This window comes from Monashia sp. NPDC004114 (assembly GCF_053603855.1).
This window is the reverse complement of the sequence record NZ_JBSGGK010000018.1, coordinates 54580-108745: the sequence shown is the minus strand read 5'-3', so window position 1 is coordinate 108745 and position 54166 is coordinate 54580. Positions and strand designations below refer to the sequence as shown.

The following is a 54166-nucleotide window of genomic DNA, read 5'->3' as shown; positions in this document are numbered from 1 at the left end:
GACCAGCTGGGTGCGGGGGGTGCGGGTGACGCCGTGGGGGGCGGCCACGGCGCGTCCGATCAGCTCGAGCAGGGCGTCGGCGCGGCGGGTCGCGGGGGTGCGCGGGTCCCGCTGGCCGGGCCCGTGGCCGGGCCCATGGCCGGGCCCGTGGGCGGCTGGTGCGTGCTCAGGGCCAGGGCCGGGTCCGCTGCCGAAGAGACGGGCGAAGCCGTCGCCGGTCCGGTCGTCGCCGGGGCCGGCCTCGCCCGGGGTGCTGGTGTCGCCCGGGGTGCTGGTGTCGCCCGGTGTGCTGGTGTCGCGGGGCCCGCTGGCTGTGCCCGCTGTGTTGGTGGTCGTGCGGGTGGTCGGGCTGCTGCTGGTGGGGGTGCAGTGGTGGTCGGGTCGGGGTCGGGCGAGGGGGTCGATGGCGGCGTCGAGGATGGCGGCGCCTTCGGGGTCGAGCCGGAGCCGGTACTCGGTGTAGGCGGTGGTGGCCCGGATCCGGGTCAGGGCGCGCCCGAGCCGCATGGCGGTGTCGTTGGCGTCGAGCTCGGCGGGTGGTTTGAGCGAGGCGCGTGCGTGGTTGGCGAGCCGGCCGAGCTCGCGCAGGGACAGCACGTCGCAGGCGTCGGTCATGGCGGTGGTGATGTCGCGAAGGTGCTCGGGGTCCGCGACCCGAGCCAGGTCGTCGTGGAAGCGCAGGATGAGCGCGGCCTGGTTGGTGGTGACCTGCCCGGCGGTGACCCCGGCGGCGAGCCGGGCCCACAACGGCCCACCCCCAGCCCCGATCCCAGCGCCGACCCCGTCGACATCCGTGACCCCGTCGGCTCCCTCGCCCCCGTCGACTCCGTCGGCCATGCCGGTGGTCTCGGGGACGTTGGCGGTGAAGTTGCCGGCGGTGAGGGCGTCGGTGGTGGCGACCGCGGCGGCGACCCGGGCCAGCGCGGGCGCGGCGGCCGGTTCCAGGTCGGGGGCCATGGTGCGCAGCCAGTCGGCCGGGGAGAGCCCGTGCGTGGTGGCCAGGCCGCGGGAGTCGGCCTCGGCGGCCAGCCGCACGGTCAGCGTGTCAGCCAGGGCCCGGAGCCGTTGGGCCTTCCCCAGGGCCTGGCCGACGTGGGCCTCGGGCAGCGACCAGGTCGGGTAGCCCAGCGTCTCCTGCATCGTGGCCAGCAGCGAGTCCAGTGTCCCGACCAGACCATCTGTCTCACCAGTCTCGGCCGTCTCGGCGGTCTCACCGTTCTCGACGCGGTTGACGGGCTTGAACGGGTCGGCGTGATCGAGCCGTGGCACTGGGGCACCGGTGGCGGGCGCGGCCACGGGTGGCGAGTCGCGTTCGGTATCGGTGCCGGTGTGCATGAGTCCAGGATAGAAGCCACCACCGACAACCGAACGCAAACAGCGTCTAAACAAGGCAAGCTCGGACAAGTTCTGATCACCGTTGTGGATGACCGCTACTGTCTGTGACCTCCAACGCGATCCCAGCTGCCGTGAGCAGGCACCTGCCAGATGCGGAGGCCAGGTGTCAGGAGCTCGGAGTAGGACTGTCGTGCCCGGACCCGGCGCAGTCCGCCAGATCAGGCTCCCCGGCGACCCACGCGCTTGCTGACCTGGCGGAACGGCGCCCTGCCGAATGACCTGGTGGGACTGAGCTTCCCGAGATGGGTCGCATCATGCTGGACCGCGATACTTGGGCGCGTGAGGGTCACCAGGGACGATGTACGGGCCGCCGCCGGCCGGATCGCGGGACGCGTGAGACGGACTCCCTTGATGCCGCCTGCTGGCCGGGACTCAGTCTGGCTCAAGGGCGAGTTTCTCCAGCACTGTGGCGTGTTCAAAACTCGGGGCGCCTTCAACCGCCAGCTCGCAGCGCTCGAAACCAGCGAGATCGGCGACGTTGGCATCGTCGTCGCGTCAGGCGGGAACGCCGGGCTGGCGCACGCATTTGTCGCGCGCGAGCTCGGCGTCCGGGCCACCGTCCTCGTGCCGGAGATAGCGCCAGAGGTCAAGGTCGAGCTCATCAGCAGCTATGGCGCTGACGTGAGACGGGCGGGCACCGAGTATGCCGAGGCCTACCAAGCCGCTGTCGAGTTCGGAAACGAGAGCGGCGCGGCCTTCGCCCACGCCTACGACCAGTTCGAGGTCGCGGCTGGGGCCGGCACCCTTTGCGAGGAGATCTTCGAGGACGAGCCGTCCATCGACACGGTGATTGTCGCGGTCGGCGGCGGCGGTCTCTACGCCGGAGTCGCGGCGTCGGCTCAGGCTTTGCGCCGGGTGCCGCGAAACACCAGCGCGAGCCCGGCGAGCGCGACGATCGGCCCGACAACCGCCCACAGGGTGTGCCCTGACATGGCGCTGCCACCGATGACCCCGAGACCTTGCAACATCCAGACGAGTCCCATAGCCACGAGCAGCAGTCCCACCACGATGAGGACCGGTGATCTTTTCATGAGTCGAGTCTCACACCATTCGCAGGTGTGACGACGAACATGACCGACCGGGTATCTCTTGACTGTCGCGGGAGACTTGTGAGGTGACCATGGACCTCGGCACGCGGATGGGCGGGGGAGTGCTGGCCACGGCCCTCGGTGCCGCCACGGGCGGGCAGCGCAAGACGCTGCATGCCTGGGGACGGACCTACCTCGGGGCGGTGCGCATCGACGCTCCGATGCCGGAGCTGGCGATCCCGCTCGTCGAGGACCGCGGCGTCCACCGTTGCACCGTGCGGTTCTCGCGGGCCCTTTCCACGCCTGCGGGCTGGTGGGACATCGGCGGAGTGGCCGTGCGTATCCCGGAGGCGGGCTGCTCCGGCGGGCCTGCCGACCTGTGGTTCACGACGACCGGCGCCGGGCGGGTCTCGCGGCACGTTCCCCGGCCGACCCGGCGACCGTCGACCGGTCCACTCACCACGATGCTGCCGACCCGCGCGGCGGCCGGCTGCAGCGTGGTGCTCATGGTTGCCCCGATGACCGAGGGTGAGCCTCCGAGGGAGTACGAGCTGAGCATCTCGGTGGGCGGCTCTCCGTGGTCCCCGATCGGGCTGCTGCACATCAAGCACGAGGTCCCGGACGAGCCCACCCGCTACGACCCCGTCGTCGACGAGCTCGACGGCACGACGGTGCCGCCGTGGGTCGTGGCACTGCGCGAGCCGGGGCACCTGTGGGCGCGCCGGCATACCGGGCCCCCCACCTGACCGCGTAGCCATGTCGGCAGCTCGCGACGGCATCGACCGAACCACCCTTTTCGCGTGAAGCCACCCGTGCGCGGGTGGCTTCACGCTGGAAAGGCGGCTTCGGCACGCAGCCGTCACTGCGAAACCACAGAAACGGGCGCCCGTATCTATTTACATCTGCCTGACTGAGTGGTTTCATGGTGGGCAAGCACCACCAACACCGGACGAAGGGGTCCCCGTGTACGCAGCGGAGCGGCAGCAACGGATCATGGTCGAGGCGCGCCGCGCCGGCCGAGTCGAGGTGAGCGCACTCGCCGACTCCCTCGGCGTTGCTGCCGAGACTGTCCGTCGCGACCTGTCGGCCCTGGAGCGGCGGGGGTCGCTGCGCAGGGTCCACGGGGGCGCCATCCCGGTCGAGCGGCTCGAGGTCGAGCCGAGTCTCGCGACCCGGTTCGGGCGCCTGGCCGACGTGAAGCGGCGGATCGCAGCGCGGGCCCTCGACGAGATTCCCGCGGGCGGCAGCATCCTGCTCGACTCCGGGTCCACCACCCAGGTCGTGGCCGAGCTCCTGCCGGCAGAGACCGAGCTGACCGTCCTGACGAACAGCATCGCCGTCGCGACCACCCTCTCGTCCCACCGAGGCGTCAGCCTCTACCTGCTCGGCGGACGGGTCCGCAGCACGACCGGAGCAGCCGTCGGCGACTGGACCACCAGCGCCCTGGCCGACGTCGCCGTCGACGTCGCCTTCGTGGGGACCAACGGCATCTCCGTCCAGCGCGGACTGACCACCCCCGACCAGGCCGAGGCGGTCGTCAAGCGGGCCATGGTCAAAGCCGGTCGCTCGTGCGTCGTGCTCACCGACTCGAGCAAGGCCGGTGACGACCACCTGCACCGGTTCGCCGGCCTCGACGACGTCGACGTCCTCATCACCGACAGCGACCTCGACGACGAGCTCGTCACCGGATTCCGGGCCTCGGGCCTGCGGGTGGTGACGGCATGATCGTCACGCTGACCCCCAACCCGAGCGTCGACCGCGCCGTCGTCATCGACGCACTTCGCCGTGGCGAGGTCCATCGCGCCACCGACAGCCGGATCGACCCGGGCGGCAAAGGAGTCAACGTCTCCCGCGCGATCGCCGCCCAGTCCGGGGAGACGGTCGCGGTGCTTCCCGTCGGCGGCCCGGAGGGGCACCTGCTCGAGGAGCTCCTCGACGCTGCGGGCGTGGCCCGCCGCAGCGTTCCCGTCTCGGGGACGGTCCGGATGAACATCACCGTGCTCGAGCCCGACGGCACCACCACCAAGCTCAACGAGCCGGGTCCCACCCTGACCGCAGACGAGGTCGACGCCCTGCTCGGAGTGACGCTCGAGCTCGCCGAGGGCGCCGACTGGGTCGTCGGCTGCGGCAGCCTCCCTCCCGGCACCCCCACCGACCTGTATGCCGTCCTCGTCGGCCTCGTGCGCGAGCGTGGCGGACACGTGGCGATCGACTCGTCGGGTGCGCCGATGGCGACCGCCCTCGCGGCCAAGCCGTCGCTCATCAAGCCCAACCACGAGGAGCTCGCGGAGGCCGTGGGCCACGCGCTCCCGACGCTCGGCGACGTCCGCGCCGCCGCGCGCGACCTGGTCCGCGACGGCATCGACACCGTCGCAGTGAGCCTGGGTCGCGACGGCGCGCTGCTCGTCACCCCGGAAGAGGTCGTCCACGCCACGGCGACGATCAGCAACCCCCTGTCCACCGTGGGCGCCGGCGACTGCATGCTCGCCGGTCTGCTCCACGGCCTGTCGAGCGGCCTGAGTGCCGCCGACGCCCTCATGAGCGGTGTCGCCTGGGGCGCGGCAGCCGTCACCCTCCCGGGAAGCCGGGTCCCCTCACCTGGGGATCTCGTCGGCATACCCGTGGACCTCCACCGCAGCCCCGACTTCAGCCGGGTTCTGTCTCACTGAGCCGGAAAGGAAACCCATGTCCCTCATCACCGAACAGCAGGTCGTCCTCGACCTCACCGGTGCCGACCGCCACGAGGCGACCCGAGCGCTCGGTGAGCGGCTCGTCGCGTCCGGGCGCTGCACCGACCTGTCCACCTTCCTCGACGACGTCCGCAAGCGCGAGGAGACCATGGCCACCGGTCTGCCCGGCGGCATCGGCATCCCGCACGCGCGCAGCACGGCTATCACCGAGCCGTCGCTCGTCTTCGGACGCTCCACCGACGGCATCGACTGGGGCGCCAAGGACGGCCCCGCCACGCTCATCTTCCTCATCGCGGCACCCGAGGGCGGCGGCGAGGCCCACATGCAGATGCTGCCGAAGCTCGCGCGTGCCCTGATGAAGAAGGACTTCAAGGACGCGCTCGCGTCGGCTACGACCGAGGCCGAGGTGGTGCGGATCGTCAGCGCGGAGGTCGAGCTCGACCAGCCGGCGGCCGCAGCCGCGGCGCCTGCCGCGACGGGCGGCGGGGTCACTGCAGCGGCCGCGGCCGGTGCGGCCGCTGACCGGACCGGAGCGGCCGGCGGCGCCACGGCGACCGCGACCGCGCCCAAGCGCTCGCTCACTCTGGTCGGGGTCACGTCGTGCCCCACCGGCATCGCGCACACCTACATGGCGGCCGAAGGCCTGGAGAACGCAGCCAAGGCGGCCGGACACACGATGAAGGTCGAGACCCAGGGCTCGGCCGGGTCGAAGCCGCTCAGCGCCGCCGAGATCGCGGCGGCAGACGCGGTCATCTTCGCCCACGACCTGCCCGTCAAGGACGCCGGGCGCTTCGCCGGCAAGCCCACCATCGACGTTGGCGTGAAGCGTGGCATCTCGGACGGGGCTCAGCTCGTCGCCCAGGCCGAAGAGCTCGTCGCGGAGTGGGAGGCCGACCCGGCCAAGGCCGAGGCCGCCCGGGCGGCGGCCGCCGGAGCGCCTGGTTCAGGCGGGCTCGTCACGAAGGTCGACGAGACCGCCGGACTCGGCACCCGCATCCGCCAGTGGCTCATGACCGGTGTGTCCTACATGATCCCGTTCGTCGCGGCGGGCGGCATCCTCATCGCCCTGTCGTTCATGCTCTCCCAGGTCGCTCTCGGCGAGCAGGGCCCGATCGAGATCACGAAGTACAACCTCACCAGCGCCGACCAGTACAACATCGCCCAGAACTTCAGCGCCGCCAGCCTGACCTCCTGGGCGGCCCTGCTGTTCGTGATCGGCGGTGCGTCGTTCGGCTTCCTCGTGCCGATCCTGTCGGGCTTCATCGCCTTCGCCATCGCCGACCGACCGGGCCTGGTCCCGGGGATCGTCGGCGGGTCGGTCGCCGCCACGATGGGCGCCGGCTTCCTCGGTGGCATCGTGACCGGACTCCTCGGCGGCTTCGTCGCCCGATGGATCGCCGGCTGGAACGTCGCCAAGGGGGTCCGCGGCGTCATGCCGGTCGTCGTCATCCCGCTGCTGTCGGCGTTCATCACCCTCGGCCTGTTCATCGTCGTACTGGGCCGGCCGATCGCGAACCTCACGACCGCGCTCAACGACTGGCTCAACGGGATGTCCGGGACCAGCGCCCTCGTGCTCGGCGCGATCCTCGGCGCGATGATGGGCTTCGACCTCGGTGGCCCGGTGAACAAGGTCGCCTACGCGTTCGCCACGACCGGTCTCGCCGCCGCCGGAGCCTCGACGGACGCGCCGCAGCTGAAGATCATGGCAGCCGTGATGTGCGCCGGCATGGTGGCGCCCCTCGCGATGGCGCTGTCGACGGCCGTCCGGCCGCACCTGTTCTCCGAGCCCGAACGCGAGAACGGCAAGGCCGCCTGGCTGCTCGGCGCATCGTTCATCTCCGAGGGCGCGATCCCGTTCGCCGCAGTCGACCCGGTGCGCGTCATCGCCTCGTCCGTCGTCGGCTCCGCGGTGGCCGGTGCCCTGGCCATGGTGTTCGGCACGACCCTGCGGGCGCCGCACGGCGGCATCTGGGTGCTGCCGCTCATCGGCAACTTCCTGCTCTTCCTGCTCGCTCTCGCGATCGGCGTCGTCGTCATGGCAACGATCGTCGTCGCGCTGAAGTCTCGCGAGCACAACCTCGCTGAGGTCGAAGCGGCGGCTACCGTCTGAGACCTGACCACCACACACCTCGAAGGAGACCCAAACATGCCGACTCGCACCGTCACCATCGCCTCCTCCGTCGGGCTGCACGCGCGCCCTGCAGCGCTCTTCGTCGAAGCCGCCACCAACTCCGGCCTCGACGTCGAGATCAGCCGTCCGGGTGAGGACCCGGTCGACGCGACGAGCATCCTGGGGGTCATGGCCCTCGGCGCCAAGCACGGCGAAGAGGTGGTCCTCTCCGCGGACGGCGACGGCGCCGACGCCGCGCTCGACTCGCTCGTCGAGCTCCTCTCCCGAGACCTCGACGCCGAGTAGGGGGCCGACCATGGCGGGCACCGTAGGCGGCACCGGCGCCGACGGAGGGGCGCAGGCCACGGCCGGGACCTCCGGCCAGGCGGACGGGCAGACGCGGCAGACGTTGCAGACGCGGCAGACGCTGCACGGTATCGGTGTCAGCCCGGGCACGGCATACGGGCCGGTGGTGCAGGTCGCGCCACCGGTCCGGCCCCCGGCCGACGAGCCGGCGGCAGCAGACCACGATGCCGCCCTCGCCGACGTCAAGGCTGCCTTCGAGTCGGTCGCGGTGTCTCTCGAGGCACGCGCTGCCGCTGCCGACGAGACGGCGCAGCAGATCCTCAAGGCGACCGCGCTCATCGCGCGCGACAAGGGGCTGGCCAAGGCGGCCGACAAGCAGCTGAGCCGGGGCCACGGCCCGGCCACGTCGATCGCCAACGCCGTCGAGGAGTATGCCGTCCAGTTCGAAGCGCTCGGAGGGTACTTCGCCGAGCGGGTGACCGACCTGCGCGACGTGGGGTCGCGTGCGGTGGCCGCCGTGCTCGGCGTCCCCGCGCCGGGGGTGCCCGACTTCAGCGAACCGAGTGTCATCGTCGCCGAGGACCTCGCGCCCGCCGAGACCGCCACGCTCGACCGCGCGCTCGTCGTCGGCATCATCACCCGGGCCGGCGGGCGCACGAGCCACACCGCGATCCTCGCCGCACAGATGGGCATCCCGGCCGTCGTCCAGCTGTCCGGGGCGACCGGCATACCCGCTGGGACACCGGTCGCTCTGGACGGCGACACCGGTGAGGTCGCGATCAACCCCGACCCGAGCCTGGTCGAGGAGCAGCGGGTGCGGCGCGAGCGCCGCGCAGCCGCCTTGGCGCAGCTGTCGGGCCCGGGCGCGACGAAGGACGGCCTTCAGGTCGCCCTGCTGGCGAACATCGGCGGGGTCGACGACGCGGTCGCGGCGGGGGCGCTGGACCTCGAGGGCGTGGGCCTGTTCCGCACCGAGTTCGTGTTCCTGTCGGCGGACCGGGCGCCCACGGTCGAGGAGCAGGCTGACATCTACCGCAAGGTGCTCGCGCCGTTCGGGGAGCGCCGCGTCGTCGTCCGCACGCTCGACGCCGGCGCGGACAAGCCGCTGGCGTTCGCCGACCTCGGCCCGGAGGAGAACCCCGCCCTCGGGCGTCGTGGCCTCCGTCTCTCGGCCGAGCGCCCAGACCTGCTCGACGCCCAGCTCGAGGCGCTCGCCGTCGCCGCGCGCGAGACCGGTGCCGACGTGCGGGTCATGGCGCCGATGGTCGCGACGGTCGAGGAGGCGGCCTGGTTCGCCCGGCGGGTCCGCGAGAACGGCCTGGCCAAGGCGGGCGTCATGATCGAGGTGCCGGGCGCTGCCCTGCGCGCGGCGGACGTGCTGGGGGAGGTCGACTTCGGCAGCCTCGGCACGAACGACCTTGCGCAGTACACCATGGCCGCAGACCGGATGCAGGGCGAGCTGTCCGACCTGCTCGACCCGTGGCAGCCCGCGGTGCTCGACGTCGTGGCGGCGGCGTGCGAGGGCGCCCGCCGGGTCGCTCGCCCGATCGGGGTGTGCGGCGAGTCCGCCGGTGACCCGCTGCTGGCTCTCGTGCTCGTCGGGCTCGGTGCCTCCAGCCTCTCCATGGCACCGACCAAGGTGCCGGTCGTGCGGCTCGCGCTCTCGCTGCACACCCAGCTCGACTGTCAGGGGCTGGCTGCCGCGGCCCGGAGCGCGCGGACGGCGCGGGAGGCCTACGAGTCCGTGCACGCCCGGGCGAACGCCGAGCTGGCCGCCCTGCTCTAGGTAGCGCGGGGCGCAGCGGCCACTCGAGTGGACAGAACCCACACGCACCCGTCGAGTGGCCCTGCCGTCACATGCCGCTGCCCAAGCCAAGCGGGGCCTAGAGCGGGAGGCGCTCGCGGAGGAAGTCGACCGTCCGGTCCCAGGCGAGTCTCGAGGCCTCCGGGTGGTGCCACGGCATGTCGTCGTTGTCGAAGGCGTGGTCCGCGCCGGGGTAGGTCACGACGGTCGTCTCGGGCTGGGTCTCCAGGGAGGCTTCGATCCTGCGGACGGTCGCGGTGTCGATGAAGGAGTCGTCGAGCCCGAAGTGGTGCAGGCTCGGGGCCGTGACGGTCATCAGGTCGTGCAGGCCGGGCAGCGCCGACCCGTAGTACGACACCAGAGCGTCGATCGGGCCGGCCTCCTCGGCCTCGAGGTGCGCCGCGACGTTGTAGCCCACCCCGCCTCCGAAGCAGAAGCCGACAAGGCCGACGCCGCCGACGACCTCCGCGCGGTCACGCAGCGAGATGACCGTCGCCGTGGCGTCGAGGACGGCCGCCTGCCAGTCGAGGCGCTGGACGAGGCCCATGCCCCGCTGGAGGGCATCCTCGCCCTCGACCGGTGCGGTGACGCCCAGGCGCCAGAAGAGCTCCGGGGCGACGACGACATAGCCGATCTCGGCGAGCTGCGCGGCACGTCGCTGGACGTAGGCGCTGACCCCGAAGATCTCCTGCACCAGGACGATGCCCGGCCCGGTGCCGCTCGGCGGCAGCCAGAGGTGGGCCGGCATGTCGCCCGCGTCGGTCCGGACCGTGATGTCTTCGCTCATGACGCCATACAACCCCAGACCGGCCCGGTGGCGGGGCAGAGACACGACTCGGCCCGGCGGCATACGTCACGTTTCGTATGCCGCCGGGCCGAGGGCTCGGGTCAGGCCAGGCGCCGCTGGGCGCGGAGCTCGAGCAGCCTCGACTCGTAGGCGCGGACGCGGTCAGCGAGGCGCTCGCTCTCGTGCTCGTGCCGGCGAAGGAGGACCACGAGGCGGACTACGGCCACAGTCATGGCAGCGCCGAGGGCCCACATCGTCATGACCTGGATCGGGGTGGTCGTGCGTCCGGTCGCGACCAGGATGAGCAGTCCGGCGAAGGCGCCGATGACGACGACGAAGAGTCCGCCGACCCGGCGGCCCGTGGACCGTCCGGTCGCATCCAGCGCGCCCTTGGCGTACGCGCGCTCCTCACGGGCGGCGGTCCGGTGCAGGTACGTCGCGGCGGGGAAGCGGTGAGTCGCCTTGCGAGAGAGGGGACGCGGCCTCATGGTGTGGTCCCACGGGCTCTCCTCGACGAGCGGCTGTGAGGCGAAGTCAGCGGTCTGCCAGATGACGGGGTGGGTCTGGACGGACATGGAGCTCCTTGTCTCTGACGTCTCGGCCCGTGTCAGGCGTCGTCGCGGGACTTGAGGTCCGAGCCGAGGGCGTAGGCGCCGACGACCAGGGCCGAGGCCGCGATGACGATGTCCTTGAGCACGTACTGGCCCATGAGCGTCGGACCGTGCGGGAAGAGATCGGCAGTGAAGAGGGCAAGCGGCGACATGATCCCGATGAGCGCAGCGCCGAGCATGACGATGCCGAAGCGCAGGAACTTGCCGGTCAGCAGGATCAGGCCGATCACGGTCTCGGTCACCGCGGTGAGCAGCACGGCGTTGTGGCCGGAGACGAGTCCGAAGGTCAGCCGGTCGAGGGTGGCCGAGGCGATCTGCTCAGCCGGGCTGTAGCCAGGGAAGAACTTCAGGACGCCGAAGCCGAGGAAGACCAGGCCGAGGCTGATCCGCAGTGCGTGGATGCTGTAGGTGTTGAGGAAGACGTGGAGCCTGCGGACGGCGCCGTCGACGAGCGAGCGGGCCGAGGTGACCGAGCCGGACCGGGTGATGCGAGCGGGGCGGTCGATGACGAGCTGCGACATGTTCGTTCTCTCCTTGACGTGGGTCTATGGCACGTCAGAAGCGCCCGCGGTCCCGGAGATACTCACAGTGGCCGGAGTTGAGTCGAACTACCTAGGACGAAGCACTGTCTTCAGGGGCAAAACGGACGGCGTGCTCTGCCGCCGGCGTGGTGCCTAATTCGCTTGACACGCAGGGAGATCGGGGACGCGCGGTGGGAGCGCAGCGGCGCCCTGTCAAGCAGGCTCAGCGGTCGAGGGTCCCCTGGTCGACCACGGTGCGGGCGATGACGGCTGACAGCAGAGAGCCGACGCAGATCCCGAGCACGAGGTTGATGATCGCGACCGTGGCCTTGTCGGACATCGAACCTGAACGGGTGAACGGGATGACGAACCCGGCCACCGTGAAGAGGCCGACGATCCAGCCGAAGAACACGGTCGGCCGGGGCGTCGACAGTGACAGCAGGTGGGCCAGCCCGGTTGCGGCCAGGGCCAGGAGTGCCGCCGTGAGGGCGTAGTTCGCAGTCAGCGACTGGAAGGGCGACAGGATCACGGCCGCGCCGCCGAGGTTCCGGTTGAGGATGTTCTGCCCGATGAGGACGCCGATCCAGGCCACGAGCGCCGCCACGACCGCGGTCGCGGCGCCACCGGACCACAGGCGCGGGACGTCGATCACCATGCGTGGCGAGGTGCGTGCGTACTGGTCCGGGCGGCGGATCGGGTCGGAGCCGGGCTGGTACGACATGTGAGCCTCCTGGCGGCTGAGAGGCACTGCGCTGATGGTCCTTCGATACTACGAGGCAAACGTCCCTCACCGGTCGGGACTCGTCGAGGCTCGTCGAGCGCGGCGCGTATGGCGCACGAGCTTGACCAGTCGGCCGTCGAGTGGCCGCCGGGACTCAGACCGAAGCGCACCTGTAGTTTTCTCCACCCTCGTTCGGGCACAAAGGTGATGGCCTCGGTGACCGGCGCCCGCCTACCGTGAATGCGTGACCACCGCGAGTCCCACCCCATCGACACCGAGCGCCTCGGGCGCCACTGCGGCCGTAACGAGCGCACCCGCCATCGGCGGGGCGCACGCGAGCCGGGCGGCCCGCTTCGCCGAGCGAAGGCTGGCACCGCGCCACACGGCATACGTCGTCCTCGGCGGGCTCGTCGCGTCGCTTGCCGCACCCCTCATCTGGACCTTCATCGGCATGGGGATCGGGATGCTCATCCTGGTCGTCGGCTTCGTCTTCGTCGGGCTGGCCATGCTGCTGTCCGAAGGTCTCACGCGCTGGCACCGGGCCCGCGCCGCGAACCTGCTCGGGGTCGTCATCGACGCGCCAGCGCCCTCGGCGGTCGAGGGGTGGCGGGGCCAGCTGTCCCGGCTCGGCCAAGCCGCGTTCTGGCGCCAGCTCACGTACAACGCCATCATCGCGCCGACCCTGCTGGCCGCCTCGGCCGCTGTCATCGCGTTCAGCTGGGGAGGCGGCTTCGCCCTGGCGACGTCGCCCCTGTGGCGGACCGTGGGCCCCGACGCAGCAACCGTGCCCGGTGGCGTCCTGCAAGGTGTCGGCCACATCTGGGGCGGGACCGTGATCGGCGTGCTGCTGCTCTGGCTGGCTCCCTGGTTCGCCCGCGGGCTCGCGGCCCTCGATCTGGCCATCGCCAAGCCGATGCTGGGCGAGACACGCGGAGAGCAGCTGACTCCGCGGGTCACCGCCCTGGAGCAGACCCGCGCCGGCGTCATCGATGCGGCGGACGCCGAGCGGCGCCGCATCGAGCGTGACCTGCACGACGGTGCCCAGCAGCGCCTGACGTCCCTCGCACTCAACCTCGGGATGGCGCGGTCCGCGCTGCGCCCCGACGCGTCGCCCGAGGCGCGCAGGGCCATCGAGGAGGCGCACGACGAGGCCAAGCAGGCGCTGGCCGAGCTGCGGTCGTTCGTCCGCGGGCTGCACCCCGCGGTCCTCGACGAGCGCGGCCTCGACGCGGCACTCTCAGGCATCGTCGCCCGCTCGCCGGTCCCGACGAGCCTGCACGTCGTGCTCGCGGAGCGCCCACCACGCACCCTCGAGGCCGTCGCCTACTTCGTGGTGTCCGAGGCCCTGACGAACATCGCCAAGCACTCCGGCGCCACCGCCGCGGCCGTGCGCGTGACCTCCGACGGGCGGCGCCTCGTCGTCGAGGTGACCGACAACGGGCACGGTGGTGCGAGCCAGGGCGCCGGCTCCGGCCTGACCGGCCTCGCTCACCGCGTCGCGGCCGTCGACGGCACCCTGGACGTCAACAGCCCCGCTGGAGGTCCCACCGTGCTCCGGGCGGAGATGCCATGCGCGTCGTGATCGCCGAAGACTCGATCCTGCTGAGGGACGGTCTGATTCGCATGCTGGGTGCCCACGGGATCCAGGTCGTCGACGCTGTCGGCGACGCAGAGTCCGCCCTGGATTCGGTCTCCCGGCACCAGCCTGACCTCGCGCTCCTCGACGTCCGTATGCCGCCCACCCACACGGACGAGGGCCTGCGCGCCGCGCTCGTCATCCGCGCGCAGTGGCCCGAGGTCGCGCTGCTGATCCTCAGCCAGTACGTCGAAGAGCGTTATGCCGCAGACCTCCTCGCGGGGACGACCTCTTCCGTCGGGTACCTGCTCAAGGACCGGGTTGCGGACGTGGACGAGTTCGTCGAGATGCTCCGCCGGGTCGCCGACGGGGGGACCGCGCTGGACCCCGAGGTGGTGGCGCAGCTCCTCGTCCGCCGTGACAAGAGCCCACTGCACCGGCTGACCGAGCGTGAGCGCGAGACGCTCGAGCTGATGGCCGAGGGCCGCTCCAACACAGGCATCGCCCGCGCCCTGCACGTCACCGAGAGCGCCGTGGCCAAGCACGTCAACGCGATCTTCACCAAGCTCGAGATGCCGACGACCTCGAGCGACCACCGGCGAGTCCTCGCCGTCCTCCAGTACCTCGCCGAGTAGGAAGCGTGAGCGAACGACCATGAACGCCAACGAGTTTGATCCCACGACCGAGCCGTCGAGCACGCCGGGCTCCCCTGGCACTCCGGCGGGCGCCAACCCGGGTCGCCCGGTCCTGCCACCGGCGCCGCCGGTCCCCGACGACCGCATCCACGGCGACGACCTCCCCGGTAACGAGCCCTTCGGTGCGTCCTGGCTGCGGCCGACCCTGACGGCCACCGCCGACCCCGCCCAGCGCGCCACGGACCCCGCACCGGCGCGACCGACGCCGAGTGCGCCCATGAGCAGCCCACCGACGAAGTCCTGGCTCATCGCCGGGCTCGGGGCGACGCTGCTGCTTGCCGCCGCTGCGAGCTTCAGCTCCTGGAACGCGCTGACCGGCGGACTGTGGCGCTCGGCCGACCAGAGCCAGTCCTACACGCAGAGCATCAGCAACATCACGTTCGAGGGCTCCTCCGGCGACGTCGAGATCCGTGCCGACTCCGCGTCCGGCAAGGTCGAGGTCAGCCGCCACCTCAGCTGGGGCCCGGGCTCGACCCAGCCGACGCCCGATGAGTCGGTGACCGGGTCGACGCTCACGATCGCCTCGAACTGCTCGGCCTTCATGTCGTGGTGCTCCATCGACTACATCGTCCACGTGCCGACCGGGACCACCGTCAACCTCAACAGCGGGTCAGGCGACGTCGTGCTCGCCGGGGACCTCGGCAGCATCACCGCAGAGACCGGCTCGGGCGATATCTCGGTCGAGGGCAGCGGCACCGGCCCGGTCAGCCTCAAGGCCGGTTCGGGCGACATCGCCGCGAGCGACCTCGTGTCCGGCCAGGTCCTCGGCCGCACCGGCAGCGGCAGCATGGACCTCGACTTCGCGCAGACGCCGACCGACGTGACCTTGGACGCAGGCTCCGGCGACGTCTCCGTGCTGGTGCCACAGGGCATCTACGCCGTGACCGGGGACTCGGGCTCCGGTGACCGTGAGGTCGGCGTGTCCCTCAGCTCGACGAGCACGAACAAGATCGAGATCAGGACAGGCTCAGGCGACGTCAACGTCAGCTACCGCTGAGCCACACCCGTCCGGCGCCAGCAGGACACGGCCGGAGACCGTCCATCGGCGACCACCTGCACAGGTGCCCGTATGCCGTCCACCCCGTTGGGCGGCATACGGGCACGGTCCGAGGTTATCGGCCCGGTGACTGTGCCTGTCGGCGAAACGGATCCCACGCCGCGGGGCGGTTGGCCTCGACCTAACGGCCGCGGCCCTCGACTGCCTGGACGTCCTGGCCCAGCTGGGTGGGCGCCGGTGTGTGTGCGGTGGTGGCCGGGTCGTTGGCGAGGGCGGCATACTCGGCGACCTTGAAGGCCGACAGGGCCACGAGGCAGATCATGCCCGTCGTGAACGCGGCCAGCAGGCGGGTCCGGGTGCGATCCAGGTCGGCCGGCCGCGACTTGACGGCCGTCAGGACGATGGAGCCGCACCAGACGACCGCCCCGACGACGAAGACGACCGCTAGCGCAAGGAGCACGGTCGACCGGACCGCACCATCCGACGCGGCGCTCGCCACGCCGCCGTTGAGCAGCGAGTACGCGCCCGTGGCGAGGCCGAGCCCCACCAGCCCGGCCATCGTCCAGCGCACCCGGCGGCTGCGCGACTGGAGCAGTCCCGCCCCGGGGACGACGGTGCCCAGAGCGGTCAGCCCGAGCGCCCGACGGAAGCCGATCTCGAGCTCCCGCCGGCGATGGTGACGGCTTCGCTGCACGGACAGCAGGTCCGCGCGCCGGCTGGACCCGGGGCGCGGGCGTCGCGGCTCCGGCGTGTGGCGCGGCGTCAGCGCTCCGAGGCCGCCTGCCGCAGCCAGGAGCAGCCCGGACACGACGAGCCCGCCGGCCGGGATCCTGCTTCCCGCACTGACGTTCTGCAGGTCGCCGGTGGGCGGCATCGGAGCGCCGGAGCCTCCTCTCGGCACCGCACCCGCGATCGTGGTGGTCGGAGAGGTCGCCGGCCTGCTCTCGGCCGCTGCCGTCGTGGTGGGCGTCGTGATCGGTGCTGTGGTCGGCGCCGTGGTGGTCGGGATGGCCGGCGAGGTGGACCTGACCGCGCGCGGGGGCGTGGCGTCCGCGCGGTCGACCCGGGTCCGGTCGTGACGGTGGGCGGGCAGGCCCCGCCCCCGGCTCGCCGACGGCCTGGCCGAGGGCCCAGTCCTTCGCGTCGGGGTCGTCGTGGTCTGCGGTCGTGTCGTGGGCTCCCCAGTCGTGGCGGGCACCGGTGGGGCGGGGTCGCTCGCGCCTGCCGGCACTGTCGCAGGTGCCGTGGCCGAGGTCCGCGGCGCCGTGGGTGAGTCTGTCGGGCCCAGCGTGGGTGACTCCGTGGGTGACTCCGTGGGTGACTCCGTGGGTGACTCTGTGGTGGGCTGCGGCGAGCCGGTCGAGTCGCTCGTGGTCGGCGTGGCACCGGCCGGGCAGGCACCGACGCCGGGGTCATCGCCGCCCACCTGGACCACGACCACCCGCAGGTGGCTGTCCGTGAACTCGTCACCGACCTGCGGCTGGTCCTGCTTCCCGGTCAGGGCCGCCCAGTCGACGTCGTTCGGGTTCTTACCGGTCTTGACGAGCTCGTCACCACCACCGGGCTTCTGGACGTAGGTGCAGACCCAGGCCTTGTGCGTGTCGCCGGGCGTCGCCGACGCCCGGGCTGCCAGCCCGATGACCAGAGCGGCGGTGACGGCAAGACCGCCCAAGGCCACGTACACGGCTACAACTCGGCGCATGGCGATGGTCGTCGTCATGACAGTCCCTCATTCCTCGGTGCGAGCTCCATCTCCTTTCAAGACGCAGCAGCGCGCCAACTCTGGCGCTGAGGTGTCCGACGACTCGGACTCGGGAAGGACTGCGACCGGAGTGACGGCACGCCCACTCGACCTCGAGAGTCGTCAGTCGAGTGGGCGCCCCGCCCCAAAAGGGGTCGGCAGATCCACGTCGAGTGGGCGCCCCGCCCCAAACGGGGGGTCGGCAGATCCACGTCGAGTGGGCGCCCCGTCCCAAACGGGGGGTCGGCAGATCCACGTCGAGTGGGCGCTCCGTCTCACCGGTGACGTGACTGGAGTGACCGGAGTGACGGGGCGCCCACTCGACTGGACGGGGTCAGGACGGCGAGCCCGAGGGGGACTCGTCGTCGAACGCCGAGTGCTTGTCGTCGGGGACGACGGTCGGCTTGGGGTGCTGCTGCTCGACGAGCTTGTCCAGGCTCTTGTCCACGCCGGCGCGGACCTTGCTCACGGTCTCCGTGTGCTTGCCGCCGGTCTTCTCCCCGATCTTGGCCTCGGCCTTGTCGAGGGCGCCGTCGACCTTCTCGCGGTTCTGCTCCGCGTAGCCGGCAACGAACGAGACGATCGCCTTGATCATCTCGGCGATCGCGTCTCCGAAGTCCTTGGCCTTCTCCTGCAGGTGGACCTCGTCTGCCTTGTGCTTGAGCTGGTCACCGAACGACACGGTGTCTCCTCACGTCGCTGGTCCGGCGCCGCGCCGGACTCCCTGGTCCCAGCGTCGTACTGGTGCGTAGGCGCCCGCAACCGGGGTCGTCCCGGATCCGACCCTCAGTGACCCTGATCCGGGTCGCGAGAGTCCCGGATCGGCCCGTCGCCGGGCGACCCGACCGCCCTCTGCCGCAACCCGGCCCGCATCAGGCCGGCCCACGGGCGTACCGTCGGAGGCGTTGGTCCTGACGCCCGCACACGGGGAGGTGGATGGCGATGCCGGAGGCCGGTACGACCCGGCGCGCTCTGGTGGCTGCGACGGTCGGAGCGGCGGTCAGCATGTCCGTCGTGACCCTCCGATGGTCCTACCTGCGCTGGGGAGCGATCGACCACGAGACCGTGGAGCAGCTGCCCGGCGACGAGCTCATCCCGTCGCCGGGGCTCGTCGCGACCCGGGCGATCACGATCGAGGCACCACCGGCGCAGGTCTGGCCGTGGGTCGCGCAGCTCGGCCAGGGTCGCGGCGGCTTCTACAGCTACGACTGGCTGGAGAACCTGGCGGGCTGCCAGATCACGAGCGCCGACCAGGTCGTGCCGGAGTGGCAGGAGGTCGCGCCAGGGGACGAGTTCCGGCTGCACCCCAAGGTCGCACTCACGGTCGTCCAGGTCGACCCCGAGCGCGCACTCGTCGTCGACGGACGCCCGCCGGAGGGGGCGCCCGGCCCGCCGTACGGGTTCACGTGGTCGTTCGTCCTGCGCAAGCATCCCCACCTCGCCACGCGCCTCATCGTTCGCGAGCGGTACGACTACACGCAGCCGTGGTCCCCACTCGTCGTGGAACCGCTCGCGTTCGGAAGCGCGGTCATGACACACAAGATGCTGCGCGGCATACGCGACCGCGTCGAGGGCCTCGTCTGACGGCGCGTCGCCGGCCCCACGGACATACCAAGCCCCGGGCGGCGTGGTGGCTCACGCCTGTCGGCCGCCCACGGGAAGCACGTGGTGTGTCTGTGGGGACGGCGCTCAGGCGCGCAGGAGCTCCCAGAACAGGCCGTCGCCGAAGCTCCCGTCGGCCAGGAGGTCGACCGCATGCTCCCGGCCGAAGGTGACGAAGCCGTTGGACCGCAGGACCGCGTTGCTCGCCTCGTTGTCTGCCGCGGTCTGCGCGACGAGGCGGCGCATCCCGAGCCCACCGTCCGCGCTGGGCCGGAACGCGTGCGCGATCGCCAGACGCGCCGCGGACTTGGCGACCCCGCGGCCGCGAGCGCTGGGGAAGAGCTGGTAGCCGAGCTCGGCGGCGTCGCCGGTCATCGGCCCGCCGCGGTCGAACAGGCCGACACCGCCGAGGGCCCGGTCCGTGGACGCGTCGGCGACACACCAGTCGATCGCCGTCCCCGCCGCCGCACGCTCCCGCCGCACGTGCAGCCACTCCGGGAACGTCTCTCGCCGCAGCACCCCGCGGGCCGGCATCCAGTGCTGGGGGTCGTCACTGCGTGGCTCGATGGCATCGATGTCCTCGGGTCGCCACGGCCGGAGGCGGAGTCCATCCCCCTCGATCGTCGGAGGCACGAACCACGGGGCCTGTGGGGCGGCCGTGTCGCCGGCACCGATGCTGCCCGTCCACGTGTCGAGCGCGTCGGGCCCACCGAACGGGTCGGGGTGGCTGTCCGGGATCGTCCCGTGGAACGTGAAGCCCGCTGCCCAGACCGCGCGCCGCGAGGCCCAGTTGCCCGCGACGGCGCGCCAGTGCACGCGCACCAGCGTCCGTCCCCAGACGCTGGTCCCGAAGCCGTATGCCGTCACGAGCCGGACCGCTCGCGTCATCAGGCCGCGCCCCCTGGCCTCCGGGTGCAGCCCGAAACCGAGCTCGCCCGCAGAGGCGACGGCCGTTGGCCGTAGGTCGATGGTGCCGCCGAAGCGGGGTCGCCCGTCGTCGTCCACCCACTCGATCGCCCAGGACCGCTTGGCGGTCGGCGACTGCCAGTCCCGAAGGTTTCCCTCGATGAACTCGACCGCATGGTCGCCGGAGTACGGTCGGGGGACCGTCGTCCAGCGCAGGCTCTCGGGGTCGGCGCTCTGCTCGACGATCGCATCGGCGTCCTCGAGCCGGTGGGCGCGCAAGGTGACGAAGCCGTCAGTCAGGGTCGGCACGGTCACGATCGGCACGCTCATGCGGGCCAGCCTGCCAGCCGGCATACATCGGGTGCCACGAGGTATTCGTTCGAGGTGCAAGGTCGTGCCATCGGGCGACGAGACACCTCGACCGGATCACCTCGAACGAGAGGGTCCACTGCAGACACAGACCGGGAGCCAGCGATGCTGACTCCCGGTCTGTAGGCCCGCTTCCCCTCCACAGGCTGCGTACCGGACTCTACGGTACCGAATGAACCCCCACGAGAAACACGCGTTGCGACATTGCCTCACCCGCGCAACGCAAGGATGATGCCTTCGAGGGGAGTTGTCGGGGTTCAAACCGTCCGAAAGGGGTTGTCGGCAGGTTGGTGACAGGGGACACGGGGGACGCAGGGGACGCTAGGGACACGCGGGTGTGCGGGCTGCGCCGCAAGGGAATGGTGCACGCCGATGGCGGAGCGGGAGTCTCCCCCAAACCGCGACTCCCGCTCCGACGCACCGGGTGCGGGCGCCACGTTACGGACCCGACCTACTACGACGCTGCGTCGTTGCGCATCTCGTTGCGCGGCGCAACGTCGGACGCAACGTCGGACGCAACGCGACGAGCGCCATGGCGGTGGGTCCGGTGCTGATCGACGAGATGCAGTGGGTGTTGCGCAATGCCCGGCTGCACGCCCGGGACCACGCCCTGCGCAGTGCCGCCGGCTTCGCACAGGGCGCCGGGATCGCCGAGCCGGTGCACCGCTCCCAGGTCGGACGCTGGGAGAACGGCCGGGTCGAGGTGACCCGAGGGCTGGTTCGCCGTTACGAGACGGTGCTCGGACTCCCCGAAGGCCAGCTGCTTGCGGCAATCGACTTCTTCTCGCGGGCCCGCAACCCGGTCCGCGCCACGGCGACCCTCTCACCGCGCGAGGACCCCGACGTCGACGAGACGCTCGCGCTGCTCGAGCGTGCGCTGGCCGACGACCGCATGACCGGGCTCGACTGGGACCGCCTGTCCGACAACCTCGGGCGGATGCCCCACGCCATGATCCGGGCGCGTGACTGGGAGGCGCTGCTGCGCCGCGGTCTGGAGGAGCTGAGCCTCAGCCTCCACCTCGACTACGCCCAGCGCTCGGATGCGCTGGCCCGACTCGCCGGGCACCCTCGAAGCGGCGCGATCGTGGCGGGCATGGCCGAGGAGGTGCTCGGCCAGCCGGAGGCGCAGTTCTACAACGACACCCTGACCCTGCTGTCGTTCACGACGCACCCGGAGGCCATCGCCGTGCTCCTGGGCCAGCTCCGGGACCCGACGAACACCAGCGCCCTGCGCGCCTGCCTCCTCGTGCTGACGACCCTCGGCCGCGCCGGACGGCTCGACCGGGAGACCAAGTCCGAGGCGGCGATGCTCGCGGTGCGGCACCTGCGCGACTCCGGACAGCCCTACCGTGTCCACCGAGGCGCGGCCAACCTGGTGCGCGAGCTGGGGCCGACCGGCAGCCAGCGGCTCGCGAGCGCCCTCACCGCCGAGGACCGACGCGCCGCGGCCCTCATCATCCGCGACGGTCGAGCGATCAGCTCGCAGGCGATCCGCGAGGCCCACCGCCGCATCCGCGCCGCGCTCGATGTCGGCGACGGCCGGGGCGCCGCCTCGGAGCCCGTGCTCAACGAGCTCATCGAGACAGCGCTCGGAGACACGAACGAGGAGGACCGCTCCAATGCGCTGGGCATCATCATGATCTCGCCGCAGAGCCGCGTGATCGGCCGCGTCCATGCTCAGGCCTTCGCCCACGCGTACGCCCGTGGCGACCATGTCGCCGTGCACGAGAGCCTCACGGTGCTGACCTGGATGGGCCAGCCGGGCGACCTCGACCTCTTCGAACGGGTGGCCCTGTCGCCGATCGCCCCGTCGGACGTCGTCATGGAGGCCGGCTACGTCGTCGGCAACACCGTCGAGGCGGCCACCCGACGGCGGGACGAGCGGGAGGCGTCGTTCGCGCGCCGGATCGCCGAGGTGATCGTGACCACCCGAGGTGAGGCCGCCGCCGACGAGCTGCGCGGCCTCACCTATGTCCTTGGCATGCGAGGCCGCTACGACCTCATCGGGACGCTCATCGAGTCGCTGCCGCCGCAGGGCATCGACCCCACGTCGACGACCGAGGTGGCACGCGGCGTGCTCAGCTGGTGGCTGGACATTCCGTCGCACCTGCGCCCCGTCCGCTGACCCATCGGAGGCGGTCAGTAGTTTGGAGGCGTGGACACCGACGCGATGCTGACCCTGCTCCGCGACGTCGCCGAGGAGGTCATCAACCCTCGCTTCCGGACGCTGGCTGCGGGGGAGATCCACGAGAAGCGGCCGGGCGACCTCGTGACCGACGCCGACCGCGAGGCCGAGGTGCTGATCACGTCGGCCATCCAGGCGGCATACCCGGACGGGGTCGTGCTCGGTGAGGAGGCGTATGCCGCCGACCGCGGGCTCATGGAGCGCTACGTGAGCGCCCCCCACGCCTTCACCGTGGACCCCGTCGACGGCACGAAGAACTTCGTCCACGGGTCTCCCGACCACGCGGTCATGGTGAGCGAGACGCGCGACGGCGTCGCCGTGCGCGGGTGGATCTGGCAGCCGCAGCACGAGGTCGGGTATGCCGCCGAGCGGGGTGCAGGCACGTGGCGTCACGACGCCGCGGGTGCCGTCCGGCTCACCATCGACGAGCCCGAGGCCGGCACGGATCTGCGGGGTCGCACGTCGCGGCGGGCGTGGATCGGCCGGGCGCTCGACGGGATGAGGCCGATGACGCTGACCTGGGTGTCGTGCGGGATCGACTACCCGAAGCTCGTCGAGGGCGAGGCCGACTACATCGTCTACGCGAAGGCGGCGCCCTGGGACCACGTGCCCGGCTCACTCCTGCTCGCCGAGGCCGGCGGCCACCTCGGCACGACCGACGGGCGGCCTTACCACCCGCGCGACATCGCGCCCCCGGGGCTGGTCGCCGCTGCCGGCCTGACGGCATACGAGCGCGTATGCCGTGGCCTTGCGTGAGCTGCTTTGGCGCCATCCAGGCGAAGCCTGGGTCGTGTGTGCGTTGATCGGGGCCATCACCCCGGCGTACGCACACAGCATCCCGGGCCCGCCTCTTCTCGCTCGGGCTGAGCGCACCTGGGAGTTCACTGATTCCGGTATCACGCGGGGAGCCACGTGCCACCGTTGATCTGACGGGTTCGCCGGGTTCGTGCGGAAGGCGGTGTGTGGTCGATGACGAGCAACGACCTGGTGGTGGTGCTACCGGGGATCACCGGGAGCACGCTCGGGGTCAGGGGCGGTGACGGGTCGCCCGCCAGCGCGAACCTCATCTGGGCACCGAGCGCCGGCGCGGTCTGGAAGCTGCTGACAGGCGGCAACTCGATCCTCAAGCACGCGTTGCCCGACGGCATCGGCGACGAGAACCCGGGCGACGGCGTCGAGCCGGTCGCGCTCATGCCAGACGTTCACGTGCTCCCCGGGATCTGGACCCCGATCCGCGGCTACGACGTGCTCGTCAACGCGCTGGAGAAGCTCGGCTACAAGCGCGACAACGGCGCCAAGCCGCCGAACCTCATCGCCTACGCCTATGACTGGCGCCTGTCGAACCGCTACAACGGCGAGCGTCTCAAGACCGTCGTCGAGCCGGCGCTCGAGCGCCTGCGGGCGCAGGGAGGCGAGTTCTCTGACGCCAGAGCGGTTTTCATCTGCCACTCCATGGGCGGACTTGTCGCCCGTTGGTACATCGAGAAGTGCGGGGGAGCCGAGGTGACCCGCAAGCTGATCACGCTGGGGACACCCTGGCGCGGTGCCACCGATGCCCTCGAGCAGCTCGTCAACGGTGTGAAGAAGGGCATCGGTCCACTCAGCATCGACCTCACCGCCTTCTCCCGGAGCATGCCGTCGCTCTTCCAGCTCCTGCCGGAGTATGCGTGCATCAGCAACGCCGGTGGCTACGCCAAGACGACCGAGATCGCGGTGCCCAACGTCAGCACCACGATGGTCGCTGACGCGATGGCCTTCCACACCGACCTGCAGGCCGCCGAGGCGGCGCGCGCCGCCAGCCGCGACATGACGCACATGGTGCTCGGCATCCGGCAGCCGACGCAGACGACCGTGACCCTGCAGGACGGAAAGGCCAACACGTCGCAGACCTTCGGCAACGAGAACGACTACGGCGACGGCACCGTGACGCTGACCGGCGCCGTGGGGCTCGGCGAGACGCTCGACACCAACCTCGCAGTCCGCGTGCCCGAGCAGCACACGAACCTCCAGTGCAACCAGTTCGTCCTCGACCAGGTGCAGGAGATCCTCACGGCGCAGCCCATCCGGCGTCGGGACCTTGCGGACACGAACGTCCGGGCCGTCGTGCCCGACCTGCTCACGACCGGGCAGGCGCTCAAGGTCTCCTTCGACCTCGAGCACGACGACGCGGACGCCACCCCGGCGCGCAAGTCCGTGACGGTCACGGTGCGCAGTGCCAAGGGAAAGGTCCTGGCCAAGGCCGAGCCCACCCTGCGCAAGGGACACGGCGTTGCGTCGTTCAGCGACCTCCCGCCCGGGACGCACTCGGTGACGATCGCCGGCACGGAAGCCAGCTCGACGGTTCGTCCCGTCACCTCGACCACGGTGGTCTGGCCCAAGCCGACCCGCTAGGAGATCATCACGGTGTGGGCACCAAGCCGTTCGCCTCGTCGGCCGACACCGCGGAGAAGCAGCAGACGCTCGACGTGCTGGCCGACGGTGTCTATGCCCTGACAGCCGAAGGCAACCCGAACGTCGGCGCGATAGAGGGCGAGGACTTCCTCGTCTGCTTCGAGGCCCTGGCGACGCCGACCGCCGCGAGGGAGTGGCTCGAGCGGTTGCGTGAGCACACGGACAAGCCGGTGCGCTACCTCGTGCTCTCGCACTATCACGCCGTCCGAGTGCTCGGTGCCAGCGCGTTCGATGCCGAGGTGATCGTCACCCACGAGACGACGCGCCGGCTCATCGAGGAGCGAGGCCGGGAGGACTGGGAGTCCGAGTTCGCCCGGATGCCAAGGCTTTTCAAGGATCCTGACTCGATCCCCGGGCTCAGCAGGCCGACCGTGACGTTCACCGACCGGATGACCGTCGACCTCGGTGGCAGCCGCGGCGACCTCGTGCTCCAGCACTGCGGGCGCGGGCACACGGCAGGTGATCTCGTCGCCTGGCTGCCCAGCCAGAAGGTGCTCTTCGCCGGCGACCTCGTCGAGGCGCAGGCAGCCCTCTACACCGGAGACGCGTTCCACCGGGACTGGGCGACGACGACGCTGGACCGCATCGGCGCGCTCGGGGCCGAGCAGCTCGTGGGCGGTCGAGGGGCCGTCGCCCGCGGTACCGACGCGGTGGCCGCCGCTGTCGAGCAGACCCGCGGCTTCCTCACGACGCTGCTCGACGAGGTGGGAGCCGTCCACGCCCGCGGCGGGCGGCTCAGGGAGGCCTTCGAGGCCGCGCACCGTGCGCTCGAGCCGGCCTACGGCCGGTGGCCGATCTTCGAGCACTGCCTGCCGTTCGACGTCTCGCGCGTGTGGGACGAGCTGTCGGGCATCGACTGGCCGGTCGTCTGGACGGCAGAGCGGGACCGCCAGGTGTGGGACCAGCTCCAGGGCTGACGTGAACGGGCCCAGCTCGCCGGTGGTCGTGGTCGGCAACGGGCCGGTCGGGCAGACGACGGCCCTGCTGCTGGCTCGCTGGGGCGTTCGCGTCCTGCTGCTCGACGCGCGACCGGGCCGCGAGCTCGTCGGCTCGAAGTCGATCTGCCAGCAACGCGACGTGCTCGACATCTGGGAGAGCGTCGGCGCCGGTGCACAGATCGCGGAGGAGGGCCTCACCTGGACGACGGCACGCACCTTCTACCGGGGCGACGAGCTCTTCAGCCTCCGCTTCCAGGAGGTCGGGTCGTCGCCCTTTCCACCCTTCGTCAACATCTCGCAGTGCCGCACCGAGCAGGTCCTCGACGAGCGGATCGCGCGCCAGCCGCTCATCGACGTCCGCTGGGACCACCGGGTGGTCGCCGTGGGCGAGACGCGCGACGGCGTGGCGCTGACCTGCGAGACCGCGAGCGGCGTCGTCGACGTGACGGCGCCGTATGCCGTCGTCTCCTCGGGAGGGCACAGTGACGGCATCCGCGGCGGGCTGGGGGTGAGGTTCGAGGGCCGGGTGTTCGACGACGAGTTCCTCATCTGCGACATCCGGACGGACCTACCCGGGTGGGAGCACGAGCGCCGCTTCTACTTCGACCCGGCGTGGAACCCGGGGCGCCAGGTCCTCATCCACCCGTGCCCCGAGTCGACCTTCCGGATCGACTGGCAGGTGCCCGCTGGCTTCGACCTCGAGGAGCAGGAGCGCTCGGGCGCTCTGGACGCGCGGATCCGGCAGGTCGTCGGCGACCGCGACTACGACCTCGTGTGGCGTTCGGTCTACCGCTTCCAGTCACGAGTCGCGGACCGGATGCGGGTCGGGCGGTTCCTGCTCGCCGGCGACGCAGCCCATCTCATGGCGCCGTTCGGCGCGCGCGGGCTCAACTCGGGCGTGCAGGACGCGGAGAACGCCGCCTGGAAGCTCGCTTTCGTGCTGTCCCGGTGGGCGCCCGAGGAGCTGCTCGAGTCCTACGACGTCGAGCGGCACGCGGCCGCCGTCGAGAACCTCGAGGTCACCTCGGCGACGATGCGGTTCCTCGTCCCCCAGACCGATGAGGAGCGACGTCACCGCACCCAGACCCTGGAGCGTGCGAGTCGAGACGCTGCCGCGCGGGCCCAGGTCGACTCCGGCCGTCTGGCCGAGCCGTTCTGGTACGTCGAGTCCCCGCTCACCACGCCTGACCCGTCCCGGCCCTTCCTGGGCCGCCCGCCGAGGGGCGCGCTGCCCGCTCCAGGCCCGGGTGTCATCGTGCCGGACCTGCCGGTGCGGTCCGGGCGGCTGCGCACCGTGCTGCGCGAAGGGGTCACCCTGCTCGTCGGTCCGGACGTCCCTCTCGGCGAGGTCCGGAGGGGAACGACCGACGTGTCCGCACCGGTGCAGGTCCACAGGTTCGAAGACCTGTCGCCCGAGCTGCTGGGGCTGGTCGAGGGGCGTGCCGACGAGGTTTGGGTCGTGCGGCCCGACGCCCACGTGGCCGCCGTCCTCACCCAGCCGTCCGCCGCCGAGGTCGCCAGAGCCATCGGCCGCCTGCTCGGAAAGAGCGCGCCGGTGCATCCCTGATCGGGTTCCAGGAGGCGAGCAGCTCCGTGGACCGCGCTGAGCAGCAGGGCCGCCTTCGTACAGCCCCGCATTCGTGCAGCCCCGCGGCCGAGGGCTGAGCCGCGCCGGGCGTCCGATCAGCCGAGCACGATCCCGAAGTGCTCGGCCAGGGCGGCCGAGGCAGCCGCCTCGTCCAGCTCGCGCTCGTCGCGGCGACCGTGAGTCGTCGTGATGAGCCGGCGGTCGCTGAGGGTGATCCGTCCGGTCTCCGTGAGCCGTGACACCACCGACTTCTGCGTGAAGTGGCTATCGGGTGAGGTCTGCTGCCAGAGGTTGCGCTCGGCGAAGGCGGCGAGCGGGTGGGGCTCGGACGTGAAGACGTACTGCGTGTGCCACTCCTCGCCGTCGCGGCGCTCGCGGTAGAGCCACGTGCCGTCGACGTCCCGCTCCAGACCCACGTCCTTGCCGAGCTCGTGGTGACCGGCTCCGTCGCGCAGCGGGATCGGCTCTACGAAGGCGTCCCCGAAGCCCACGTCGACCAGGGCGGTCCCGTCCATCGCCGGTGAGGTGACGAGGAGCACCAGGTGGTCGAACTCCGCGGTGAGCCCGCCTCCCGGGACCGCCACCTGCGCCGACACGTGGTCGACGGCATACCCGAGCGCGCGCAGGAGTGCCGCGAACAGCCCGTTGAGCTCGTAGCAGTAGCCGCCGCGGTGTCCGACCACGACCTTGTCGTAGGCGTCGGCCGGCTCCACGCTGATCGGCCGGCCGAGCGCGATGTCGAGGTTCTCGAAGGGCACGGCGAGCAGGTGCGCACGCTGGAGCGACGAGAGCGCAGCGAGGGTGGGCGCCGCGGGCGTCATCGCGCCGAGCCGGCCCAGGTATGCCGTCACCTGAGCGGGCGTGAGCGTGTCGAGGGTGGTCGGTGAGGTCACCGCACCATGGTGAAACCTCGAGCCGACTTCATGTCAACCACGACGCGCCTCCCCAGCCGCAACACACCGAGCAGTGGCGAACTCTGATGGTTATAGCCGCAGAAGCTTGCGATTGCTCGGTGTGTTGCGTCGGCGTCGGGGTGCAGGAGGACCACGTCGTCCGGTCTTGTCCGCCCCAGCGACGGCGGTGACCAGGCACCATGGGGCATGGACACCGTGGACGCCGACACGGACGGCTTCGTCGACGACTTCGACAGCGAGGACCTGGACGACGCGGTGTGGACACCGCACTACCTGCCAGCGTGGAGCTCACGCGCGCAGACGCGAGCGGCGTACGAGCTCGAGGACTCCTGCCTCCGGCTGTTCGTTCCGGTCGGTCACCCCGTCTGGTGCGAGGGCGACCATCTCCCACCCATCCGGGTGTCCGGGATCCAGTCGGGCAGCTGGTCCGGGCCTGTCGGCAGCACGGCGGGCCAGCAGCCGTTCCGCGAAGGACAGACCGTGCTCGAGGAGCAGCCGGAGCACTGGGGCTGGACGCCCACCAGCGGCGTCGTGGAGATGCGCGCGCGGATGGTGCTCTCGCCCCGCTCGATGGCGGCGCTGTGGATGGTCGGCCGGGAGCGGGTGCCCGAGGAGTCGGCAGAGATCTGCGTCGTCGAGGTCTTCGGCGACGCCGTCGAGCCGGGCCGCTCCGCCGCGATCGGCTTGGGGCTGCACGCCTTCCGCGACCCCTGGGTCACCGAGGACTTCGCGGCGCCACGCCTCCCGCTCGACGTCAGCGAGTGGCACACGTATGCCGTGCACTGGAGTCCTGAGCGCGCCGACTTCCTCGTCGACGGCGCCCGCGTGCGCTCGTGCGCCCGGCCACCGGCATACCCGATGCAGCTCATGCTCGCGGTGTTCGACTTCCCCGAGCAGTCCGACGGGCACGACGCGCACCTCGTGCCGGAGCTCGTCGTCGACTGGGTGCGTGGGTCCGGAGGGTCGGCCGACTCTCAGTAGCCGGCGTGGTCGAGGGCCTCGGTGGTGAGCTGCCGGCCCAGCTCGATCATCTCGGCGGCACGGTGGAAGTCGAGGGTGCGCACGGCGTTGGAGGGCACCGTGACGAGCACGTCGGGAGGGTTGCTCGCCATCCGGTAGCGCGAGATCAGGGCGCTCATCGTCTCGAAGGACATGTTGAGCAGATCGACCAGCCCGATGTCGGCCTGGCCCAGCACGAGTGCCCCGCTCGGCGTCTGTGCGACCTGGGTCGCGACCGCCGCGGCCAGGCCGAGGTCAGGGTCGATCGTGGCGGCGCCAGGCTCCTTGGCGTGAGCGAACCGTCCCGTGATGGCGCGGACCCGCTCCGAGTCCAGCACCTCGGCCGCGCTGCGGCGGAGCCGGCTGGTCCACTCCTCGCGCGGGCGGGGCTCCGACGACTCCTTGACCGGGGTGGCAGTGCCGTTCGACGAGCGCATGCCCGAGAGCGACACCGCGATGGTCAGGTCCGCCGAGGCCGCGGCCGTCGGCTCGATCGGGATCGGGTTGATGAGGCCGCCGTCGACGAGCACCCGACCGTTGATGACGGCCGGCGTGATGACGCCCGGGATCGCGATCGAGGCGCGGACGGCGTGCTCGACCGGCCCGCGCTGGAACCACACCTCACGCCGGGCGTTGATATCGGTGGCGACCGCTGTGAACGGGATCGGCAGCTGCTCGATCGTCGCGCCGTCGAGGATCTCGCCGACCTTGGCGATGACGCGCTCCGCACGGATCGCACCACCCGGAGCGGTGAGGCTGATGTCGAGCAGACGCCAGACCTCACGCTGGGTCAGGCTGAGCGCCCAGTCCGCGTAGGTCTCGAGCTTGCCGGCCGCCGCGACGCCGCCGACGAGCGCGCCCATCGACGTCCCTGCGATCGCCACGACGTCGATGCCACGCTCGTCGAGCACCTGGAGTGCGCCGACGTGGGCGTAGCCCCGCGCCCCACCTGACCCGAGGACCAATGCTGCGCGCAACCGATCTGCCACAGGATCGACGATACGACCGTCGGTCCGCCGCCTGCTGACTCGCCCTTCCGAGCCGTGCCGGATGGTCTGCCGGATGGTCTGCCGGATGGTCTGCTCGGACGGGTGGCGATCACCCCTATCTCGCGCAGACCTCGCAGCAGAGCACGATGCGCGAGCTCAGCCGCGCAGGTAGTCGATCCGGATCTGGCCCAGCCAGGCCTCGTCGGCGAGCAGGTCGATGCCGACGACCCGACCGCCGGCCACCTGGAACGCGAACGCCGCCTTGGGCACGCCCTGGAGTGTCCAGACCGCTCCGACGTGGTCGTCGAAGGTGGCCAGGCGCGCACCCTGTGCCCGGCCGCGGAACATCTCCGCGACGGCGGCCGAGCCACGCAGCTCCGCGGGCGAGCCCATCGCCACGGCTGCGGCATCCGCTCGCATGACGACGTCCGGGTCGAGCAGCTCGAGGAGCCGGGTGAAGTCACCGCCACGCGAGGCGGCCAGGAACGCGCCGACCACTTCGCGCTGGCGGAGGCGGTCCGGTGACGGCGGCTCCGGCTCGGCCGGCGGGGTCACGACCTCGTCGGCCAGGTCGACGTCGGCGGACTGCACCCGGCGCCGCGCGCGGCTCGCGAGCTGCCGGGTCGCGGCAGGGGACCGGTCGACGATGTCGGCGATCTCCTCGAACGGCAGGCCGAAGAGGTCGTGCAGCACGAACGCGAGCCGCTCGGCCGGTGACAGCGTCTCGAGGACCACGAGCAGCGCCAGGCCCACGGAGTCTGCGAGCTCGGCCTCGTCAGCGGGATCACCTGTGCCGGAGCCGGTTCCAGCGGTCGGCGCGAGGCGGGGGTCGCGTGACTCGGCCATCAGCTCGGCCAGCTCGGTGTCCCAGGCGTCCTCGCGACGAGACGTGCGCGAGCGCAGCATGTCGAGGCTCACCCGGGCGACGACGGTGGTGAGCCAGCCACCGAGGTTGGCGACGCCGCTCGTGTCGGACCTGCTCAGGCGCAGCCACGCCTCCTGCACGGCATCGTCCGCGTCGGCCGGGGAGCCGAGCATGCGAAATGCGACCGCGTGCAGATGCGGCCGGTGGGCCTCGAAGTCGTGGGCCAGCCAGTCAGCCTGGGCCGCAACAGCGTCGGCGGCGCTTCCCGCGGTCCCCTTCGTGCTGTCGTCCGGTCCGACCCGGCCGGTGGAGCTCGTCTCGGTCATCTCGTCACATCCTCTGCTCGGCATCCGTCATAGCGTTGACGAGCCACGAGCACCAGATGTGACACCGGCTCGGATTCCTCACCACCCGACTCTCGAAGGAGCCTGACATGGCCGCCATGAACACCCTGATCTACCCCGTCAAGGACCTCGACAACGCCAAGGCCGTCTTCACGATCCTGCTCGGCGTCGAGCCGCACACCGACCAGCCGTACTACGTCGGCTACAACGTCGACGGCCAGGAGTTCGCCCTCGACCCGAACGGACACCGCAAGGGTCTGACCGGTGCCGTGCCGTTCTGGAGCGTCGACGACCTCGACGGCCGCATCTCGGCTCTGGTCGGTGCGGGCGCGTCCGTCGTCCAGCAGCCCACCGAGGTCGGCGGCGGGCGCCGGACCGCCGTCCTCGCCGACACCGACGGCAACCACATCGGTCTGATGCAGGACAGCTGAGCGCGCGTCGACCCCTCTGGCGGGCATCCCGGCCATCGGCCGGGGTGCCCGCAACACATTTTGGGCATTGATGTGCGAACTTTCTCGGCGGGCCGGGACGAGGGGGTATGCCGCCCAGCCTGAGCGAGGGCGGTCGTCCACCGTCCTGTGACCGGACCGGATGCGTCGCCCGACGGCCTGTCGGGTGTCGAGCTTCGTTGTGCCCCATGGAAACCCGCGCTTCACTGGTCCCCGGCGACGCGGCTCCTCGATCGTCCAGGAATGGATCGTCGGGGGTCCTGTTCCGGAACGCCCGGAGGACCGTTTCGGCTGCGGTCTCAACGGGTACGGAATGGGCGATATGCCAGGTTGGGCGCGGCTCACGGCTTGCGCACACCCGGCCACCTGTGCAGGATGGGGATCGCAGATGTAAGCGCTTACACCGCCGGGCGAAGGCCCGACAGGAAGCCCGACAAGAGCCCGACAAGGGCCGGATCGGACACATCACTCAACGACGAGATGCGAGGGGTAGGCCGTGGCAGCAGCAGCACGCGTGCAGGGCGACCCGCCGGCAGGTCAGCCCGCCGAGCGGCCCCCCACCGAGCCCATCCAGCCCACCCAGCCCACCGAGTCCAGCGAGCACACCGAGTCCAGCGAGCACACCGAGCCGGTCGAGCCGGTCGAGCCTGTCGTCCGGGACGGCCACCGGGTGAACCCGGCCCCAGCATCGGCGGGCGCCACGATCTACTCGGTCGCCGAGCTGGCCGGAGTCTCGATCGCCACCGTGTCGCGCGTCCTGCAGGGGGCCGGCGTCGTGTCGACGAAGACCCGGCAGAAGGTGCTCGACGCGGTCGACCAGCTCAACTACGTCCCGCTCGGCGCCGCCCGCAGCCTCGCCGTCCGGCACCACGAGGCCCACGGTCTGGTGCTGCCGGAGCTGTCCGGCCCCTACTACTCCGAGCTGCTCATGGGCTTCGAGTCCCGCGCGGCCGAGCTCGGGCAGAGCGTCATCCTCATGCTCACCGAGGGCAAGGGCGACATCGCGCGCGCCGTGCGGCAGCTGGCCACCCGGGTCGACGCCATCGCCGTGCTCGGGTCGGCCGCGATGCCCCCGCCGGTCGCGCGGGCGCTGCACGGCCAGAAGCCGGTCGTCATCATCGCGGGCGACCCTCAGGAGGGCATCGAGAGCGTGCGGGCCGAGAACGCCGAGAGCGCGGAGCGGCTCACCGAGCACGTGTTCGACCACGGGCGACGCCGGCTCCTGTTCGTCGGTGACCCCGGGGGCGCCCCCGACACCGAAGAGCGCTATGCCGGCTTCGTCGCGGCCCACCGCGCCCGTGGGCTCGACCCGGCCGACCCGATCCGCGTGCCGTTCCGGGAGGGTGAGGGCGTCGCCGTGGCCCGGCGGATCCTCGCCGGCGAGATCACTGCCGACGCGCTCGTCTGCGCCAACGACGAGCTCGCCCTGTCGATCATGACGACCCTTCAGGATGCCGGTCGCGAGATCCCCCGCGACCTGGCCGTCGTCGGGTGGGACGACGTCATGACCGCCCGCTACGTCCGGCCCGGGCTGACCACCGTCCGGCAGCCGGTGCGCGAGCTCGGAGTGCTTGCCGCCGACCGCCTCCACCAGCGTGTCGTCGGGGGCGCGCCACACCCTGCACCACAGGTGCTCCCGACCCAGCTGGTCATCCGCGCGTCCTGCGGCTGCACCGGCGCCTGAGCGGGCGACCGCTCGCCCGTGCCTGTCGGGCCGTCTGGCCCACCGGAAACAGAGAAGTCACACCTCACCTACACGTCTCGAACGACACCGAGAAAGAGAGAGACCGATGAGACGCACCACAGCCATCACCGTCGCGTGCATGACGGCCGCGGCACTCACCGTGACCGCCTGCGGTCGTGGCACCGACTCAGGGGGGTCGACAGCCGGACAGACCGGAGCCGCCGTCAACACCGGGGCCGCCACGGGCGAGATCACCGTCTGGGCCATGGGGGCCGAAGGTGACAACCTTCCCAAGCTCGCATCGGACTTCGAGTCCGCGAACCCAGGCGTCAAGGTCAAGGTCACGGCGATCCCATGGGATGCGGCTCACGACAAGTTCACGACCGCGATCACCGCGGGCAAGACCCCCGACGTGGCCATGGTCGGCACGACGTGGATGGGTGAGTTCGCCGGCATGAACGCGCTCGACCCGACACCGGGCTCGATCGACAAGTCGGCGTTCTTCGACGGTGCCCAGAAGACGACCGAGGTCAACGGCACCTCCTACGGCATCCCGTGGTACGTCGAGACGCGCGTCGTCTTCTACCGCTCCGACCTGGCCAAGAAGGCCGGCTACGACACCGTGCCCACCGACTGGAACGGCCTGAAGTCCATGGCGAAGGCCATGCAGACCAAGGCCGGTGCCAAGTGGGGCATCGGGCTCCAGGCCGGCGGCCAGGGCTCGTGGCAGTCGATCATGCCGTTCGCGTGGTCCGACGGCGCCGACCTGACCAAGGACGACGGCAAGTCGTACAACTTCGACAGCCCCGAGATCCTCAACGCCGTCAAGTACTACCAGTCGTATTTCACCGACGGGATCTCCGACAAGGCTGCCCCCGCGACCCCGACGACCGAGCCGGACTTCGCCAGCGGCAAGGTGCCGATGTTCATCTCCGGCCCGTGGATGATGTCCGCGGTCGAGAAGGTCGGCGGTGCCGGCTTCAAGGACAAGTACAACGTCGCGCCGATCCCGGCGGGCAGCGCGGGCTCGTCGTCCTTCGTCGGCGGCTCCAACTTCGTGGTCTTCAAGAACACGAAGAACCGTGACACGTCCTGGAAGTTCGTCCAGTGGCTCGCAGACCCCAAGGTCCAGGCCAAGTGGTTCACGCTGTCCACCGACCTCCCCTCGGTCAAGAGCGCCTGGCAGGACCCGACCCTCGCGGCCGACAACAAGCTCGCCGTCTTCGGCAAGCAGCTCGAGACGGCCAAGGCGCCGCCCTCGTTCCCGACGTGGGAGCAGGTCGTGACGAGCTTCGACACGGAGATGGAGAAGGTCACCAAGACCGGTGCCGACCCGGCTGCGTCGCTCAAGACGGTGCAGCAGCAGGCCGAATCCATCGGGACGGGCATGTGACCCATGACCGCCCAGACCGGCACGACCGGGTCCTCGGCCGGACCCGGGCTGCCACCGTCACGTGAGGCCACCCCGGCGCGACCTGACGACGGGTCGCGCCGGGGCGCCGGCACCGGACCATCCCGCAGGCCGGGCCGCCGGTCGGGCCTGCGGGAGGGACGGGCCGCATGGATCCTGGCCCTGCCCTTCTGCGTGCTCTTCCTCGCCTTCACCGCCTGGCCGGTGCTCCAGTCGCTCTTCATGAGCTTCACCGACACGAAGGCCCGCGACCTGCGCACGCCCTTCGACGTCGACGTCATCGGGCTGGACAACTACACCAAGGCCCTGTCGGACCCCATCTTCCGCAAGGCCGCGCTCAACACGGCATACTTCGTGCTCGTCGGTATGCCGCTGACGCTGGTCCTCGCGCTCGCCGCCGCGGTGGCGCTCGACAAGGGCATCACCCGGATGCGCGGCTTCTTCCGGCTCGGGTTCTACACGCCGGTGATCACCTCGATCGTCGCCGTCGCGGTCGTGTGGCGCTTCCTGCTGCAGGACCCGGGCGGTCTGATCAACACCGTGCTCGGCTGGTTCGGCATCGACGGCCCCAACTGGCTGGGCGACCCGAACTGGGCCATGCCAGGCCTGATCCTCATGGCGTCCTGGCGCAACTTCGGCACAGCGATGATCATCTTCCTCGCCGGCCTGCAGTCCGTCCCTCCTGAGCTGCACGAGGCGGCTGCGATCGACGGCGCGAACGCGTGGCGCCGGTTCCGGCACGTCACGCTGCCGCTGCTGCGGCCGACCCTGCTGTTCGTCATGGTGACGACGGCGATCGGCTACCTGCAGTTCTTCGAGGAGCCCTTCGTCATGACGAGTGGTGGCCCGCTCAACAGCACGATCTCGCTGTCGATGTACACGTACAAGCAGTTCGGCTTCGGCAACTACGGGCTCGCGTCGGCGATGAGCTACCTCATCTTCATCGTCATCGCCATCGTCACGGCCGTCCAGTTCCGGCTGCTGCGAGAGAGGACGTGACCCATGTCCGTCGAGACCCAGGTCCCGCAAGCCAGGACCGAGACGCCGCAGGCAACGCGTGGGCGCAACCGCCCCGCGCGCCCGTCCAGCGGGATGGTCGGCTCCAGCAAGAGCGGCCACTGGTGGCTGTACCTCATCCTCACCATCGGCCTCGTCGCCGTGATCGCGCCGTTCGTGTGGATGGTGCTCGGCAGCCTCAAGACCGAGGGTGAGCTGCGGCAGATCCCACCGACGTGGTTGCCGCAGCACGCATCGTTCGACAACTACACCCAGCTGTTCAGCAGCCTCAGCTTCGGGCAGTACTTCCTCAACTCGACGATCGTCGCGCTGGTGGTGACTCTCGGGAACCTGCTGTTCTGCTCGATGCTCGGCTACGCGTTCGCGATGCTCGACTTCCGCGGCAAGAACGCGCTGTTCGTCGCGGTCATGGCGACCCTGATGATCCCTGGTGTCGTGACCTTCGTCCCGTTGTTCGTGCTCGTCGCGAACGCCGGGCTGATCGACACGCTGCCGGGCCTGTTCCTGCCGTTCCTCGTCAGCCCGTTCGGCGTGTTCCTCATGCGGCAGTTCATCCTCAGCCTGCCCAAGGACCTGCTCGACGCGGGCCGGGTCGACGGCGCGGGTGAGCTGCGGATCTTCTCGAGGATCTTCCTGCCGCTGTGCGGTCCGGCCCTGGCCACGCTCGGGATCCTCACCTTCCTCGGCAGCTGGAACAACTTCCTCTGGCCGCTGGTCGTCGCACAGACGGAGGAGCACTACACGCTGCCGGTGGCCCTGGCGCTGTACTCGACCGGCCAGAACAGCACGAACTACGGCCTGCTGCTCGCCGGAGCGACCGTGGTCGTCGTCCCGATCCTCGTGGTGTTCCTGATCTTCCAGCGACGCTTCATCGAAGGGATCGCCACCACCGGTCTCAAGTAGCGGGGTCAGATGACAGGCAGCTGACGAGGGGACGCGCTTCCCGGCGTGCACCCCGGCCAGGCCACCCACCACTTTGCCTGTCACTCCGCCCGTGGACCACCCAGCCCATCACCGACGCAAGCGTGAACCGACACCGAAACGGAGCACAGCCCATGTCAGACCAGATCAACCTGCCCACGCGCCGAGCGATGCTCGTCGGAGGCGCGGCATCCGTCGCAGCCTTCGCCCTGGCACCCTCGGCGTCCGCCGCGACCAGCGCCTCGGGGGCGCGGCAGGCGCCCGCGCTCATCCGCAGCCCGCTGTCCCGGTATGCCGCCTCGTCCCTCGACAGCGGACACCTCCTCACGTGGGCGCGGGACACCTGGCGCAGCCTCGACGCCATGACCGACCCGCGCACGGGTCTGCCCGCGGACAACATCCCCTCCTCGCTCGGGGCCGGCGAACGGTCCCGCTACACCTCGCCGACGAACATCGGGGGCTACCTGTGGTCGACGATCGTCGCGCGCGAGCTCGGGATCATCAGCCGCGGTGATGCGTCCGCACGGCTCATCCGCACCCTCAAGACGGTTGCGCGGCTGCGACACCACGAACCGAGCGGGATGTACTACAACTGGTACGACCCGGCGACGGGGGACGTCGTCACGACCTGGCCCGACAACGGCGACCGCGTCTACCCGTTCCTGTCCAGCGTCGACAACGGCTGGCTCGGTGCGGCCCTGCTCGTGGTCCGCAACTCGGACAAGGCTGCCGGCGTCTGGGCGTCGCAGATCTTCAGCCGCATGCGGTGGGACATGTTCTACGACACGAACGTCGCACTCAAGCCCGGGCTCATCCACGGCGGCTTCTACGACGCGCCACCGCCTCCCGGCTTCTCGGGTTTCACCGGCAACCACATCGGCATCGGCCCGGACGTCTGGTACACGAACCACCACTACGACACGACCGTGTCCGAGACCCGCATCACGAGCTACCTCGGCATCCTCACCGGCCAGATCCCGGGCAACCAGTACTTCGCCATGTGGCGGACGTTCCCGGCCTCCTGCGACTGGTCGTGGCACGAGATGCAGCCGGTCGGAGAGACGCGGACGTACATGGGGGTCAGCGTCTACGAGGGCGCCTACACCTACCGTGGCATGCACATCGTGCCCGGCTGGGGCGGGTCGATGTTCGAGGAGCTCATGCCCGACGTCTTCGTGCCGGAGGCGGACTGGGCGCCGAACAGCTGGGGCCGCAACCACCCGCTGCACGTCCGTGCCCAGCGCGAGCATGGGCTCCTCGACGCCGGTTACGGATACTGGGGCTTCAGCCCGTCGAGCAACCCCGCCGGCGGCTATCGCGAGTACGGCCTCGACGCACTCGGGCTCAACCCGGACGGGTACTTCTCCGACCAGGAGAAGACGAACTACGACGTCGGCTTCGGGACGTGCCGGGCGGCCACCAACCCGAACCCGACCTACGGCGACGGGGTCGTGACGCCGCACGCCGCCTTCCTGGCGATGATGCACGAGCCCGCCGAGTCGTTCGCCAACCTCGTGAAGATCCAGACCGAGCTCGACGCGTACGGCGACGGCGGTTTCTTCGATGCGGTCGCGGTCAAGTCCGGCACCGTGGCGCGCCGCTATCTCTCGCTCGACCAGGCGATGATCATGGGCGTGCTCGGTAATGTGTTGGGCGACAACGTGATTCGCCGCGCGTTCAGCACGCCGGCCGTCGAGGCCAAGATTCGCCCGGTCATCGGCATCGAGGAGTTCAGCGCCGACCCGGTCGCGTAGGCGATCCGCAGCCATGATGGGCTGATCGGACAACCAGACCTCGTGGCCGCCCGACCGCACGCACCGGGCGGCCACGAGCACCCTCCCAGCAAGAACCCGTGAAGCGACGAAAGGCTTGGCCCGTGCGACCCGAGACGAAGACGACCGAGGACGGCGTCTCCTACCGCGACCTCAACGGCAACGGCCGCATGGACCCGTACGAGGACCCCCGCCTCGATGTCGACGCCCGGGTCGAGGACCTGCTCGCGCGGCTGTCGCTGGAGGAGAAGGCGGGCCTGATGTTCCAGACCGTCATCGAGGCCGGCGCCGACGGGTCCGTGCTCGAGCACCCCGGGGCGATCAGCAAGTCGGCGACGTCTGAGGTCGTGCTGAAGAAGCACCTCACGCACTTCAACGTCCACGCGCTGGAGGACGCCCGCATGGCGGCGCGGTGGCACAACGCGCTCCAGGCGATCGCGGAGACCTCGCCACACGGCATACCCGTGACGATCTCGACGGACCCGCGGCACGCGTTCATCGAGAACGTCGGGGTGTCCTTCTCCGCGGGCGCGTTCTCCCAGTGGCCCGAGCCCCTCGGGCTCGCGGCGCTGCGCGACCCGGAGGTGGTGCGGCGGTTCGGCGACATTGCCCGCCAGGAGTACGTCGCGGTCGGCATCCGTGCCGCCCTGCACCCGACGCTCGACCTCGCCACCGAGCCGCGATGGGCCCGCCAGGCAGGCACCTTCGGCCAGGACCCGGACCTCGTGGCCGAGCTCGGCGTCGCTTATCTCCAAGGGTTCCAAGGGGATTCGCTCGGATCAGACAGCGTCGCGTGCACGAGCAAGCACTTCCCCGGTGGTGGCCCACAGAAGGACGGCGAGGACGCGCACTTCCCCTACGGTCGCGAGCAGGTCTACCCGGGTGGGCGGTTCGCGGACCACCTCAAGCCGTTCCCGCCCATCATCGCGGCCGGCACGGCGGCCGTCATGCCGTACTACGGCATGCCGATCGACCTCGTCGTCGATGGGGAGCCCATCGAGCCAGTGGGTTTCGGTTACAACAAGCAGATCGTCACCGGCCTGCTGCGCGACAAGCTCGGGTACGACGGCGTGGTGGTCACCGACTGGGAGCTCGTCAACGACAACCAGGTCGGCGACCAGGTGCTGCCCGCGCGCGCCTGGGGCGTCGAGCATCTCGACCCGCAGGGCCGGATGGAGCTGATCCTCGAGGCAGGCGCCGACCAGTTCGGCGGCGAGGAGTGCGTCGAGGTCCTGCTCGACCTCGTCGCCCAGGGGCGCGTCGCCGAGGAGCGGATCGACACCTCGGCGCGGAGGATCCTCGCAGTGAAGTTCCGACTGGGGCTGTTCGACAACCCGTACGTGGACGAGGACGCAGCTGCCGCGACCGTTGGGAGACCAGACTTCCGCCAGGAGGGGTATGCCGCTCAGGCCAGGTCGGTCACGGTCCTGCAGAACGGCGCGCCCGCCGGCGTGCGTAGCGCCGGCTCGACCGTCACGTGTGCCGACGCAACTCTTCCGCTGCGGCAGGGGATGAGCGTCTATGTGGAGAACGTCTCGGCTGAGGCCGCGGCCCGGCTCGGCACCGTCGTCGAGCAGCCGGAGGACGCGGACGTCGCGGTCGTGCGGCTGCGCGCGCCGTTCGACCCGCGGTCCGACCTGTTCCTCGAGTCGTGGTTCCACCAGGGCTCGCTGGACTTCCCGCCGGGCCTGGTCTCGCGGCTCGCGCGGGTTGCGGAGCAGTGCCCACTCGTCGTCGACGTCGTGCTCGACCGCCCGGCAGTCCTGACTCCGCTGCTGCCGGTCGCGACGACGGTCGTCGCGAGCTACGGCACGAGCGACACGGCCCTCGTGGACGCACTGACCGGCGCGATCCCACCGGTCGGGCGCCTACCGTTCGACCTGCCGCGGTCGATGGAGCAGGTACGGCAGCACGGCGAGGACGTGCCGGGCTACGACGACCCGCTCTTCCCCTTCGGCCACGGCCTGACCGCCTGACCTTCGGCGGCGCTCACGCTCAGCCCTGGTAGCCCTCGACGATCCGGGCGTCGCGCACCTGCGCCTCGTCGGGGTTCTCGCCGAACTCCCGCTTGGCGCGCCGCTGACGGAGCAGATCCCAGCACTGGTCGAGCTCGACCTCGATGTGGTCGAGGCGCGCGTGCTCCTCGTCGACGGTGATCGCTCCGTCCTGCAGGGCCGACCGGAGACGGTGCTCCTCGTCGATGAGCGACTTGATGTGGGACTGGATCGAGAGGTCCTCAGCCATGTCGCCACTATCGCACGCGGCTAGCATGTGGACGGTGACCACATTCGCGCTCATCCCAGGAGCCGGCGGCGCCGCGTGGTTCTGGCATCGGCTCGCACCGCTGCTCGACGCCGCGGGGCACTCCGCCGCTCCCGTCGACCTGCCGGGAGACGACGAGTCGGCCGGGCTGCCGGAGTATGCCGCCCTGGTCGAGTCCGCGATCGACCCCGCGCTCGCGCGTGGCGAGGATGTGGTGCTCGTGGCCCAGTCGCTCGGTGGTTTCACCGCACCCATCGTCGCGAGCCGTCGGCCGGTCGCCGGCATCGTGATGCTCAACGCCATGGTCCCGCTGCCCGGTGAGACCCCAGGCAGCTGGTGGGACGCGGTCGGGCAGAGCCAGGCTCGGGTCGCGGCGGCCCGAGCGGGAGGCTGGCCCGAGGAGTTCGATCTCGACACCTACTTCCTGCACGACGTCGACCCCCAGGTCGCAGCCGACGGTGAGCCGTACCAGCGGCCCGAGGCCGACGTGGTCTTCGACTCGGTCTGCACCATCGACGCCTGGCCCGATGTGCCCACCCGCGTCGTCGCCGGTGCGGATGACCGGTTCTTCCCCGTCGAGCTGCAGCGCCGGGTGGCCTGTGAGCGTCTCGGCCTCGACATCGACATGGTGCCCGGCGGGCACCTTGCCGCGCTGTCGCACCCACGCGAGCTGGCGGCATACCTGATCGGCTGAGGGTGTATCAGGCTGGCACCCGAGGTCTCTGTCTGGCAGGGGAAAGGTGCGGGGAAGGGGGGCCTCCCCGCACCACTCCCCCAGGGGGATCCCCCAACCGAATAGCTTGGGCGGCTGGCCCGTCGAGGTACGTTAACCGCCACCAAGGGCCCGGAATCGCAGACCTGCGCACCCGCGAACCGGGCCCTTAAGCACGCCGTCGACCGGACGGCGTGCCGGCCCCCGCACCGCCAGATCCGCGTCCTCTGGCTGCGTCCTCTGACCGGTGCCCTCAGGTCTGTGCCCTCAGGTCTGTGCCGTCAGGTCTGTGCCGCAGCGAGCAGCCGCCCGGTGCCGGTCCGTATCTCCACCCGGGTGATCTCGTTGGGGCGAAGGGCGGTCGCTCCCGTGACCTTGGAGTACCCGGACGGGGTGGCGAGCCACGACGCGACCGGCGTCTGATTGCCGTTGTGGTCGGTCACCCAGAGCAGCAGCTCGCCGTTCTTGGGCATGTCCTCGCAGTCGATGTCGAGCTGGGTGCCCCAGCCGCGAGTCACGAGCGCGACGTCGACCTTGACCGAGCTCCCCGGCAGCGCAGCCGCCGCGACGTGAGTCGTAGGCGGGTTGGACGCCACGATGCTCGGCCCGATGAGGCCTCCGGCCACGAACAGCAGCACCGCTGCGGCAGCGGACAGGGAGGCGAACCACGTGCGGCGCCGGCGTCGACGACGCCCGACCTCACGGAGCAGGCGAGCGACTCGCGCGTCGTCCGGCTCGGCGAGCGCGGGCTCCGGTGCCCCGGTCTGGGTGGTCGCCAGATGCGGCCCACCAGCCGGGCCGGCGAGATGGAGCAGGCGCGGGATGCCGGACACCTGGCCGAGCTCTGCCTGGCACTGGCGGCACGTCCGCAGATGCTCGCTGAAGGCGCGGTGGTCCTCGTCCGAGAGCCCGCCGAGGACATAGGCGCCGAGCAGGACATGCAGGTCCTCAGGCCCGGCCGTGCCGGTGGGTCCGATGGTCATCTCGTCACCCCCATCTCGTCGAGAATGACGCGCAGGTTGCGCACGGCGTAGAAAGCTCTTGACTTCACGGTTCCCTCTGGCACCCCGAGGCGGCTCGAGGTCTCGGCGACGGTGAGTCGCTGGTAGTACAGACAGCGGACGATATCTCGGTGGTTGGCCTGGAGCCGGCCCAGCGCCTCCTCGACGAGCACCTGGTCAAGGGCCCGGTCGAGCGCGGCGTCCTCCTCGGCGATGTCCACCATCCGGGCCTCCTGGGGGCGTCGCCCCGCGGCGCGGTGCTGGTCCACGATGAGGTGCCGCGCCGTCGTGATGAGGTAGGCGCGCAGGTTGTCGGCCTCCGGTGCCTGGCGCCACACGCGCAGGATGACCTCCTGGACGATGTCGTCGACCCGGTTGGCGTCGCTCGTGGCACGCCAGACGACCCGACGCAGCATCGGCCCGTGCTCGCGGTAGATCTCCGCGACCGCCTCGTCGTCGAGCGGCATTCCGGCCGCCACCTCCTTGATCTCGTTCCGGCTCCGAAGACGCCGTGGCCGTCCGCTTGGTTCACCGCGGCGCCTTCAGGCGTTACCTTCCTCCGCTCCGCTCGCTCGTTCCTCCCACGCAGAGCGTGGGACCCAGCTCGCTGCGCTGCGTCCAGGCAACGCCGGCGCCGCGGCTGTGCTTTTGGCGCCTCGCTTCGCTGCGGCGCGTGCCCCGGCGCGTGCCGTGGCTGACTCAGTAAGTTGAACACATATGAGCCGAGCTGACTGGGCTGAGCCCGCGCCGCACCCGTTGACCGGGGTGCTGTTTGAATCCCCGGTGCCCCCGGGCAGCGGCTGGCCGGGCGACCCCGCGACGTCGGAGACACCGGTGGCCACCACGGCGGACGAGGTGCGACGGCTTGCGAAGGGCGCGGACGGCATACCCGAGCTCGACGCGCGGGTGAGCGTGTGCCGGGCCTGCCCGCGCCTCGTGACGTGGCGCGAGGCGGTCGCGACGCACGGGCGGCGCGCCGCCTTCGCCGACCAGCCGTACTGGGGCCGCCCCGGACCCTCGTTCGGCGACCCCGAGGCCGAGGTCCTCGTCATCGGGCTGGCGCCCGCCGCCAACGGCACCAACCGCACGGGGCGGATGTTCACCGGCGACCGCTCGGGGGACTGGCTGTATGCCGCACTCCACCGAGCCGGGTACGCCACCCAGCCGACGTCGGTCGCCGCCGGGGACGGCCTGGAGCTGCGCGGCCTGCGCATCGTGGCCACCGTCCGGTGCGCCCCTCCTGCGAACAAGCCGACCACGCAGGAGAAGGCGACGTGCGCGCCGTGGCTCGACCGCGACCTCGAGCTGGCCGAACCGCGGCTGCGGTCCCTGCTCGCCCTCGGGTCGATCGGGTGGGACGCCGCGCTCGGGGCCGCCCGGCGACGCGGGTGGGCGCTCCCGGCCCGCAAGCCGCGCTTCGGCCACGGTGCCGAGGCTGTGCTCACCACCGGCGGTGGCCGCATGGTACGGCTCGTCGGCAGCTACCACGTCAGCCAGCAGAACACCTTCACCGGCAAGCTCACCGAGACGATGCTCGACGAGGTCATCGGCCGCCTGTGAGTGCGCGGCGAACGCGACGCCCGGGGCGGGACGGGACGGGATACCCCATCGGCTAGCGTGGATGGCATGTCCAGCCAGCCGTACTGGGAGAGCGCCGTCGAGCGCCAGATCCGCGAGGCCCAGGAGCGCGGCGACTTCGACGACCTACCCGGCGCCGGCAAGCCGCTCGACCTCAGCGACTCAAGCGACCCGGACTGGTGGGTCAAGCGGATGGCCAAGCGCGAGAACCTCGACTTCACCGGCGCGCTGCCGGGCGCCCTCGGGCTGCGCAAGGAGGCGGCCGGTTACCCCGACGCACTCGCCGACGTCCGCACCGAGAAGCAGGTGCGCGAGATCATCACGGACTACAACAAGCGAGTCCTGGCCGACCGTCTGCGTCCGGCGGTGGGCAACCTGCCTCCGCTCCTCGCCAAGACGATCGACGTCGACGAGATGGTCGAGCAGTGGCGAGGCCTCCGAGCCGAGCGCGACGAGCAGGCGCGCACCGCAGCCGAGGAGGCGGCCCGTGCCGCGGCTGCTGAGCGTGCGGCGAACCAGCGAATGCCTTGGTGGCGAAAGCTTTTCGCTCACGACTGAGCGTCTAGCTGTTCCTCGATGGCGTCCAGCGGGGCCACGATGAGCGGGCCACCTTCGTATCGGCCCCCGTCCACCGCGAGCACCCGCCCGCCGGCATAGGCGACCGGTAGCGGGTCGAGCGACCCCGCGTCCACTCCGAGCATGTACGGGATCGTGCTGTGCCCGTGGACGATCCGCGTCCCGCCGAGAGTCGACAGCATCCGCTCGACGTTCGCCGCACTCTTGCGGCCGCGGAAGTCTCCACGCGAGGTGAGGCGCCGCCAGCACTCCCACATGTCCTCGAGCCGGCGCTCCCGCAAGAGCACCTCGGCGGCCGCGTTGACCTCGTCGACCGTGCTGCCCCAGTCGAGGTAGTCGACGGTGTCGGAGTGCATCAGCAGCCAGTTGCCGACTCGAGCGAGCATCGGACGCCTGACGATCCACCGCTCGTGGCGCTCGGTCAGCCCGGCCTGGTCGTGCAGCTGGCCACCGTTGAGCAGCCAGCTGCCGAGAAAGCTGCGCCCGGACATCCGCGGCCCTGGGACCTCCGTCTGGCCGAACCACCGCATGCCGAGCGCGAGCACCTCGTGGTTGCCGAGGAGCGCCTCGACCCGGCCTCCGCCGGCGCTCGCCTGGTCCTGCCAGCGCATGAGCGCCTCGACGACGGCGACGCCGTCCGGCCCACGGTCGAAGTAGTCGCCGAGCACCCACAGCTCGTCGTGGCCGGCCCAGTCCCCCGACCTGTCCACCAGTCCGGCGTCGCGAACAGCCTCGACGAGGTCGTCGGCATGCCCGTGCACGTCGCTCACGACATAGTGAGAGGTCACCCTCGTCACGGTAGGGCCCGACGAACGCCGGGTCCATCGGGGCCTGACCAGCCATGCTGGGTCGCATGCATCGTCAACGCGTCCTTCGCCGTCGCCTTGCGACACAGCGGCTCTCGTCCCCGCCGCTGCCCTGTGCCGCGGATGCCGTCCGCCTGCTCACGTGCGTCCAGTCCCAGGAGCGGGACCACGCGTTCTTCGCGCTGTCCCAGCGCAGCCGTGCGAGGACGTATGCCGCCGTGCGAGCCGAGCACGACTCCGGCGCGTTCGTGCGCACCCACATCCTGCGACCTACCTGGCACTACGTCGCACCGGAGGACCTGCGCTGGATCCTCGCGCTCACCTCCCCTCGGGTCGAGCAGCTGGAGGCGCCGTACCTCCGCAAGTTCGGGTTCGACGAGCCAACGGTCGAGCGGGCCTTCGGCGTCATCTCGTCATCGCTCGCGGGGCGGACCTTCCTGACCCGCAAGGAGATCGGCGATCGTCTCGCCGCGGCGGGGCTGCTCGGCGAGGGCGAGGGGCTCGGGCACCTGTTGCTCCTCGCCGAGCTCCGGGCGCTCGTCTGCGGCGGCCCGGTCAAGGGCGTGCAGCACTCCTACGGCCTGGTCGACGAGCTGGTCGCGCCCACCCCCGAGCGGTCGCGGAACGAGGCCCTGGTCGAGCTGGCGCGCCGTTTCTTCGCCGGCCACGGCCCCGCCTCGGTCAAGGACCTCAGCCGATGGTCGTCCCTCACGGTCGCCGATGCCAAGCGCGCGGTCGACGAGCTCGAGGACGTCCTCGAGCGGGTGGAGGTGGACGGCACACCCCACTGGTTCGACCCCACGGTCCCGGCGCGCACGACCCGGGGCGACCAGGCGCATCTGCTCACGACCTACGACGAGGTGACGCTGACCTACCCGGCGGTGAGCTTTCCCGTCGCGCCGGAGCTGCCCGAGCCGGAAGGGTTCCCGTGGTACACGGCCGTGCTCGTCGACCAGGTCCGCGTCGGGACGTGGCGGCGCACGGTGGAGCGCGACCGGGTCGTCGTCGAGACCCGCCTCGCGCCGTCGACGACCGCCGACCAGCACGCTCGTGTGGACCTGGCCGTCGCGCGGCTCGGCGAGTTCCTCGGACTCCCCGTCGAGCGCCGGTGACCCCCGCAACACACCCGGATGGTGGAGCCGGCGCTCTGCGCCGGACCGGCTGCTCGACCTGGTTACAACTATGGCGAGCGGACGGTTTCCGGGTGTGTTGCCTCGGGGGGTGCGTGGTCGACGAAGCGCACCAGGTCGGCCACGGAGTCGACGACCCGGCTGGGGCGGTACGGGAAGTTCTCGATCTGCTCGCGGGTCGTCGAGCCGGTGAGCACCAGGACGCTGCGCAGCCCCGCCTCGAGGCCGGAGATGATGTCGGTGTCCATGCGGTCACCGACCATGATCGTCGTCTCGGAGTGGGCGTCGAGCCGGTTGAGGGCGCTGCGCATCATGAGCGGGTTGGGCTTGCCGATGTAGTAGGGCTGGCGGCCGGTGGCCGTGCTGATCAGCGCCGCAACCGAGCCGGTGGCGGGGAGCAGCCCCGCCGGGCTCGGCCCGCTCGGGTCGGGGTTCGTCGCGATGAAGCGCGCTCCTGCGTCGATGAGGCGGATCGCCCGGGTGATCGCCTCGAACGAGTACGTGCGCGTCTCACCCAGCACGACGTAGTCGGGGTCGCGGTCGGTCATGACGTAGCCGACCCCGTGCATCGCGGTCGTGAGCCCGGCTTCGCCGACGACGTATGCCGTCCCGCCGGGTCGCTGGTCCGCCAGGAACTGCGCGGTGGCCAGGGCAGAGGTCCAGATCGCACCTTCCGGCACGTCGATGCCGCTGGCGAGCAACCTGGCACGCAGGTCGCGCGGCGTGAAGATCGAGTTGTTCGTGAGCACGAGGAAGCGCTTGCCCGAGGTCTTGAGCGCCTCGATGAAGTCGGAGGCGCCGGGAATCGCCACCTCCTCGTGCACGAGGACGCCGTCCATGTCGGTGAGCCAGGTCTCGACGGGGCGGTGTTCGGTCATGCGCCCATTCTGGTGGCAACGCGCGCCCGACATGCGAGCGGACTGGGCCAAGTGATGGCGCTCAGGACGCGGACTGGGCGGCGATCGCCGAGTCGACGCGGTCGGCCGTCAGGGCGTGCTGCACGACCATGGTGGCCGCGCCGATGACACCGGCCTGGACCCCGGTCGTGGCCGAGACGATCTGCAGGCCGCCGGTGGCCAGGGGCAGCGACCGGCCGTAGACCACCTCGCGCACGCCGGCGATGAGGCTCTCGCCAGCCTGGACGAGTGAGCCACCGATGACGATGACGGACGGGTTGAGGAGGCTGACGCAGGTCGCGAGGACCTCGCCGATCGTGCGCCCCGCCTGGCGGACGGCGTGCGCGGTCGGGATGTTGCCCTTGCGGACGAGCTCGACGATGTCGGCGTTGCTCTCGGCCTGGATGCCGATCTCGTTGAGCGACTTGGAGATGGCGCGTCCGCTTGCGACCGCCTCGAGACAGCCCCTGTTGCCACAGGTGCAGAGGACGTCGGGTGCGTGCGGGGCGGCGACGTGTCCCAGGTCACCGGCGGCGCCCACTGCCCCACGGTGCAGCCGGCCTCCGCTGATGATGCCGGCGCCGATCCCGGTGGCCACCTTGACGAAGAGCAGGTGCTCGACGTCGTGGTGGGCCAGGGCGTGCTCGCCGAGGGCCATGATGTTGACGTCGTTGTCGACGAGCACCGGCACGTCGAACGCGCGTCGCACGTGGGCCGGGACGTTGTAGCCGTCCCACCCGGGCATGATCGGCGGCCGCATCGGGCGACCGCTCGAGTGCTCGACCGGGCCGGGCAGCCCGATGCCGATGCCGATGAGCTCGCTCGGACTCCGGTTGGCTTGCTCGAGAAGGCGTCGCGTCGCAGCGATGACCCAGTCGAGGACCGGGCCGGGCCCGTCGGTGATGTCCAGCTTCTCGGCGATCTCGCAGATCGGGCGGCTGCTCAGGTCGGTCAGCGCGATGCGCCCGTGGGTCGCCCCGAGGTCTGCGCCGACGACGACCCGGGCCTCCGGGTTGAACGCGAAGCGGATCGGCGGGCGTCCTCCGGTGCTGGCCGCCTCGCCACTCGGGGCCAGCAGGCCGGTCGCGAGGAGGGCGTCCACGCGGGCGCCGACGGTCGAGCGCGCCAGGCCCGTGAGCTTCGCCAGCTCGGCCCGGGTGCGGGGAGTCTCGTCGCGCAGCAGCTGGAGCAGCTCGCCTGCGCCGTTGGCGCCTGAGGCTGACGACGATGGCTCAGCGGAATGCACGATTGCAGTGAAGCACATGCAGCTTCCGTACGCCACGCAATCGGCTTTGTGTCTCGCGATCGAAACTTTTGCTTGACGTCCCGACAAAAGTGGGACACGGTGTGACGCATGGAATCTCGACGGCGAGACGATGCCGACGCACCGCTGCTGCGAATGACCAACGTGGTCAAGCGTTTTCCAGGGGTCGTGGCCCTCGGTGGGGTCGACCTCGATGTTCTGCCCGGCGAGGTGCACTGCCTGCTCGGCCAGAACGGCGCCGGCAAGAGCACGCTGATCAAGGTTCTCGCCGGTGTGCACGAGGCCGACGAGGGCACCATCGAGTGGTCCGGCGAGCCGGTCACGCTCCACCACCCGCAGGCTGCCATGGACCTCGGCATCGCGACCATGTACCAGGAGCTCGACCTCGTCGAGGGACTCACCGTCGCCGAGAACATCTTCCTCGGGCACGAGCCGAACCGCCTCGGCTTCTCCCAGCGGTCCACCGCCCGCCGCGAGGCGGCAGGGCTGCTGAAGCGGCTCGGACACCCCGAGATCTCTCCCTCCATCGAGGTCGGCACCCTCTCGGCGGCCTCCTGCCAGATCGTGAGCATGGCCCGGGCGCTCTCCCGCGACGCACGGCTCATCATCATGGACGAGCCCTCCGCCGTGCTCGACGCCGGCGAGGTCGGGCAGCTGTTCAAGGTCATCCGCGAGATCACCTCGCAGGGGGTCTCCGTCGTCTACATCTCGCACCGCCTCGAGGAGATCCGCGAGATCGGCGACCGCGTCACCGTCCTCAAGGACGGCAAGACCGTCACCACGGGGCTCGATGCCAAGACCACGCCGACGCAGGAGCTGATCCGGCTCATGACGGGCCGCTCGATCGAGTACGTCTTCCCGGACAAACCGCAGGTCAATGACGCCGAGCCGATGCTCAAGGTCGAGGGGCTGACCCGCGACGGTGAGTTCGCCGACATCAGCTTCCACGTCCGGCCCGGCGAGGTCGTCGGCCTCGCCGGCCTCGTGGGGTCCGGTCGGTCCGAGATCGTCGAGACGATCTTCGGCGCGCGCAGGTCCACCGGCGGCACGGTCACCGTGGACGGGACGGTCGTGCGGCCGGGTTCCGTGACCTCGGCGGTCGCTGCCGGGATCGGCCTCTGCCCGGAGGAGCGCAAGAGCCAGGCGCTGGTCCTCGACGCATCGCTTGCCGCAAACATCAGCCTGGCGAGCCTGGCCCGGTTCTCACGCGCCGGGCTGCTCGACCGCGACGGTGAGGTCGAGTCGGCCGAGGAGCTGCTCGAGTCGCTCGATGTGCGCCCGCGCGGGGTGCACCGCGAGTCGCGCACGCTCTCCGGTGGCAACCAGCAGAAGGTCGTCCTGGCCCGATGGTTGCTCCGCGGCTGCAAGGTGCTCCTCCTCGACGAGCCGACGCGCGGCGTCGACGTCGGGGCGCGGTCGGAGATCTACGGCCTGATCCGGCGGCTCACCGACGACGGCGTGGCTGTCGTCGTGGTCTCCAGCGAGATCCCCGAGGTGCTCGGGTTGTCCAACCGGGTGCTGGTCGTCGCCGACCGCACCGTCCGCCACGAGGGTCCGGCCGACGAGCTCGACGAGCACGCCGTCCTCGACATCATCCTGAAGGGAGACGCGGCATGAGCGCCGACGTCACGAAGGCCGACCAGGCGCCGGGCGACCCGGCCACCGACGCGACAGGGGCGGCGGGGGAGAGCACGCAGCAGAGCGGTCCCGCCGTCGGGGGTGTCACCACGCGCCGTTCAGGGGGCCTGGCCGGCTTCCTCAGCGGACCCGCCGGGCGCAACGCCGGGCTGGTGCTCGCCCTGGTGCTGCTCATCATCGTCGGGATCATCACCGCCGGTGACCGGTTCGCCAGCCCGGAGAACGCGCTGACGATCCTGCGGCTCGGGTCGGTCATCGGCGTGGTCAGCGTCGGCATGACCTTCGTCATCGGCGGCGGCGGCATCGACCTGTCGGTCGGCGCGATCGTCGCGCTCTCCTCGGTATGGGCCACGACCTTGGCGACGCAGACCATGGCCGAGAACTACCACTGGATCGTCATGGTCCTCGTCGCCCTGGCCGTCGGCGCCGGCTGCGGACTGGTCAACGGCGTCCTCATCGCGTACGGGCGAATGGCGCCCTTCATCGCAACGCTCGCCATGCTGGCCGCGGCACGCGGGCTGGCGGAGATCATCGCCAAGCGCCGCACGCAGATCATCCGGGAGCGCGGCTTCATCGACTTCTTCGGCGGCAGCGTCCTCGGCATCCCGGTCCTCGTGATCATGTTCGCGATCGTCGCGGCCGTCGGCTGGGTGCTGCTCAACCGCACGACGTTCGGCCGGCGCACCCTGGCCATCGGTGGCAACCCCGAGGCCGCGCGCCTGGCCGGCATCCGGGTCAAGCGCCAGACGATGTACCTCTACATTCTGCTCGGCGTCGCCTGTGGCATCGCCGCGGTCATGATCATGGCCCGGACGACGACCGGAACCTCGACGCACGGAACGCTGTACGAGCTCGACGCGATCGCGGCCGTCGTCATCGGCGGCACCCTCCTGTCCGGTGGCCGCGCCACGGTCGTCGGCACGGTGCTCGGCGTGCTCATCTTCACGACGCTCACCAACGTCTTCACCCTCAACAATCTCGACACCTCCACGCAGGCGGTGGCAAAGGGAGCCATCATCGTGGCCGCCGTCCTGCTCCAGCAGCGGGTCTCCCGCACCCGGTCGACCTAGTCCACAAGGCCGGATCGACACCGCCAGGGCTCTGGCACAGCACCACAACTCACAGCGCACCACCTTCACACCCGCTCACATAGGAGTCAGCGTGTCTGCATCACTTCCTCGCACCACCAAGCGCGTCGCCGTCGCGGCGTTCGCCATGAGCGCCGCGCTCGTTGCAGCCGGCTGCACCAGCAACGACCCGGCCACCACCCCGGCGGCCTCGACCCAGCAGGCGGGTAGCAACGCCGCGAGCGACAACGACGCTCCCGGCAAGAAGGTCGTCATCGGCTTCTCGGGCCCCGCGGCCGACCACGGCTGGCTCGGTGCCATCAACAGCGCCGCCCAGGCCGAGGCCAAGAAGTACCCGGACGTGGAGCTCAAGGTCGCCGAGGGCACCAACGACGCCTCGCTGCAGATCAGCCAGATCGAGACCTTCATCAACGACAAGGTCGACGCGATCGTGCTCCTGCCCACCGACGGCGCTGCCCTGACGGAGGTCGCTACGAAGGCGATGGACGCCGGCATCCCCGTCGTCAACGTCGACCGGGAGTTCTCGAGCCCGTTCGCGGCCCGCGCCACGATCCTCGGCGACAACTACGGCATGGGCGTGTCCGCCGGCACGTACGCCTGCAAGCTCGTCAAGGACAAGAACCTCAGCAACCCGGTCATCGCCGAGATCGCCGGCATCGACGCGCTGCCCCTGACGCAAGACCGCAGCAAGGGCTTCGCCGACGCGCTCAAGGCCTGCGGCCAGACCGTCGACAACCGCGTCGCAGCCGAGTTCACCGTCGAGTCCGGTGAGAAGCAGGCGTCCAACCTGCTCCAGGCCGCTCCGAAGATCGACATCCTCTGGAACCACGACGACGACCAGGGTGTCGGCGTCATGGCCGCCCTCGACCAGGCCAACCGCCACGAGATGGCCTTCATCGGTGGTGCCGGCTCGGCCAACGCGATGCGCTGGATCAAGGACGGCAAGATGGAGGCGACGGTCCTCTACCCGCCGACCCAGGCGGCCGACGGCATCAAGCTCGCCCGACTGATCGCCCAGGACAAGGGCATCAGCGACCTCGTCCAGGTCGAGGTCCCGCGTCGAATCGTCCTCAACGCACCGGTCGTGACCAAGGAGAACGTCGACCAGTACCTGCCGCTCGGCTTCGAGTCGTGACAGTGGGCGCCCGCCCCGGCACTCCGGCGGGGCGGGCGCCACACACGGCCTACAAGCACGAGCAGCTCGTGGCGGTGACGAAGCAGGGGTCGCCGCCGACCACCACCTACGTCGGATGTGAGGACGTCATGACCACTGCCAGCAAGCCTGCCCTCGGGGTCGGGATGATCGGTTACGCCTTCATGGGGCGTGCCCATTCACAGGCCTGGCGCAATGCCCTCAGCTACTTCGACACGCCGGTCGCCCCGCGGCTCGTCGCCGTCGCCGGACGCAACGAAGCGGCAGCGAGCGAGACGGCATACCGCTTCGGCTGGGAAGGTGTCGAGACCGACTGGAGGCGGCTGCTCGAGCGGGACGACATCGACATCATCGACATCTGCACCCCAGGCGACACCCACGCCGAGATCGCAGTGGCTGCCCTGGAGGCCGGCAAGCACGTCCTCTGCGAGAAGCCGCTCGCCAACTCCGTCGCGGAGGCCGAGACCATGGTCCGGGCGGCGGAAGCCGCACGGGCCCAGGGGGTTCGGTCGATGGTCGGCTTCACCTACCGGCGCATCCCGGCGATCGCCTACGCCCGGACCTTGGTGGCGGAGGGACGTCTCGGCCGGATCCACCACGTGCGCGGCCAGTACCTCCAGGACTGGCTCACCGACCCCTCGTCGCCGCTCACCTGGCGCCTCCAGAAGGAGCGCGCCGGCTCCGGAGCGCTCGGGGACATCGGCGCGCACATCGTCGACCTGGCGCAGTACGTGACCGGCGAGGAGCTCACCGGGGTGTCGGCCCTGACCGAGACGTTCGTGCGCGAGCGGCCGGTCGCCGACCCAGATGCCGCCGCCAGCAGCGGCGGCGGAATCAGCGGCACCGCCTCGGCCAACGGATCCGCCCAGCTGGGTCCGGTGACCGTGGACGACGCGGCCGTCTTCGTGTCGCGGATGGCTGGCGGGGCCCTGGCGACGTTCGAGGCGACCCGGTTCGCCACCGGACGCAAGAACGCGATTCGCCTGGAGATCAATGGAACTCGAGGATCGCTGGCCTTTGACTTCGAGGACATGAACGTGCTTCACGTCTTCGACGCGCAGGTCGACGCGAAGGACGCCGGTTTCACCCGGGTCCTCGTCACCGAGGCGTCCCACCCCTACGTCGCCGCGTGGTGGCCGCCCGGACACGTGCTCGGCTACGAGCACGGCTTCACCCACCAGGCGGTGGACTTCCTCACCGCCATCGCCGAGGGCGCCGACCCTCGGCCGTCCTTCTCCGACGGGCTCCAGGTGCAGCGGATCCTGTCGGCGGTCGAGTCGAGCGCGGAGCGGTCGGGGTCCTGGACCCCGGTCGAGCTTGGCCGCGTCTCGTCGCCGGCCCTGTCCTGAACTGCGGAGGATGCGGCCTCGCTTTGTCCTGAAAGGAGATTCGGCTCCACCCCGCAAGTCCTGTCTCTGTCACGCTGAAGGAGCACGCACACCATGCACGACAACGACGTCAACCCGCTGAAGCTCGCCAAGGGCCTCGGTCTCAACCGGCGCCAGTTCATGGCCGCCTCGACGGGCATGGCCGCGGCAGTGGCCATCGCCGGCGCGAGCGCGACCAGCGCCGCGGCAGCCCCGGGCACCGGCAGCGGAGTCCTCGTCCCGCCCGGCAAGCGCGGGATCATCCTCTACACCGTCCGCGACGCCGTCTCGCGCGACCCCGGCACCTCG

At 70.9% G+C, this 54166-nt stretch carries 50 protein-coding genes (1 of these 50 cut by a window edge); 33 read left to right on the top strand and 17 right to left on the bottom strand.

From position 1 onward, the window contains the following. On the bottom strand, positions 1 to 1335 hold a 1335-nt coding region (locus ACWEOW_RS20285; RefSeq protein ID WP_452271052.1), incomplete at its 3' end, for a DUF222 domain-containing protein. 411 nt (positions 1336 to 1746) lie between these two features. Between ACWEOW_RS20285 and ACWEOW_RS20280 the strand changes: the two genes are divergently transcribed. The 7 genes from ACWEOW_RS20280 (at position 1747) to ptsP (ending at position 9315) form a co-directional block, all read left to right on the top strand. Next, positions 1747 to 2457: a pyridoxal-phosphate dependent enzyme gene (locus ACWEOW_RS20280; RefSeq protein WP_452271051.1), complete on the top strand. Its 711-nt coding sequence runs from the start codon at positions 1747 to 1749 to the stop codon at positions 2455 to 2457. A gap of 52 nt (positions 2458 to 2509) precedes the next feature. Then, entirely contained in the window at positions 2510 to 3169 is a 660-nt protein-coding gene (locus ACWEOW_RS20275) for a phosphodiesterase (RefSeq protein WP_452271050.1), read from the top strand. A 217-nt stretch (positions 3170 to 3386) separates the two neighbouring features. Beyond that, entirely contained in the window at positions 3387 to 4148 is a 762-nt protein-coding gene (locus ACWEOW_RS20270) for a DeoR/GlpR family DNA-binding transcription regulator (RefSeq protein WP_452271049.1), read from the top strand. Next, complete coding sequence (pfkB, locus tag ACWEOW_RS20265) at positions 4145 to 5092, top strand: 1-phosphofructokinase (RefSeq protein ID WP_452271048.1); 948 nt, start codon at positions 4145 to 4147, stop codon at positions 5090 to 5092. Before ACWEOW_RS20270 ends, pfkB begins: the two co-directional genes overlap by 4 nt. 16 nt (positions 5093 to 5108) lie before the next feature. After that, entirely contained in the window at positions 5109 to 7223 is a 2115-nt protein-coding gene (locus ACWEOW_RS20260) for a PTS fructose transporter subunit IIABC (RefSeq protein WP_452271047.1), read from the top strand. Between the two features lie 36 nt (positions 7224 to 7259). Further along, positions 7260 to 7529, top strand: a complete 270-nt coding sequence (locus ACWEOW_RS20255) for an HPr family phosphocarrier protein (RefSeq protein WP_452271046.1) — start codon at positions 7260 to 7262, stop codon at positions 7527 to 7529. A 10-nt stretch (positions 7530 to 7539) separates the two neighbouring features. Continuing rightward, on the top strand, positions 7540 to 9315 hold the full coding sequence (ptsP, locus tag ACWEOW_RS20250) for a phosphoenolpyruvate--protein phosphotransferase (protein WP_452271045.1): 1776 nt from the start codon (positions 7540 to 7542) through the stop codon (positions 9313 to 9315). Positions 9316 to 9412: 97 nt separating this feature from the next. On the opposite strand, the gene ACWEOW_RS20245 is transcribed toward ptsP, so the two are convergent. The 4 genes from ACWEOW_RS20245 to ACWEOW_RS20230 all read right to left on the bottom strand — a co-directional run bounded on the left by ACWEOW_RS20245 (position 9413) and on the right by ACWEOW_RS20230 (position 11973). Then, on the bottom strand, positions 9413 to 10120 hold the full coding sequence (locus ACWEOW_RS20245; RefSeq protein ID WP_452271044.1) for a dienelactone hydrolase family protein: 708 nt from the start codon (positions 10118 to 10120) through the stop codon (positions 9413 to 9415). A gap of 101 nt (positions 10121 to 10221) precedes the next feature. Further along, positions 10222 to 10695, bottom strand: coding sequence for a hypothetical protein (locus ACWEOW_RS20240; RefSeq protein WP_452271043.1), 474 nt, complete (start codon positions 10693 to 10695; stop codon positions 10222 to 10224). A 32-nt stretch (positions 10696 to 10727) separates the two neighbouring features. After that, positions 10728 to 11252, bottom strand: coding sequence for a DoxX family membrane protein (locus tag ACWEOW_RS20235; RefSeq protein ID WP_452271042.1), 525 nt, complete (start codon positions 11250 to 11252; stop codon positions 10728 to 10730). 223 nt (positions 11253 to 11475) lie between these two features. Next, entirely contained in the window at positions 11476 to 11973 is a 498-nt protein-coding gene (locus ACWEOW_RS20230; RefSeq protein ID WP_452271041.1) for a DUF6069 family protein, read from the bottom strand. Between the two features lie 244 nt (positions 11974 to 12217). Here ACWEOW_RS20230 and ACWEOW_RS20225 point away from each other — a divergent pair, with 244 nt between their 5' ends. Genes ACWEOW_RS20225 through ACWEOW_RS20215 form a run of 3 tightly spaced genes read left to right on the top strand, consistent with a single transcriptional unit; the run spans position 12218 to position 15241 of the window. Further along, positions 12218 to 13555: a sensor histidine kinase gene (locus tag ACWEOW_RS20225; RefSeq protein ID WP_452271040.1), complete on the top strand. Its 1338-nt coding sequence runs from the start codon at positions 12218 to 12220 to the stop codon at positions 13553 to 13555. Next, complete coding sequence (locus tag ACWEOW_RS20220) at positions 13543 to 14184, top strand: response regulator transcription factor (RefSeq protein ID WP_452271039.1); 642 nt, start codon at positions 13543 to 13545, stop codon at positions 14182 to 14184. The genes ACWEOW_RS20225 and ACWEOW_RS20220 overlap by 13 nt, the downstream gene beginning before the upstream one ends. Before the next feature lie 19 nt (positions 14185 to 14203). Continuing rightward, positions 14204 to 15241, top strand: coding sequence for a DUF4097 family beta strand repeat-containing protein (locus ACWEOW_RS20215; RefSeq protein ID WP_452271038.1), 1038 nt, complete (start codon positions 14204 to 14206; stop codon positions 15239 to 15241). A 181-nt stretch (positions 15242 to 15422) separates the two neighbouring features. Here ACWEOW_RS20215 and ACWEOW_RS20210 read toward each other — a convergent pair whose 3' ends face one another. Together ACWEOW_RS20210 and ACWEOW_RS20205 are read right to left on the bottom strand one after the other, a co-directional pair. Then, positions 15423 to 16961, bottom strand: a complete 1539-nt coding sequence (locus ACWEOW_RS20210) for a hypothetical protein (RefSeq protein WP_452271037.1) — start codon at positions 16959 to 16961, stop codon at positions 15423 to 15425. A 355-nt stretch (positions 16962 to 17316) separates the two neighbouring features. Beyond that, the gene (locus ACWEOW_RS20205; protein ID WP_452271036.1) at positions 17317 to 17664 is read right to left on the bottom strand and encodes an antitoxin; all 348 of its coding nucleotides are present in this window, start codon (positions 17662 to 17664) and stop codon (positions 17317 to 17319) included. Between the two features lie 260 nt (positions 17665 to 17924). On the opposite strand from ACWEOW_RS20205, the gene ACWEOW_RS20200 reads away from it, so the two are divergent. Further along, on the top strand, positions 17925 to 18566 hold the full coding sequence (locus ACWEOW_RS20200) for an SRPBCC family protein (protein ID WP_452271035.1): 642 nt from the start codon (positions 17925 to 17927) through the stop codon (positions 18564 to 18566). Between the two features lie 105 nt (positions 18567 to 18671). Here ACWEOW_RS20200 and ACWEOW_RS20195 read toward each other — a convergent pair whose 3' ends face one another. After that, the gene (locus tag ACWEOW_RS20195; protein ID WP_452271034.1) at positions 18672 to 19820 is read right to left on the bottom strand and encodes a GNAT family N-acetyltransferase; all 1149 of its coding nucleotides are present in this window, start codon (positions 19818 to 19820) and stop codon (positions 18672 to 18674) included. A 571-nt stretch (positions 19821 to 20391) separates the two neighbouring features. Between ACWEOW_RS20195 and ACWEOW_RS20190 the strand changes: the two genes are divergently transcribed. The 5 genes from ACWEOW_RS20190 (at position 20392) to ACWEOW_RS20170 (ending at position 27000) form a co-directional block, all read left to right on the top strand. After that, positions 20392 to 21984 (top strand): hypothetical protein, encoded by a 1593-nt coding sequence (locus ACWEOW_RS20190; protein WP_452271033.1) that lies wholly within the window; start codon positions 20392 to 20394, stop codon positions 21982 to 21984. Between the two features lie 30 nt (positions 21985 to 22014). Continuing rightward, positions 22015 to 22800 (top strand): inositol monophosphatase family protein, encoded by a 786-nt coding sequence (locus ACWEOW_RS20185; protein ID WP_452271032.1) that lies wholly within the window; start codon positions 22015 to 22017, stop codon positions 22798 to 22800. 213 nt (positions 22801 to 23013) lie between these two features. Beyond that, on the top strand, positions 23014 to 24435 hold the full coding sequence (locus tag ACWEOW_RS20180) for an esterase/lipase family protein (RefSeq protein ID WP_452271031.1): 1422 nt from the start codon (positions 23014 to 23016) through the stop codon (positions 24433 to 24435). A gap of 14 nt (positions 24436 to 24449) precedes the next feature. Continuing rightward, positions 24450 to 25412: an MBL fold metallo-hydrolase gene (locus tag ACWEOW_RS20175; protein ID WP_452271030.1), complete on the top strand. Its 963-nt coding sequence runs from the start codon at positions 24450 to 24452 to the stop codon at positions 25410 to 25412. Position 25413: 1 nt separating this feature from the next. After that, positions 25414 to 27000, top strand: coding sequence for an FAD-dependent monooxygenase (locus ACWEOW_RS20170; protein WP_452271029.1), 1587 nt, complete (start codon positions 25414 to 25416; stop codon positions 26998 to 27000). A gap of 116 nt (positions 27001 to 27116) precedes the next feature. On the opposite strand, the gene ACWEOW_RS20165 is transcribed toward ACWEOW_RS20170, so the two are convergent. Continuing rightward, positions 27117 to 27914: an arylamine N-acetyltransferase family protein gene (locus ACWEOW_RS20165; protein WP_452271028.1), complete on the bottom strand. Its 798-nt coding sequence runs from the start codon at positions 27912 to 27914 to the stop codon at positions 27117 to 27119. A 207-nt stretch (positions 27915 to 28121) separates the two neighbouring features. On the opposite strand from ACWEOW_RS20165, the gene ACWEOW_RS20160 reads away from it, so the two are divergent. After that, positions 28122 to 28916, top strand: a complete 795-nt coding sequence (locus ACWEOW_RS20160; RefSeq protein ID WP_452271027.1) for a glycoside hydrolase family 16 protein — start codon at positions 28122 to 28124, stop codon at positions 28914 to 28916. Here the strand turns inward: ACWEOW_RS20160 and ACWEOW_RS20155 are convergent. After that, on the bottom strand, positions 28910 to 29923 hold the full coding sequence (locus ACWEOW_RS20155; RefSeq protein WP_452271026.1) for a patatin-like phospholipase family protein: 1014 nt from the start codon (positions 29921 to 29923) through the stop codon (positions 28910 to 28912). The genes ACWEOW_RS20160 and ACWEOW_RS20155 overlap by 7 nt on opposite strands. A gap of 156 nt (positions 29924 to 30079) precedes the next feature. Continuing rightward, the gene (locus ACWEOW_RS20150; RefSeq protein WP_452271025.1) at positions 30080 to 31114 is read right to left on the bottom strand and encodes a sigma-70 family RNA polymerase sigma factor; all 1035 of its coding nucleotides are present in this window, start codon (positions 31112 to 31114) and stop codon (positions 30080 to 30082) included. A gap of 107 nt (positions 31115 to 31221) precedes the next feature. On the opposite strand from ACWEOW_RS20150, the gene ACWEOW_RS20145 reads away from it, so the two are divergent. The 7 genes from ACWEOW_RS20145 (at position 31222) to ACWEOW_RS20115 (ending at position 40362) form a co-directional block, all read left to right on the top strand. Continuing rightward, positions 31222 to 31563 (top strand): VOC family protein, encoded by a 342-nt coding sequence (locus ACWEOW_RS20145; RefSeq protein ID WP_452271024.1) that lies wholly within the window; start codon positions 31222 to 31224, stop codon positions 31561 to 31563. Between the two features lie 514 nt (positions 31564 to 32077). Then, positions 32078 to 33265, top strand: coding sequence for a LacI family DNA-binding transcriptional regulator (locus ACWEOW_RS20140; protein WP_452271023.1), 1188 nt, complete (start codon positions 32078 to 32080; stop codon positions 33263 to 33265). A 106-nt stretch (positions 33266 to 33371) separates the two neighbouring features. Beyond that, the gene (locus tag ACWEOW_RS20135) at positions 33372 to 34658 is read left to right on the top strand and encodes a sugar ABC transporter substrate-binding protein (RefSeq protein WP_452271022.1); all 1287 of its coding nucleotides are present in this window, start codon (positions 33372 to 33374) and stop codon (positions 34656 to 34658) included. Between the two features lie 3 nt (positions 34659 to 34661). Then, positions 34662 to 35675 (top strand): carbohydrate ABC transporter permease, encoded by a 1014-nt coding sequence (locus tag ACWEOW_RS20130; protein ID WP_452271021.1) that lies wholly within the window; start codon positions 34662 to 34664, stop codon positions 35673 to 35675. A 3-nt stretch (positions 35676 to 35678) separates the two neighbouring features. Beyond that, positions 35679 to 36596 (top strand): carbohydrate ABC transporter permease, encoded by a 918-nt coding sequence (locus tag ACWEOW_RS20125; RefSeq protein WP_452271020.1) that lies wholly within the window; start codon positions 35679 to 35681, stop codon positions 36594 to 36596. A 152-nt stretch (positions 36597 to 36748) separates the two neighbouring features. Next, the gene (locus ACWEOW_RS20120; protein ID WP_452271019.1) at positions 36749 to 38368 is read left to right on the top strand and encodes a glucoamylase family protein; all 1620 of its coding nucleotides are present in this window, start codon (positions 36749 to 36751) and stop codon (positions 38366 to 38368) included. 122 nt (positions 38369 to 38490) lie between these two features. Then, a complete protein-coding gene (locus ACWEOW_RS20115) occupies positions 38491 to 40362 on the top strand; it encodes a glycoside hydrolase family 3 protein (RefSeq protein WP_452271018.1) in 1872 nt (623 codons plus the stop codon). A 19-nt stretch (positions 40363 to 40381) separates the two neighbouring features. On the opposite strand, the gene ACWEOW_RS20110 is transcribed toward ACWEOW_RS20115, so the two are convergent. Further along, positions 40382 to 40630: a DUF2630 family protein gene (locus ACWEOW_RS20110; protein ID WP_452271017.1), complete on the bottom strand. Its 249-nt coding sequence runs from the start codon at positions 40628 to 40630 to the stop codon at positions 40382 to 40384. Positions 40631 to 40655: 25 nt separating this feature from the next. Between ACWEOW_RS20110 and ACWEOW_RS20105 the strand changes: the two genes are divergently transcribed. Beyond that, positions 40656 to 41342: an alpha/beta fold hydrolase gene (locus ACWEOW_RS20105; RefSeq protein WP_452271016.1), complete on the top strand. Its 687-nt coding sequence runs from the start codon at positions 40656 to 40658 to the stop codon at positions 41340 to 41342. 299 nt (positions 41343 to 41641) lie between these two features. Here ACWEOW_RS20105 and ACWEOW_RS20100 read toward each other — a convergent pair whose 3' ends face one another. Continuing rightward, the gene (locus ACWEOW_RS20100) at positions 41642 to 42343 is read right to left on the bottom strand and encodes a zf-HC2 domain-containing protein (protein ID WP_452271015.1); all 702 of its coding nucleotides are present in this window, start codon (positions 42341 to 42343) and stop codon (positions 41642 to 41644) included. Continuing rightward, positions 42340 to 42828 (bottom strand): sigma-70 family RNA polymerase sigma factor, encoded by a 489-nt coding sequence (locus ACWEOW_RS20095; protein ID WP_452271014.1) that lies wholly within the window; start codon positions 42826 to 42828, stop codon positions 42340 to 42342. Before ACWEOW_RS20095 ends, ACWEOW_RS20100 begins: the two co-directional genes overlap by 4 nt. Before the next feature lie 250 nt (positions 42829 to 43078). Between ACWEOW_RS20095 and ACWEOW_RS20090 the strand changes: the two genes are divergently transcribed. Beyond that, positions 43079 to 43921 carry a uracil-DNA glycosylase gene (locus ACWEOW_RS20090; protein ID WP_452271013.1) on the top strand — a complete coding sequence of 281 codons (843 nt, stop codon included), beginning with the start codon at positions 43079 to 43081 and terminating at the stop codon, positions 43919 to 43921. Between the two features lie 66 nt (positions 43922 to 43987). Then, positions 43988 to 44497 (top strand): DnaJ family domain-containing protein, encoded by a 510-nt coding sequence (locus tag ACWEOW_RS20085; RefSeq protein WP_452271012.1) that lies wholly within the window; start codon positions 43988 to 43990, stop codon positions 44495 to 44497. On the opposite strand, the gene ACWEOW_RS20080 is transcribed toward ACWEOW_RS20085, so the two are convergent. After that, positions 44488 to 45303 carry a metallophosphoesterase gene (locus ACWEOW_RS20080; RefSeq protein ID WP_452271011.1) on the bottom strand — a complete coding sequence of 272 codons (816 nt, stop codon included), beginning with the start codon at positions 45301 to 45303 and terminating at the stop codon, positions 44488 to 44490. The two genes, ACWEOW_RS20085 and ACWEOW_RS20080, sit on opposite strands and share 10 nt — an antisense overlap. 65 nt (positions 45304 to 45368) lie before the next feature. Here ACWEOW_RS20080 and ACWEOW_RS20075 point away from each other — a divergent pair, with 65 nt between their 5' ends. After that, entirely contained in the window at positions 45369 to 46433 is a 1065-nt protein-coding gene (locus ACWEOW_RS20075) for a winged helix DNA-binding domain-containing protein (protein ID WP_452271010.1), read from the top strand. 68 nt (positions 46434 to 46501) lie between these two features. On the opposite strand, the gene ACWEOW_RS20070 is transcribed toward ACWEOW_RS20075, so the two are convergent. Both ACWEOW_RS20070 and ACWEOW_RS20065 read right to left on the bottom strand, forming a co-directional pair. Further along, on the bottom strand, positions 46502 to 47329 hold the full coding sequence (locus ACWEOW_RS20070; protein WP_452271009.1) for an HAD-IIA family hydrolase: 828 nt from the start codon (positions 47327 to 47329) through the stop codon (positions 46502 to 46504). Between the two features lie 61 nt (positions 47330 to 47390). Beyond that, positions 47391 to 48611, bottom strand: a complete 1221-nt coding sequence (locus tag ACWEOW_RS20065) for an ROK family protein (protein WP_452271008.1) — start codon at positions 48609 to 48611, stop codon at positions 47391 to 47393. A gap of 135 nt (positions 48612 to 48746) precedes the next feature. Between ACWEOW_RS20065 and ACWEOW_RS20060 the strand changes: the two genes are divergently transcribed. From ACWEOW_RS20060 to ACWEOW_RS20040, 5 genes are all read left to right on the top strand, one after another. Next, positions 48747 to 50228, top strand: a complete 1482-nt coding sequence (locus tag ACWEOW_RS20060) for a sugar ABC transporter ATP-binding protein (RefSeq protein WP_452271055.1) — start codon at positions 48747 to 48749, stop codon at positions 50226 to 50228. Beyond that, positions 50225 to 51319 (top strand): ABC transporter permease, encoded by a 1095-nt coding sequence (locus ACWEOW_RS20055; RefSeq protein ID WP_452271007.1) that lies wholly within the window; start codon positions 50225 to 50227, stop codon positions 51317 to 51319. The genes ACWEOW_RS20060 and ACWEOW_RS20055 overlap by 4 nt, the downstream gene beginning before the upstream one ends. A 91-nt stretch (positions 51320 to 51410) precedes the next feature. Beyond that, the gene (locus ACWEOW_RS20050; protein WP_452271006.1) at positions 51411 to 52472 is read left to right on the top strand and encodes a substrate-binding domain-containing protein; all 1062 of its coding nucleotides are present in this window, start codon (positions 51411 to 51413) and stop codon (positions 52470 to 52472) included. A gap of 128 nt (positions 52473 to 52600) precedes the next feature. After that, positions 52601 to 53839: a Gfo/Idh/MocA family protein gene (locus ACWEOW_RS20045; protein WP_452271054.1), complete on the top strand. Its 1239-nt coding sequence runs from the start codon at positions 52601 to 52603 to the stop codon at positions 53837 to 53839. A 93-nt stretch (positions 53840 to 53932) separates the two neighbouring features. Continuing rightward, positions 53933 to 54166, top strand: the 5' end (the start) of a protein-coding gene (locus ACWEOW_RS20040) for a sugar phosphate isomerase/epimerase family protein (protein WP_452271005.1). Its footprint extends 888 nt past the window's final position; the window shows 234 of its 1122 coding nt (coding positions 1-234); its start codon is at positions 53933 to 53935; the stop codon falls past the right edge of the window.

Bases quoted from the DNA above. Each gene is read 5' to 3' on its own strand.
- ACWEOW_RS20125 (WP_452271020.1), top strand. From the start codon at position 35,679: ATGTCCGTCGAGACCCAGGTCCCGCAAGCCAGGACCGAGACGCCGCAG.
- ACWEOW_RS20055 (WP_452271007.1), top strand. From the start codon at position 50,225: ATGAGCGCCGACGTCACGAAGGCCGACCAGGCGCCGGGCGACCCGGCC.
- ACWEOW_RS20195 (WP_452271034.1), bottom strand. From the start codon at position 19,820: ATGAGCGTGCCGATCGTGACCGTGCCGACCCTGACTGACGGCTTCGTC.
- ACWEOW_RS20180 (WP_452271031.1), top strand. From the start codon at position 23,014: ATGACGAGCAACGACCTGGTGGTGGTGCTACCGGGGATCACCGGGAGC.
- ACWEOW_RS20160 (WP_452271027.1), top strand. From the start codon at position 28,122: ATGGACACCGTGGACGCCGACACGGACGGCTTCGTCGACGACTTCGAC.
- ACWEOW_RS20245 (WP_452271044.1), bottom strand. From the start codon at position 10,120: ATGAGCGAAGACATCACGGTCCGGACCGACGCGGGCGACATGCCGGCC.
- ACWEOW_RS20085 (WP_452271012.1), top strand. From the start codon at position 43,988: ATGTCCAGCCAGCCGTACTGGGAGAGCGCCGTCGAGCGCCAGATCCGC.
- ACWEOW_RS20145 (WP_452271024.1), top strand. From the start codon at position 31,222: ATGGCCGCCATGAACACCCTGATCTACCCCGTCAAGGACCTCGACAAC.
- ACWEOW_RS20090 (WP_452271013.1), top strand. From the start codon at position 43,079: ATGAGCCGAGCTGACTGGGCTGAGCCCGCGCCGCACCCGTTGACCGGG.
- ACWEOW_RS20065 (WP_452271008.1), bottom strand. From the start codon at position 48,611: ATGTGCTTCACTGCAATCGTGCATTCCGCTGAGCCATCGTCGTCAGCC.
- ACWEOW_RS20260 (WP_452271047.1), top strand. From the start codon at position 5,109: ATGTCCCTCATCACCGAACAGCAGGTCGTCCTCGACCTCACCGGTGCC.
- ACWEOW_RS20075 (WP_452271010.1), top strand. From the start codon at position 45,369: ATGCATCGTCAACGCGTCCTTCGCCGTCGCCTTGCGACACAGCGGCTC.
- ACWEOW_RS20045 (WP_452271054.1), top strand. From the start codon at position 52,601: ATGACCACTGCCAGCAAGCCTGCCCTCGGGGTCGGGATGATCGGTTAC.
- ACWEOW_RS20110 (WP_452271017.1), bottom strand. From the start codon at position 40,630: ATGGCTGAGGACCTCTCGATCCAGTCCCACATCAAGTCGCTCATCGAC.
- ACWEOW_RS20100 (WP_452271015.1), bottom strand. From the start codon at position 42,343: ATGACCATCGGACCCACCGGCACGGCCGGGCCTGAGGACCTGCATGTC.
- ACWEOW_RS20130 (WP_452271021.1), top strand. From the start codon at position 34,662: ATGACCGCCCAGACCGGCACGACCGGGTCCTCGGCCGGACCCGGGCTG.
- ACWEOW_RS20230 (WP_452271041.1), bottom strand. From the start codon at position 11,973: ATGTCGTACCAGCCCGGCTCCGACCCGATCCGCCGCCCGGACCAGTAC.
- ACWEOW_RS20255 (WP_452271046.1), top strand. From the start codon at position 7,260: ATGCCGACTCGCACCGTCACCATCGCCTCCTCCGTCGGGCTGCACGCG.
- pfkB (WP_452271048.1), top strand. From the start codon at position 4,145: ATGATCGTCACGCTGACCCCCAACCCGAGCGTCGACCGCGCCGTCGTC.
- ACWEOW_RS20210 (WP_452271037.1), bottom strand. From the start codon at position 16,961: ATGACGACGACCATCGCCATGCGCCGAGTTGTAGCCGTGTACGTGGCC.
- ACWEOW_RS20105 (WP_452271016.1), top strand. From the start codon at position 40,656: ATGTGGACGGTGACCACATTCGCGCTCATCCCAGGAGCCGGCGGCGCC.
- ACWEOW_RS20120 (WP_452271019.1), top strand. From the start codon at position 36,749: ATGTCAGACCAGATCAACCTGCCCACGCGCCGAGCGATGCTCGTCGGA.
- ACWEOW_RS20235 (WP_452271042.1), bottom strand. From the start codon at position 11,252: ATGTCGCAGCTCGTCATCGACCGCCCCGCTCGCATCACCCGGTCCGGC.
- ACWEOW_RS20200 (WP_452271035.1), top strand. From the start codon at position 17,925: ATGCCGGAGGCCGGTACGACCCGGCGCGCTCTGGTGGCTGCGACGGTC.
- ptsP (WP_452271045.1), top strand. From the start codon at position 7,540: ATGGCGGGCACCGTAGGCGGCACCGGCGCCGACGGAGGGGCGCAGGCC.
- ACWEOW_RS20280 (WP_452271051.1), top strand. From the start codon at position 1,747: ATGCCGCCTGCTGGCCGGGACTCAGTCTGGCTCAAGGGCGAGTTTCTC.
- ACWEOW_RS20060 (WP_452271055.1), top strand. From the start codon at position 48,747: ATGACCAACGTGGTCAAGCGTTTTCCAGGGGTCGTGGCCCTCGGTGGG.
- ACWEOW_RS20150 (WP_452271025.1), bottom strand. From the start codon at position 31,114: ATGACCGAGACGAGCTCCACCGGCCGGGTCGGACCGGACGACAGCACG.
- ACWEOW_RS20220 (WP_452271039.1), top strand. From the start codon at position 13,543: ATGCGCGTCGTGATCGCCGAAGACTCGATCCTGCTGAGGGACGGTCTG.
- ACWEOW_RS20240 (WP_452271043.1), bottom strand. From the start codon at position 10,695: ATGTCCGTCCAGACCCACCCCGTCATCTGGCAGACCGCTGACTTCGCC.
- ACWEOW_RS20070 (WP_452271009.1), bottom strand. From the start codon at position 47,329: ATGACCGAACACCGCCCCGTCGAGACCTGGCTCACCGACATGGACGGC.
- ACWEOW_RS20215 (WP_452271038.1), top strand. From the start codon at position 14,204: ATGAACGCCAACGAGTTTGATCCCACGACCGAGCCGTCGAGCACGCCG.
- ACWEOW_RS20135 (WP_452271022.1), top strand. From the start codon at position 33,372: ATGAGACGCACCACAGCCATCACCGTCGCGTGCATGACGGCCGCGGCA.
- ACWEOW_RS20095 (WP_452271014.1), bottom strand. From the start codon at position 42,828: ATGCCGCTCGACGACGAGGCGGTCGCGGAGATCTACCGCGAGCACGGG.
- ACWEOW_RS20190 (WP_452271033.1), top strand. From the start codon at position 20,392: ATGGCGGTGGGTCCGGTGCTGATCGACGAGATGCAGTGGGTGTTGCGC.